Below are 57,671 nucleotides of genomic sequence, written 5' to 3' on the forward strand. Positions count from 1 at the left end.
TAGATTAGCGAGAGTGATCGGAATGACGATGATAGATTAGCGAGAGTGATCGGAAAGATGATGTTGGCCCAGTCATTGGTGTTGGTTCGGTCATTGGTGTAGGTTCGGTCATTGGTATAGGTTCGGTCATTGGTATAGGTTCGGTCATTGGTATAGGTTCGGTCATTGGTATAGGTTCGGTCTTTCCAGAATACCAAGTAACTTGTCATTCCAACATGTTGTTAGGGGGAATTGCTTTTAATTTTTCTAATGGTTATTTTAAACTTTTGAGTATTTGGCTTTGATTTTTATCGTGGCTAAGAAGTGCTACGTATTGGCTTGTTTCTTCTTTTGAGTCGTTAATAAGTTGGCCGTTGAGGGTTAACCAACAATGGGCAAATAATTTGCCTTGCTGTTTTTTCACGCCAAATACTAATTGGGGCTGAAAGCCTAATTTTGTTAATAGTTGTTTTTGTACTGCACATCTTCGCAAGCAGTTGATTTTAACAAAATGATTTCGCGCGACTTTTTCGATTAATTGGGTGATAGAGATAACATCAGCAATAGTGCCATCAGAAAAAGTATGACTATTTTTGAATAGCTTGTTTTTCCAATATTTGTACGGAACCACCGAAATTAATATATTCCAGTATATAAATAGGTACCAAGCTTTGAGGGCAATTACCTTGTTTGAGTTAGGTACTCGCCAAAATTTAGTTAAGAGTTTAAGTAGCTTGATGGTGTGCAAGCCCATGTTTTTCAAGTTCAGTTAGCAATAGGGTAAAGTCTTGTTTGACCTCTTTTTGTGTGACATTGAACGTTTGACTAATCTCTAGGGTTATTGCGTCTGCAGATTTACCTTGTTGTAACTGTTCTAACATCAATGCGCCAATTTCGTTTAAGGTGTAATAATCGCCACTATCAGGCTCAAGTATCACCACTTCGTCTACTACCTTTTGTATAAGTAGGCCTTCTTTTAATACTAGATCCATGTTTAGTTCCTTTTAGTTAGCTGGGACTTATACGTTTATTTTTCTTGAGTTAACTCGCCATTATCTAATGTATACACCACATCTGCTACTTCATTTAATGATTTATCGTGAGAGATAACAATAACAGTGTAGTGACTAAATAAACGTTTAAACTCTTCTTTAAAAGACCTGCTAGAAAACTCATCAAGCATTGAGGTGGGTTCATCTAACAGTAAAATATGCGGTTCTAGCAACAGTGCTCGGGCCAGAGAGATACGTTGTTTTTGGCCGCCTGATAACAACACACCGCCTTCTCCAACAGCAGTTTGATAGCCCTGGGGCAAATCTTCGATAAATCTATCCGCCCCTGATGCTTGGCAGGCTTTGCTGATACTTTCTGCGGTGGGCGCCACCACACCATAAGTAATATTGTCCAAAATGGAGCCATTGCACAACAATACATCTTGAGAAACTAAGGCTATCGCAGCACGCACCGAGGAGTTATTAATTTCGGCAATATTTTGATTATCGATGAAAATATTTCCTGAGGTAGGCTCAAGAAACTTCATCAATAAATGTAGTAGCGTGGTTTTACCCCCGCCGTTTTTACCGTACAACAACATGGTGTGTTTTGCTTGGAGAGTAAAAGATAAAGATTCGAAAACAGCGGGCTTATCGTTAAAAGCAAAGGAGACCTTGTCGAAGCGTATTTCGGCATTTGTGATTGTTAACTGTTGATTGGAATTTGCCTGAAACTCCGATTCTACATGATAAAACGTTAGTAGCCTGTCTGATGCGCCCATAACCTGTTGTATTTGACCATATAAACCCGCTAATGAGCCTAAAGGACGAGTGAATATTAAGCCATAAAGCATCAGGGTAATTAGATCAGGAATACTGATGTTGCCAGATTGAAAGCGCATAAAACTTAAGACGATCACTATTAACACTGCGATAGACGCCATAAATTGCACTAAGGGTGACAAGATTGCCTGTAACTTTAATTGCTGGCTGCGCAGCGCGAGTATTTCAGAGGTTTTGTGTTTGAATTTTTTTGACTCTGAGGATTCACGATTAAAGGCTTTGATTAAAGAAATAGCACCAATATTTTCACTGGCGATAGCCATTGAATCTGCCTGATGTTGCATAAGCGCCCTAGAAATAGGTTGCATGCCACGACTTACCAACCTCAATACGATAAATATCGCGGGAACAAACACAATGATCAATATCGCAATGCTAGGTTCAATGCTAAACATCAAAATTGATGCACCAATTAAGACCAACATACTGGGGACTAGGTTTGTCAATACACTGGATGCGAAGTAGCTGATCACGGCTAAATCATTACTCAACATAGACAACACATCGCCACGTTTGTTTTCTTTAAAGTACTGCATAGGCAAAACTTGAATATGGTCATACAGGCGGCAACTCAGCTCTGCCATTAAACGTGCGCCGATTAAGCTGACATTATAAGTGGATAAAAAACGCAGCAGTGCGTGAACTGCAAATAGGGCAAACCACAACAGTAAAATATAGATATGTGTTTGGTTTATGCCAGTGGCATTGGCGATAAAATATTCTGAATACTGGCCGGCTAAAAAAGGCACAGATAAACTCACGGTAGTTTCGCAAATCATAAGAAACACCACATAAGCAAAGGCTTTTTTGTGCTCTTTGAATAGCTTAAGGGCATATTCAAATTTAAGGGTGTTAAACATAATGATAGTCAGTCCGTTTACTTAAAATAAAAACTATTCAAAGAGTATGCCTATTTAACTCAAATGATGGATTTACTTAGTTGAATTCAAAGGATGTTAGAAAAAAATTAAGGCGTTGTTTAAGTAGTGTTTTATCTTACCTTGTTTCCAGTCTAAAAATAAAATGCTTGTCAGCCCATTTTTATCAATAAAGCAACTTTGCTTTTTTTTGTGGGTAAATATCGTTAATGTTACCCCTATCTAATTATTAAAGAGATAAGCCCAATGCGTTTTGCTGTTATTTGCCTGTTCATTTTTTCTGTTCAGGTGTTTGCTTCTGACTCGAATAAACAAACTAGTGTCGCGGACTTTACTGCAAATATGTCGCAGCAAAGTGGTTTTTTTGATTTTTATTATCAAATTGAACAAGACAAAGTGTTCTTGAAGATAGACAAATTTGACCAACCCTTTCTTTTTCAAAGTAGTATGCCACAAGGTATTGGTTCGAATGACATAGGTTTAGATCGTGGGCAATTAGGCGATACTCGGTTAGTTAAATTTGAGCGTTACGGTAATAAAGTCCTGCTAAAACAATTAAATACCCAGTACCGCGCGAGTTCCTCTAATCTAGCCGAGCAAGCGAGTATTGATGAGGCCTTTGCCGATTCTGTGATTGCGGGTTTCCCTGTTGTTGCCAGTGACGGTGCAGTGGTGATTATCGAATATACCGATTTTTTACTCTCGGATATTCACCAGATATCACAACGTTTAGCAGGCTCTAAACAAGGTAGCTATCAGCCTGATGCCAAGCGAAGTGGGGTGTATTTAGAGCGCAGTAAGGCGTTTCCCAATAATACTGAGTTAGAAGCGCTTGTAACCTTTGGGGGCTCTAAACCTGGGCAATATGTGAATCAAGTGACCCCAGATCCCATCAGCATTTCGGTGCATTTACACCATTCGTTAGTGAAGTTACCTGACTCAGATTATCAACCCAGAAAGTTTGTGCCTTTTTCTGGCTTTTGGTCAGTGGGCTATCAAGATTATTCAGTGCCCATTGAAGATAACATGACCAAAGCCTTTATCCCTCGTCATCGTTTAACTAAAAAACAACCTAATGCTCAGGTAAGTGAAGCGGTGGAACCTATAGTGTATTACCTTGATCCTGGTATTCCTGAACCGGTAATGAGCGCACTCAAAGACGGTGCCTTATGGTGGGATCAGGCATTCAGTGCCATAGGTTACAAAAACGCCTTTCAAGTTAAAGTATTACCTGCAGGCGCAGATCCTATGGATGTGCGGTATAACGTGATCCAGTGGGTGCATCGCGCCACGCGAGGTTGGTCTTATGGTTCTTCTGTGATTGACCCTCGTAGTGGTGAAATCATTAAAGGTCATGTCACTTTGGGCTCACTGCGCGTTAAACAAGATTATTTAATTGCCTTAGGTTTAACCAGCCCTTTTAGTGCTGATGGAGGGCCTGATGAACAAGTGGATATCTCAGAACAAAAAGCCATGGCATTGGCGCGTATTCGTCAACTTTCTGCCCATGAAGTAGGACACACGCTTGGCATTGCCCATAACTTTGCTGCGAGCGAATATGGCCGTGAGTCTGTTATGGATTACCCTCATCCAATGGTAAGTATTAAGGACGGCAAAATTAGCCTAGAGAATGCCTATGACGAAGGCATGGGTGAGTGGGATAAATATGTAGTGGCCTATGGTTATCAAACTTACAAGGATAAAAACAGCGAACAACAAGGCTTAAATCAGTTAGTGATGGCAGCGAGAGAAAAAGGGTTTACCTACCAATCTGATCCCGATGCCCGTCCATCTCATGCAGCCAATGTCGCAGGGCATCTTTGGGACAACGGTGCTGATCCAGTTAGTGAGCTAAAACGCATCAGTGCAGTGCGCCAAGTCGCCATGGCTAACTTTGGCATTAAAACCATTAAAACCGGTGCAAGCTTGTCTTCATTGGAAGAGACTTTTGCGCCTATTTATCTATTACATCGTTATCAATTAGACGCGGTTGCTAAGGTCATTGGTGGGGTGAACTATGAATACGAGCTAAAAGGTGATTACTCTATTCCTAAAGGGGTGCAGGTGATCTCTGCCGATCAGCAAAAACAAGCGGTAGAGGCCATGCTTGATACCTTACAGAGTGAGTTTTTGAGCATTCCTGCTGCCTTGACACAATTGATCACTCCAAAGGCTTATGGTGAAAGCCGCAACCGCGAAAGTTTTAAAGGGCGCACAGGTCTGACATTTGACCCTATTAGCGCTGCAGAATCTGCCGCAGCCTATAGCCTAAGTTTGTTGTTAAAAGCTGAGCGCCTTAATCGTATAGCCCAGCAACAAGCATTATTAAAAGGCACGCCTGACATAGACTATTTATTGAATGTTTTGTTTAAGCAGTCGATTAAACGTGGCATCAATAGAGCCCATCCACAACTGAGTCAACGCCTAAACTATTTAGTTTTAGATCAGGTGGTAAAAGCCACAGCGCAAGCAAACTTGGCCCCTGAAGTGCGAGGTGAAATTGAATTACAGCTAATTGCTTTGCACAAGTGGTTAAAAAACCAAAGTCGCAATGCTCACAACGAAGTGATGGCTCGACAGTTAGAGCAATATTGGCGAGTAGGCGAGTGGAAATCTCAATTCAAAGTCAAACCTTTGCCGCCCGGCTCACCTATTTAAGCCGGGCTCAGGGTTTTTAGAATGGTTAACCAGGATGCAACTATGTTTTGCGTAAAATGCGCTCAGCCAAGCCTTGTTAAACAGGGTGAAAAGGCTTATCGCTGCAATTTATGTGACTTTGTCTATTTTCACAATGTCGCTGCTGCCGTGTGTGGCGTGATTGTGTGTCAGGGGCAAATGCTGCTGGTGGAAAGGGCGCAACAGCCTTGTAAAGGTAAGTTGGACTTTCCTGGTGGTTTTGTTGATTACAATGAGTCCAATGAACAAGCCTTAAAACGAGAATTATTCGAAGAGTTACAACTCACAATCAATGTTATGCAGTATCTTTTTTCGTTTCCCAATCAATACCTTTATAAAGATGTACTTTACTCAACCTTAGATAATTTTTTTGAAATTACTCTGCATACCAAGCCTGCTTTGACTTTGCAGCAAGAGGAAGTGAGTCGTTACTTGTGGTTAGATTTGGAGAGTGTAGAAACTAAAGAATTGGCCTTTGCATCAGGACAAGCTGCTTTAGCGGAATATTTGATCAAAACAGGCCAGTAGTAAAACTCTCTACTGGCCTTTGTTTTTATAAGACTTTAGCCGCGATACCCAAAGAACTTATGTTTAATAATTTCTTCAGCTATGCCATCTGGTAGGCTCTCTTGCCAACCGCCCTGACCATTAGCAAGTTGCTTAAGGACATGGCGTGAATAGATGTTAAACAAGGCAGGATCACTGCACTCGATACCGTGTAAAAAGCCATTTTCTAACAAATGACGGTACAAGAAGCGTAAATGCTCTGGCACTTTTACATCAGTAAATTCAGTGACTTGACCTTCTTCATTCATTTCTGGATAGATAAACAAACGGGTATTATCAGGAAATAACTTACCAAAACCTTCTAGAATGCCGCCCTCAACACCTCTATAGAAATTCTCATCAAATATCTGCTTAACATTGACCATACCCATTACAATGCCGATTTGAAGTTGGGTAAATTGACGGAAGTAGGCTCTAAGAGAGAAGTAACGGGTGTAATCCGAGACCATGACATTGTAGCCAAGTGAGTTGAGCAATTGCACTCTTGCTACTATGTCTTTTTCTGGAACTTTAGCATCGTTGCCGTGCACATCATTTAGGGATATTTCGGCTATGGCAATAGTATTGCTAGGTTCAACTCCCGTTTGTGTATAAAACGAATTTTGACCCTGTTCAATCATATCGACATTGAGTTTAGTAACGGGGCGGAACGAGCCTCGAATGGTGAGGATATTTTTTTTGTACAACATCTCTGCAGGGACAGCCACACTGCCGTCAGGTCTAAACATGATAGCGCGGGTTTTCCAACTGCGGATCAGGTGAATGTTTTTAGTTCGGTTATCAATGTCTTCAAAGTACGGGCCTTCAAATTCGATTGAATCAATTTCAATACGGTTGGCTTTCATGCCGTCTGTTAATGAATCTATAATTTGCTTTGGATTTTCAAAATAATGGTAAGCCGCATAGATAAGGTTGACGCCAAGTACACCTAAGGCTTGTTGTTGCGCTTCTGCATTGTCATCAAGCATTCTGACATGCACTGTGATGTTTGATGGTTTTGCTCCAGGGTACATTTGCACACGTACGCCACACCAGGCATGGCATTCGTTTTTACGATTGAAGCTTTTTGCTGCAACCGTAGCGGCATAAGCAAAATAACGGGATGATTTGGAACGAATGTCACCGACTCGGTCTACTACTAGGTCAAATTCTTGTTCCATCATGGCTTTTACACGGGCTCTACTCACATAACGGCCGTCTTCTTGTACACCGTAAATGGCATCTGAAAACTTCATATCATAAGCAGACATTGTTTTAGCAATAGTACCGGCTGCCGCACCCGCTAAGAAAAATTGTCTGGCTACCTCTTGTCCAGCACCAATTTCAACTATGGTGCCGTACTTCTTTTCATCAAGATTAAGACGTAGGGCTTTTTGACTCGTGGTGCGTGAACTCACACTATTACGAGTTTTAATATTTTTATCCATGATTTCTCCAAATAAATGCGGCAAATGATCGAATATCAGTATTGTAGCCTTTTTTCGTCAGAGCATTAATCTAAATTTTTATCATAGTAATCACTAATTCATTGAATAATATAACGAAAAGGTTAATGGAAAGTTAATAGCTGAGGGGGAGGGCAGTTTAAATTAGGGTGAAGCAGTATTAATCAGCATGAAGCAGTGTGAAGCAGTGTGAAGCAGGGGATAGTAGCTAGAGACTAGTTGCTAGAAAGGGCGAAAAACACAAATACATCTCTGTGGTTCAAAGCTCTTATCTTTTGCTTCTAACTAGTCTCTATTTACTAGCCACTATCCACTGTTTATCAACAGCGCAAATGGTTACCGCTACGGGTGATGCCCAAGATAATACCTGATTCATCGAAGACTATTTCTACTGCGTCACCACTGTTTATTTGTGTGTCGATTTGTTGAATATTGCTCAGGGCGGCAATTAATTCATTAGATAATTGTAGTACTTCATTATCGCAGTTTTTCAATTGCCAACCGGCATCAACTAGGTGTAAAACCGCCTTAGATTTGTGGTGTGCGGCATAGGTGTTCTTCTGTGCTAAATAATTTTTGTAATGTTCAGCATAGCGATTATTGATGCGCGCAGATACAGACTCAGGCTCAATATCCAAAGTGTGTAGTTGCACCACTTGGTAGTTGTAGTCAGATAAAACTGGAGCAGTACGTTGCAGTAACACCAAACTTATTAGCAGCAAAGTGCTGGCTGCAACGGCAACGTAACTAATACGCCTAAAAATATAAGCCGTGTTTTGGTTATTGTGTTGCTTAGCCAATACATGGCGTTTAATGGATGCAGGGGCAAGGTGCTGACTTTTACGCTTAAGATAATGTTGCTCTAGTGCGTCATCTGATTGTTGGTTTTGTTTAGTCATTTTGCTCTCCGCAATGTTTGTTTAGCACTTTGCGTATATTGTCTTTGGCGTATCGCAGTCTGCTTTTGACAGTTTCGAGTGGGCAATGAGTTATGCTGGCAATGTCTTGCAATGCAAAACCTTCTTGCTGTAAACAAAAAGCTTCTCTTTGCTCAAATGCCAGCGCAAGTAGTGCATGGTCAAATACAATACTGATGCCTTGATCATCTAAACTCATTTCAATATTTTGCTCAGGGGCAAGCAGTTGTTCGGTATCACTTATATTGTGTTTGTTGCGACGAAATTCATCAATTAATTGGTTACGAGCCAAAGTAAAGAGCCAAGCTTTAAATTGCCCAGAATGCTGATATAAATGCTTTTTTTCTATGACTTTTAACCACGTTTTTTGGCAAATATCTTTAGCTAACGCCGAGTCAGAAAGTGTCAGGATAAAGTGATATAAGTCGTTTCCACAGGTATCGTATAACTTGCTGAGTAATGCTCGGTCTCCAGACTGAGCATAACGCAACATCAAGCTTTCATTACTGGCTCTATCAAATAGTCTCGATTTTAAGGTCAACGCAATACTCATAGACGCTCCTTATTCACATTGCCCAGAATTGCTAAACAATGTAGTGGGTTAACTTTTAGTGGCTAGAGGACAGTAGATAGTGGCTAGTAGATAGTGGCTAGTAGATAGTTGCTAGTAGATAGTTTCTAGCCTCTAGCCTCTAGCATCTAGCCACTAGCCACTAGCCACTAGCCTCTAATTTCTACCCCTAACTAAAATTAACTTGCCAATTTAAAGTCTAACATGACCATCATGCCATCCTGAGCTTGTGCTTTACCAGCTTGGATATTCGGTTTGTATTTCCACTTTGCCAATGCACGTCTAGCCGCTTGGTTAAATATACGCTTAGGTTGCGCATCTAGTATCTTAATATTATTGACTGTACCAGATGGCGTAACAGAAAAGCTGAGTTTTACCCAACCTTCAATACCTTCTTGGGCGGCAGTCGCTGGATACTTTGGCTCTACTCTGACAATGGGTCTTGCGTCACCGCCGTCTGAGTCAAAGTTGGCTTTTATTTTATTCTTAATCACAGGCACACCAATATTGGCCACATGTAAGTTGGTATCGAAGCCAACATCAGGATCTGATTCAGTGACTTTTGCGATCAATTTAGGTTTAGGTAAAGGTGCTGGTTGTGGCTTTATTTTAGCGCGCTCAATGAGGGGCTTTTCCTTTATGTCATAGGTTAATATTATTGGCGAGTGTTCGGTGACTTTAGTGACCCTGACTTGATCATTATTAATGAGCTTTTGCATAGCCACAAATAATACAAATGTAATGATTGTGGCAACAAAACCAGTGGCGATAAATTTATTCAGATTAAAGTGCGGCGCTGTTAGCATAGGTAAAGTGTGCATAGTATTTCTCCGTAGTTTCATCTGAGTAACGAACTACAATAGAAAAAGGGGTGAACTATTTTTTGAGTTTTTTTCGATGCTTTGAGTGTTAAAGACTAAGTGGGGGAGCTTGAGTCTATGTTTTTCACTCAATCAAATACTGTGAGATTCTATTTTTGCCATAGTCTCAGACAACCAGTAGCTAGGGGGTACTAAAATCTAAATGATCACTTTTTCAAGATCTTTCACTTTTAGTCCTTTCCAATTCGCATCAAATATAATGCTGTCGACTAATTTTTGCGCTTTATTCAAGGTCGCACTTTGCATCTTTCCATGAAATTTGAAGTATTTAACATTTATGCCTGGATTTTCTTTTATATATTCTGTGTACAAGCCATGCCAGACTGCAGCTTTAAAGTTGTCTCGGTTTTTTAGGTAAAACAATATATAAAATTCGAAAATTTCTGGGGTGAGATCGTTTAATAATTCTGTGCGAGATACTAATAAGTCGGCAATTTTTTTGGCTTCATCGATACTCCGCGTTGCGGCTTCTGCCAACATAACAGTATATACATCATGGTGAATAGTATCGGTCATAGCCACGCCGTTGAGCATGGACTCCCAATAGTCTGGATTGCCTGTTTTTTTGTAAAGCCATAAATTGATCTCTGGCCTTACCCCTCTGGTTTCTTTGGCAATCTTATCTTGCAACTTCGGTATATTCGCAATTGTCCTAAATCGTGATATCTCGTCAGACTTTTGGATAGAGCTTTGTGCAATAACCACGTTTTCAAGGCAGGCTTTGTAAGTATCTAGCACCGTAAGGGCTATGTATGAATTTTTCACTGTACTATTGCGATAGTGGTTAACAAGGGCGCGAATTGTATTGGCTCTTGGCAAACTGCATAACGCACCATCATGTGTTAAATCACATATTTCTTTATATTTATCATCTGTACATAACATCACCGCTGAGCCGGTAACATCTCCACTCTCGTCCTTTGAGCATGAAATGAAAACTACAGATATAAAGATAAAAACAAGGTTGCGCATTATATGTTGTTACAAAGTGATAATGATTCTGTAGTGGAAGAATAGGCGTTATCACTGTTGTAAGCAATGGTGCAATTATTGCTTTTAAGTCTACTTCTATAAATGGAAAGAGATTTTATTGTGCTAGTAAAAAATCAACAACAGCCGTTTTTAATGGGCAATGAGACTATTTCGAGATATTCACCCAATGAATTCCATACTTCTCAAAACGGAAATACATTGCCACAAAGTATCAACAATCTAGCCGGTGATTCTTTTTCTCAATCATTAATGCAAATAACAGAAATAAATTCCTCTGTGGTCACTAAGGCTGAATACAACACCGCCAAAACTGAAGAACTATCTGAGGTTGCCGCTCAAAAAACATTAGCGTCTGCCATGCCTCTTTTAATACAGGCATTAGAAAAGCTGGAAGCCGATACAACTCAACTTGCTGAGATCTACAATCAAGTAACCACTGATAAAGGCCTGCTAACAAAAGCGGATATTTTAAACTTGGCTGAGTTGGAGGAAAAAATAACGGCAACACGAGGGGAAATTGAGCAAATCATGTCGCCTTTAGACACAAGTGAGTTACACACTAATCAATTATCAACACTGCTATTACCGGTTTTTGAAGAAATTGATGCTGAACTAGATACCTTGGCAAAATTTAACAAAAAAGCGGCAGAGCAACTAGCGGCAATAGAAGTCAGCAACGGCAATGTTGATCTCGATTTTACTGTTAAATTACGCCAAGAAATTTTTGAGTTAATTGACCAAGAAAAAAGGTTTTTGCCTTTTAGTTTTGCTGCAGACGATTTAAACATCATTAACTATTTTCTTAATCAAAATTTTAACGACGATAAATTCCTTTCATTTCAACAAAGCATTAAAAATACCGAAGCATTTATTGAGTCTTTTGAAAAATATCAGATTAACCGCAAAGAAGCGTATTTTGCGCAAAAGAAACTCAGAGTCTGATGATTGTTTTGCAAACAAAGCCTGCCAATTATCTAAGTTTTATCTTGCCTTCTAAGGCTTTTTCAAGAAAATCTACTCTTGCTAATATTTTGTCCTTGGCGTCACAGTCATAACAACGGTTTAATACACTTTTGATTGATGACAGTTCATCTTCAGCGCCTTCAACATCTTCACGAAGTAATTTCATCAAAGCGAGACGATGATGGGCGTCATACAAATTTTTGTTTAAAACCACTGCTGTTTTGAAGTTTTTTTCAGCTTCTTCGGCACGCCCCAGCTGAATTTGTGACATGCCCATCATGTAAAGTTGAAAGCCTCGATTATTGCAGGTGCTTTTTCTCAGCTCATCATTTGGATCTTTATTACTGCTACCCGATTGAGAGATGGACGAGGCCGATACATTCCCAGAACTCGATTGGCTATATTGCCCCGAACTATTAGAGGTTTGGTTTGCAAGCAGATTTTCATTTATTTGGCTGGTAATCAGCCCATCAATGCCTGCTCTTTTGTTGCGCTCTGCCCGTAATGCACATTTGGCATTTTTCTTAAACTCAACCTCTGCCAATTCAAAGTTACCGGAATTAAATGCCCGTAAAGCGGCATCACCATAAGCGGATGTGACTTCAATTCGTTCAATTTCATCCGTTGTTGGCTCGTTACCTTCGGGGGATGTGTTTTCTTGAGCCGCAGCATAAAAAGGCAGAGCAATAATGAAGAGCCCTGTACTTAGCTTGAAAGACGAGCCAGACAGTGGGGCGTGTTTTAAGCGTTTAAAAATCGTGTTTACTTTGAGCATAATCTCCTCCTAGAGACTACTTACCGACCCATTTCGCAATGAATAGCATTGTTTAGCTCATAATGGGTAAAAGATGATTAGGGTGTTTTTTGAGCAGTTTGAGTATCACTCAATATAATCAAAAGTGAAAACTAGATTATGTAATAAAATATTTGCTGAACATTCAAACTAGCTTGATGACAAGATTAAAAATAAACGAAATGAACAATAAAGCCCTGTAAATACTCAGGGCTAACAATTGAAATACAGCTAATTGGCTTCAACTTACAACTTAGCTGCTCTAGCGCTTTATTCTGATATGAATCGAATCACACTAGGGTTTAACTGTGTTTCTAAGCGATTAATAAGGGGGAGGTTTGTGTCGGTGTCAATAATTTCTATACCCGGTGCCGAATCTTCTCTAACACTTACCCATAAGAAGCCAGCGGCATCAATGTCGATAAATCCAATACTATTAGAATTCAAATCAAACACAGACTCATTACTTATCTCGCCGGTACTGGGGTTAAATTGATAAAGTGTAGACTCTTCACGGTATGGACCAAAAAAGGTCTCGTTAGCAAAGAAGTAGCCTTTTTCAGCGGAAACAATGGCTGCTGACTGGATGAACTTTGTGGTGTTATCGCTAATGTCCCCAGCACTTAATACTGTGCTTAAGCTGTAGTCATTGATATCAACTTTTTCAATCAAACTAAGATCTGGACTGACTGCTGAATAAGAATCGCGGGTAGTTATATATACCTTGTCTTCATAGGATCTTAGGCTGTGTTCTAAAGGGTTTAGGCCCAGCAAGGGAATACCCATCATATCGTCAGTAGTATCAGCGTTGGTTTCAATTTCGCTATCAGTTGTGGTATCAAAAACGGCTAAATAAACGGGGTTAGTGGCAGCAAATGAATCGTCTAAGCGTTGCATCGCCACAAATAGTTTTCCGTCACTGATTACCGCTGATGATGGACGTGGCGTGCCAGCTGTATTGTTGTCGGGTACGTAACTTCCTAGGTCTAGCTCACCGATTTTGAAACTATCAAAGTCTGTGGCTTGGGGGTTAACTATCCAAATCTTATCTGAGCCATAGCGTAACAAATAGGCTTTTTCTGCATTGAGTGACACTAAGGTATAAGGGTTTCGACTAGTCGAATCTGCATCATCTTGAGTCGTATAAGACCAGATTTCTGTAGTCGCATCTTCGGCATTGTATTTACTCACGGTATCAATAAAAAAACGTCCAATATGAAAAACTTCATTTTGATACACACTGATGGTGTAGTCAGATTGTGTTTTAGCGTAAAAACCATCCTCAACCGTTTCTGTTGCGTAGTCTAAATACGCCACTTGAGAGCTAGAGTAATCGGCTGCTACTGTTTGTACCAATGCTAATGAAGGGGTATCTAATTCGTCTCCTACACTCACTGTGACATCAATTGAGTCCGTTAATCCTTTTGCATCAGTTACCGTTACCGTGAAGTTATAAGGTCCTGTATCACCCTCTTCAAAATCAGGAGCGTTAATAAACTCCACTGCACCAGTGTTGTCGATGACAAATAGTTGTTGGTCTGAACCTGAAATAGAATAGGTCAATCCATCGCTATCGTCTGTTGCCGAATATTGACCTACTGTTGTGGTATTTTCAGCCACTGTAACTAATAAACTCCCCGATAACTCTGGGGCTTGATTATCGTCGCTGCCACAACCTCCTAACAGGGTTAAGGTGCTTATTAAGCCAAGTGTAATCGCAGACTTTTTGAATAGTGTTAACATTTATATGCCTTGTATTGAAAGTTTGAAGAGGATGTTTCGACCTTGAGCAGGACGGTTTGCTAAATCTTGATACTGTTGATCAAATAGGTTATTCACATTTAGGTTGAAGTGGTAAATGTCGTGAATGTAACTGACTTGAAGGTCTGTCACTCTGCGTTGTGCCGGCTTGCCTGCTTGACCATTGCTAGATGTGAATATATTGGCGCGATTAAAGTACAAGTCTTTGTCTAGTGCACTACGTAGGTGTATTTTCCACTTTGCACTGAGTTGGTAATTTAGCGAAATACTGTATTGTTGGTGGTAAATACCCGGTAATTTTTTATTGTCGAAAGACGACACCACTGAACGGGTTTGACTATCAATAAAATTAGCTTGTAGATTGATATTAAAGGCAGGCGACACCGCTAATTTTGTTTCTAGCTCCAGCCCATTTAGTGTTGCATCACTTATATTTTCGTATGCTCCAACACCACTGCTGTTAAAAATAGCGACTATGGCATTGTCTGATTGTTGGTGGTAAATCGATGAAACGAGAGTGTAATTCATCTGTGCGAGTTGCTGCTCAAAGGTTACACCTAAATTCAAGGTTTTAGCTTGTTCAGGCAGCAGGTCTTCACTGCCTTTAAATAACCCTCTATCCCCAAATAGTTCAAATAAGGTGGGGGTGCGAATGCCATTACTGGCAATAAGTTCTGTTTTTAGTTGTGGCCCCTGAAAAAGGATCCCAAGTTCTTGAGTTTGGTGATCCTGCTTGTTATTAAAAGCGTTAGGATCTGCTTGATTAAGCGCGATATTTTGGTTTTCTTCGTGTATCTGGGTTAATAATGAATAAACTGAAAGTGGCCCACTATTTTGCTGCCATTCAAACCTAGAGCCTAACAACTGCTGGTTTTGTTTTGCAATAACATCGCAGCTACTTATTGCATTACAACTAATGGGGCCATTTTGATCCACACTAAAAGAATCAAAATGCTGTTTATTGACCTGTATAAAAGGACTAACAGCAAAGTCACCATATTGGCTATCAAATACAAAAGATGAGGTGAGTTCAGCATGGGTTTTGGTTGTGTCATAGTTGGCATCTAGGCGAGTAATATCTGCCAATATATCTAAGTAACGTTCTGATTTGTTTTCTTGGTAGGCTTCAAATTCGAGGTTTTCAAGCCACTTTAGTTGGGTGTAAATACTGTGCCTGTATCCCAACCGCCAAGTGTCAGACGACAGACTCGAGGCGTTTTCTGGGGTGTTATTTTGATAGTTAGGTATGGCCTTGTCTTGGTTGTTGTATTGCAGGGTAAGCCTGATTTGGTGATTGGATAATGTAAGTTGGTTGTTTAAGTAAAAACTTTTCTTCTCAAATTGATTATTGTTCAAAGGCTCAGTTGTTGACTGGTTACTGTTGTTAAAGCTCTGAGGCACAAGATAAGCATAATCATTATCTGTTTTTAGGTAACTTCCCCCAAGGGATAAATTATTTGATTCAAATGCCTTGTTGTATAAAAGGTTCAACTCTTGGTGATGAAATGAACCTAGGGCCAGGCTCAATTTTAATTTGTCTTGGTTTGGATTGTAGGTATTGATCCTAATGACCCCTCCAATTGGCGTTGAACCCGCCCCAATGGCTTGATTTTTACTGATCTCAATACTCTGAATTTGTTCAGTGGGTATTTGGTTTAAATCGAAACCACCAAATTGACTGTCGTTGACTAATTGGCCATCAATGTATAATTGCACTTGTTTACTGCTTGAACCCCGTATCGACACTGAAACCGGATTGCCTAAACCACCAATTTGGCGTATCTGTAAGCCATTAATTGTTTGTAATATGTCTGCGAGCGTTTGTGAGCTATTGACAAAATCTTCACGGACAAGAATTTGGTAATTGCCTGAGAACAAAGCTGGCTGGTCATAAATGGTAAGCACTTCAACACTGTCTGTTGCTTGCTCACTGGCTGAGACCAAGCTCACGTAAACAAAACATGTCAGCATTATTAAAAAGCGATTTTGGAAAAACATTTTGACCTCTGAAATGAGGACAATAGGAATGCCGAAACACCACCTAAATAACAACTTATTTAAGTGTTTACGTTTCAATACAATTCCTAGCGCCCACCGCACTGTAAATGTGTATATTGACAGGCCGGTCTCCGGGCTTAACTGAAATTCAGTATTACCGTTGCGGGGGCAGCGTTAGAATTAGACAAATGAATGTCCCACTAACTTCCCGATTATCTCTTGTTTATGCAAACATTAACTGTCTGATTTGAAGAGCACCTGAGCAATTTGAGCGCGCAATTCTGCGGATGTTTAATTCAAAAGTCAATGGAATAGACTGGCTTTAGATAACATTTGAGTTAATTAGCCAGAGGCAGCCTGATTCGCTGATTATGTAAAGTGTTTGCAGTAAATTAGTTCAAGTGTCTGGGACAGTAATTTTACGCTGTTCAGAGTTAATACCTCGGTAAAAATTGCACTGCAGTTGTTTAAGCAGACTGATTGTTATCAACCACCACCACCTGATTTCGACCGTTATTTTTTGCCTTAAATAGACCTATATCAGATTGACTGTAGAGTAGCTCAAAAGTACAACCTAACCAGCTTTCAACCAAACCTATTGATAAGGTGATGTTGACTGGGTTACTGGAACGATTAAAAGTGTAACTCATTACATTTTCGCGTAATCGGTTCATGATCTCAAACGCTTCAGTGGCTTGAGTGTCTCGTAATAAAATCCCAAACTCTTCGCCACCGATTCGACCTAAATAGTCATATTCTCGTAAGGTGTTTTTTAGCAACTTACTCAATTGACGAAGTACATTATCACCCACTTGATGACCATGACGGTCGTTAATTTTCTTAAAGTAATCAATATCTAATATACAAAAAGTAAATGCACGCTTGTTTCTTTGATAAAGGTTTATTTCAGATTTTACCTTGGCTATGAAACTGCGGCGGTTGGCAATTTGCGTCAATTCGTCTGTCAATGCTAAATCGGTCAATGTGTGAACATGTTCAGACAAGGTTTGTTCAACTACTTTTTGTGTCGAAATACTTTTTGCGTGTAATAATAACTCGCCAGATGGGAGTGTTTGTTCAGACATTAAGTACCAACTTCCGTCGGTATGATCCACTTCAAAAATTCGAAATTCTTGACTACGCCTTTTCTTCTGAGCGTCCTTTAACCATTGCTCTATATCATCTGTCTCAATATTGGGTCCTTGCTGATTTTTGTAGGCAAGTCGCAATAATTGACTAAAGGTTTGTCCGATAATGTGTTCGAATTCAACACAATGAAAGTCTGCAAAAGCCTGATTGCAGCCAATTAATACATCCTCTGCTGAAAAAATCGCATATCCGTCTTGGGTGACACTAAGAAAGTCTCCGATTCGATTTGCTAAGGTTAAAACTCCCTCTTTCATACTACCTCTATATTGCACATGGGGATAATTCAGCTTCCCCCTAATTGATTTTTGAGACTGAGTTTTGGAATGTCTTGTTAACCTGAATTATTTAAACATAATTGGCTACGAGCTGTTTGTACAGAAAATTAATATGCCAATGAGAGCCTCAAAATAACCTTTACCATAGAGTGACAATGGTAAAAGTGATGGCAATCATAGATAGGTGAGACAGTGAAATGAAGCCACAACCATAAAGTATGTGGGGAAACTGTCTGCTACTTTTGCTGTTAGTATTGGCCTAGTTAATTAGACTGTGTGACATCTGTAATGATTAATGAGGCATTTTATGAATGATGAGCAATTAAGTCCTTTTGGGGTGAGTACCAATGAGGGAAAGTATCAGGTAGTCGATGGTAATGAGCAAACATGGCTAGAAACGTCCAATGCCATGACAGCGGAACATTATGTTGATTTACTCAATAAGGCTTTTAAGTCAGGGTTCAAAAAAGGTTTCCGCGAAGGGCGTACCAGTTAGTCTTACGTTGCTATTTTATGGATGCTGCTCCCAATAGGGAATCTCACCAAAGTATTCAGTAAAATAATCGATAAAGGCTCTCACTTTTGGTGCAAGTAGTCTAGAGCTAGGATAAACAGCCCAAATGGCGGTGTCATTAACTAAGGGATAGTCTGCAAGAATTTGCACTAATTCCCCACTCTGAAGTTGTTGATACACACTCCATTTAGAACTGATGGTAATACCCATTCCATTAATACACACATCCCGAACGGCTTCTCCATTGTCGGTTCGAAAGTTACCTTTAGCTTTAACGTTTATTGGCCCTTTGGGTGTATGAAACGCCCAAGTATCAAGGCCCATTAAGGTAATACATTGGTGAGAATTTAACTGTTCTGGTGAGTTTGGAATGCCATGTTTTTCTAAATAAGCTGGGGATGCGCACAAAATTCGAGTATCTATTGCTAATTTTCGCGCAATTAAACTGGAATCCTTTAATTGTGAATTGCGAATGGCAATATCAAAGCCCCCTTCAACTAAATCCACTATGGTATCTGATAGTTTTAAATCCACATGTAATTCAGGATACAACGATAGGAAATTACTGAGTGCCGGCAAAACATGCATGCGCCCAAATGAAGCGGGGGCCGCCACGCGTAAAGTGCCTATGGGCAGTGCATTGCCAGCACCTACTGACGCCCGCGCTGCTTCAACACTAGATATCACATCTTCAGCATAAGGCAGAAAGGCTTTGCCTTCTTCTGTGAGTGACACTTTTCTGGTGGTTCTATGAATTAAACGCACCCCTAACCCAGCTTCCAATTTATTAATATGGGCACTGGCCACTGCTGGGGAAAGCCTTAACTCGTTTCCAGCTAGGCTAATGTTATGCGTCGCTGCAATTCTAATAAAAAGATTAAGGTGTTCAATATTCATAATTATCAACAAAAACTATAAAGTGATTCTTTATTTAAGTCTATTATCAAAATATTTAATAGTAAATATACTGGCGTCATAAAATCACTCCTATTAATTAATGAAGGAAATCTTATGAAAGCAATGATCATAAAAAGTTTTGGCACCTCAGAAGTATTTGAAGTTGCAGAAATTCCAAAACCAGAAATAAAAGCCGGCTATGTTTTAGTTAAAATCGAAGCAACAAGTGTGAATACAGTGGACACTATGATCCGCCAGATGGGGGCCGACTTACCTCTTGCACCAGAACTACCAGCGCTTTTAGGTATGGACTTTGCCGGTACAGTTGCAGCGGTTGCTGAAGGTGTAACTGAGTATGCAGTTGGCGATGAAGTATATGGCTGTGCGGGTGGGTTAGCTGATTTACCCGGCACTTTAGCTGAATATATAGTGGCCGACGTTAAGCTAATTGCTAGAAAAGCAAAAAACCTAAGCATGCGTGAAGCGGCTGCTATTCCATTAGTGGGGATTACTGCTTACGAAGGACTGATGCGCGCCAATACAAGTAAAGGTCAAAACGTTTTGGTACAGGGTGGTTCGGGAGGTGTAGGTCATATCGCAGTACAATTGGCTAACTACTTAGGTGCTAATGTGTTTGCTACAGGTGGCGGCGATAAACAACTAGCTTTAATTGAAAAGCTTGGCGCTAAAGGTATTAATTACAAAACTGAAACAGTCGAAGAGTACGTGGCTAAACATACTGCTGGTGCCGGTTTTGATGTAGTGTTTGATTCTGTTGGTGGCGAAAACATGCTTAATTCATTTAATGCCGCAGCCTTAAATGGGCAAGTTGCTTCAACGGTTTCTTTGGTGGAATTAGATTTGAGTGTGGCGCATTTTAAAGGGTTATCATTACATGTGGTGTTTATGTTGATCCCTATGCTGCATAACTATAAGCGTGAAGTGCATGCTCAGATCCTCAACAAATTAACTGAAATAGCAGAAGCCGGTGCGTTACGCCCAGTGTTAGATGAACAACGCTTTAGTTTAGAACAAGTGGCTCAGGCACACGACCGACTAGCAAGTGGTCAAGGCATGGGTAAAGTGGTTATAGATATAAATTAATGGCTAAACAGTGGATGTATTAAGTATTTGCATTGCTTGCAGTAAAGTTGCAAAGCTATCTTGAATTTCCAGTAAGGCCTATTCATTTAGGCCTTCCAATTTAAAGGAAAGTAACGTGAAAAAAACTATCTTAATTACTGGTGCAACAGACGGCATTGGGTTAGAAACCGCAAAATTGTTAGCCTCTGATGGCCATCACTTATTAATACATGGACGTAATAGTCAAAAGCTAGACTCAGTTAAACAGGTGTTAGCTGCGATCCCAGATTCAGGCACTGTTAGAAGTTACCTTGCGGATCTGTCTGATCTTTCGGAGGTCACAAAATTAGTCACTGATATTAGCAAGGAAAATCAGCACCTAGATGTCCTTATCAATAACGCAGGTGTGTTTAAAACTAATCAGCCTATTACAGCTGCAGGGCTAGATGTGAGGTTTGTGGTTAACACTATTTCACCCTACATGCTTACCCAAGAGCTACTACCTCTATTAGGTAATGGTGGCCGAGTTATCAACCTTTCTTCAGCGGCGCAAGCACCAGTAAACATTCAGGCTTTGAGGGGAGAAGTTAGCCTTAGTGATGACATGCAAGCTTATGCACAAAGTAAATTGGCTATCACTATGTGGAGTAATATCATGGCGCAACAAACTAAGGCGGCTGGACTCACAGTTATTGCGGTCAATCCAGGTTCATTACTTGCGTCGAAAATGGTTACTGAAGGTTTTGGCGTGGCGGGCAACGATTTAGCCATTGGTGCTAAAATCTTACAAGGTTTGGCCTTAGAAGAAGGCATGTCGGAACATTCTGGAGAATATTATGATAACGACAGTGGCAAATTTGCAGCAGCGCACCCAGATGCCAGCAATTTGCAAAAATCTGCGGAAGTGGTGCAAGTAATTGAAAGCATTATAAAAAGAGTATAACAAGCAGAGGGGCAACTATGTTTTGGGAGCTGTGTTCGATTTCAAATAAAGCCTGTACGGGAGCTGAATATTTCTAAACCGCTATCACACGAAACACCGCTAGAAGCAGTGTTGATGACGAAAAAGGCATTAAGTGCCAGCCTGACCAAATCTCTGCTTTCTGCTGGGCAAAAAATCTATCAAGATATCGCCACTATGGCAGAAACTCAATCTGTTGAAGCTGTGGTTTCCTCGCTGTTGCCTGCACAAAAATACTTATCCCATGCATCGTCTGTAAACCTTAGTGCAATAGATGACCACGTGCTTGTGGATGCTTTACTAAGTGAAATCTCACTGGGCACTGCAGGTACTGAGATCCGTAAAATGTTAGGAAGTCATCAGGTGTTATGTGATGTTGATCAGGCGTGGATACGTAGGCAATATGCACCGCACCGCTATCCTCCTGAACATGCGCCTCACGGTTGGCATCAAGATGGTGCGCTAGGCTTTGATTTCCTCGCCTCGAGTGGCTCGAAACAAAAAGCAGAAGCGTTATTGCCCACTGTGACTTGCTGGATTGCATTAACCCATTGTGGAGCAGATGCGCCAGGCTTAGAGTTTGTTTCATCGGCTGTGAATGAACTCTTACTTCCCCATGAGTTGACAGTTAATAGTATCAACAGTCGATTTACTGCAGATTCATTTTGGCAACCACAAATGGACCCAGGCGATGGTGTGATTTTTCAAGGTAGCACGTTACATCGGACCCACGTGGTTAATAACATGCAAACCAATCGAACCAGTATTGAATTGCGGTTTGTGGCTAAACAACCTATTCCACCGCGCTTGTTAGGAGATTGTTTTGTTCCTTTGCCTGAGGGGAGAATTTAAGTGTAAATATTGGACGTGAATTAAGAATTTTTACTCGATAATGATAATACCTGAGTCTTTAGAAGGAGTGTAATGCACAAACTTATGGAAAAAGTTTTGATTTTCTACATCAGATAAAAAAGTATCTAATTTTTCCTTTAACATTAATCCCTGTGCTGTATTGGAAACAGCGAGAGAGCTGGGCACTAAGCCCATTTCTTTAAAGTATACATCCTTTATTTTGAGGGATTTAATGGTATTCATTGCCGCTACACCTTCGAATAAAATCACATTTAGGCGTCCTAGGGCTAACATTTTCACTAATTGGGTTAAATGACTCACTTCAACAAATTTTGTCAAAGGCACTTTTACTACTTCTGAAAGAAATTCTGCGTTTCCTATCAATGTACCAATACTGCCAGGCGGCAATTTTTCAATATTGAAATACTCTTTATCTAAGGAAAATAGATAAACATGGGTATTAATATGCCAATTGAGTTCGGTAGCATATTCATAGAAGTCGTGGGTTTCCAATTGAAAAGGTGTCATGCCAATGAGCTTTACGAGTCTATTCTTTAGGTTTTTTTTGGCTCTGCCATAGGTCATGATTTGGACGTTAAAATCAATGTTATGATTGGCCGAAAGTGCGCTAAGCATCTCGACTACCATACCACTGCCGTCTTCATTGATTAATGGTGGAAAAGGCTCAAAACCTACCTCTATTTCATCTGAGTTGACTATAGGGCTATATACAATCAATAGAAAAATCAAAGTGATATTACATAATAGTGCCAGTTTCCACATAAGCGCTTCCTGCGTGTTTTGTTTGCATTAAGATATAATCAGTTGAAAACACACACAAGGTTTTTATCGGCTAAATTTTAGGCGTCCTATTATTATTTCTCTTTATTTAACATGAACTTGACTTGTTCGACAATCAATTCACATGAAGGTAACACTTGATAACTTGCTGCCCCCAAAGGGATAAAACTATCATGGGCGGTAAGCCGAGCGATTTTTCGCTTTGAAACGTTTTTATCCTTTTCAAGCAGTAACGTTATTAATGCTTCGCTAATGGATCCTGTTTGGCGACATTCATCCACTATCAACACATTTTTTATGTTCCCAATAGCCTTAATAATGGCGGTTTCGTCAAGGGGGGCCAGCCAACGTAAATCAATCACGGTGCAATGAATACCTGATTCAGCTAGCTGTTTTTCAGCCTGACGACTCAGGTAATAACCGTTGCCGTAACTGATGATACACAGGTCTTTACCTTTGCCAAAACACCCTAACTGCCCATTTTTAATCGGCTTTGCTTCACTAGGGGGCACATAATCAAATGACCAAAGTGCATCACCTTCTTGATGTAAGTCTTTTTTCATATAGAGCGCAATGGGCTCAATAAAAATCACCACTCTTTGTTCTTCTTGTGCCAATCTAACGGATTCTCTAAGCATCTCCACTGCATCGGCTCCGTTTGAAGGGCAGGCAATGATTAACCCTGGAATATCACGAAATACTGCAAAAGAATTGTCGTTATGAAAATGCCCACCAAAGCCACGCTGGTAGGCTAAACCTGCGATCCTGATGACCATAGGATTAGTGAATTGACCATTCGAAAAGAAGGGCAGGGTAGCCGCCTCGCCGCGTATTTGATCTTCAGCATTATGCACATAAGCTAAAAACTGGATCTCTGGCATAGGCAAAAAACCGTTGTGGGCTAAACCTATTGCCATACCCAAGATAGATTGTTCATCAAGTAAAGTATTGATGATCCTTTGTGGACCAAATTTGTCTGCCAGTTTACTGGTGACGTTATACACGCCACCTTTTGCGCCAATATCTTCACCACACATGACTATATTTTTTTGCTGTGCCATTAAATCCAGCATGGTCCAATTTAATAATTTGGCGAGATGTTGTTTCTTAGTTAGGTTATGTTTTTCATGGCTGAATAACGCATCCCGCTGCGATTTAGATACTTTACTGAGGTATGGCTTGTTTAATTTAGGCGGGATAATACTGCGTTTTATTTGCTCTGCACTGGTTAGCTTAGGTTTAGTGATAACGGTTTGACTGATTTGTTCTACGCGTTTTTCTATATCTTTATATAAATCAATTATTTGCTGGCCTTTCAAACAATCATGTTTCAATAACAGTGCAGCACTAAATAACAAAGGATCGTGAGCTTCAGTGTCTTCAATATAGGCATTACTTCGGTAAGTAAATTCAGAGTCAGAACCCGCATGCCCAAGTAATCGCACGGTTCGCATATGCAAAAATACTGGCTTACGTAGTTTTCTGGCAATCTCAACCGCTTGTTGGCTTTTATGATAAGTGTCGAGTAAATCCAATCCATCACATTGGATATAATGTAAACCAGCCCTATGTTGGAAATTAGCTTGTACCCAACCTTTTGGTGTAGCGGTTGAGATCCCAATGCCGTTGTCTTCACATATAAAAACTATTGGGATTGGCACTGACTGGAAGGCAGCCCATGCCGCAGCATTGATGGCGCCTTGGGCGGTGGAATGATTCGACGAGGCATCACCAAAATTGCAAATCACCACGCCGTCTTTTTCTAATAGATTATCTACAGTCACTTTTCGCGAAAGGCTTATGCTGAAAGCGGTGCCTACGGCTTTAGGTAAGTGTGAGGCAATGGTGCTGGTTTGTGGAGGAATAAACAGGCTTTTACTGCCTAACACTTTGTGCCTGCCACCAGAAATAGGATCATCAGAAGAGGCTGCAAAACTCAGCAGCATATCGTACAAAGGGTTTTGATCAGGCACTTGTTTAGAGCGCTGTATTACAAAGGCACCACTTCGGTAATGCAAAAAAGCCATGTCATTAGGTCTAAAGGCTAAGGCACAGGCCGCATTACCCTCATGTCCTGCACTGCCAATGGTATAAAAACTCTGCCCTTGTTTTTGCATGACTCGCGACTGAAAATCTAGGTGCCGACTCATTACTTGTGATTCAAACAAGTCAATCAACTGAGTGTTCGACAAACCCACTTCTGCAGGTGTGAATGAAGAAGTGACAGTAGGTAAAGAATCAGACTCTATGGCCTCAATAATCTGTTGTTTAACCTTGATATTGCGATCTTGCATCATGTTGTTATATCCCAAATCTACAGCTTAGATAAAAGTCTATAAGCCATATTTTGGTAGGCTTAGATTTAACTTGAGCAAATCATAAGCATTATTTAGATAAAGGAATAATATTAATAACCTTCATTTGCTATAGTTTTTACCTATACCAAATCTAAGAGAAAATAAAGTGGATTTACGTGCATTGGAGTATTTTGTCGCTATCTATGAAACGGGTAGTTTAAGCGCGGCTTCAAAGAAAAAATTTGTCGCTCAGCCTTCCATATCTGCATCATTGAAGCAATTAGAACACAGTTTATCTACTAGCTTGTTTGTTCGTCATGCTAGGGGGGTAAAAGCTACCCATGCAGGTGAGCAACTTTATCCTTTAGCCAAACAATTATTGGGGCAAGCTAGCGCCATCCGCGACGTATTTAGCACAGACACCACTAAAACCCCTTTTAGATTGGGATTAATTAAAGGTTTAGGTGTGGCAAGAATGAGTGATTTGTTAGGCAGGTTTACTCGTTCTGTTGACTCATTAGAACTCACCTTAGTCTCCCAAGATGAACCTTGCCAGGCGCGGATTATTAGCCGCGACTTATTGTTAACCAAGGAACATTTTGTGCCCATGTGGCAAGAGGCATATCAATTGGCTATTCCTCTACATCATCCGCTAGCTTTAATCGACAGCCTTAGTATTACCGACTTACAAGGTTTGGCTTTTATTCAACGAAGTCCCTGTGAAGGCTGGGCGTATTTAAAACAAGCCCTCGCCAATGGGAATGTCAGCGTAGATACCAGAGCAAAAATACAAACCATTGAATATGCTTTAGGTTTAGTCAAAGCGGGACTAGGTTGTGCCTTTATTCCGGTATCCGACGATATAGTCAAAGACAAAAATATGCACTTTAAGTCTATCAACAACTTGTCTATTTCTCGGGAGATTGGTTTAGGTTACATGCATGATTCTGACACAGTGACAGTGTTGCAACATTTAGTGGGGGCAACTATTTCTTAGTCTAGTTCTGGTGTGGTAGATAAGGCCAATTGTAGTCGTATCAGCTCACTGCTGGTGGGGATACCAAAACGTAATGCATTTTTTTCATCGCATAAACGCACATAAATACCTTGTTGGCATAATTTGTCAAACAACACTTCAGCCTGTTGACATTTTACCGTTTGAAAAAGCATTGTGCCTGAGGGAGGCTGTTTAAAACGTTGTTGCAACAGTTTAGCGAGTTGCCCGCTATGCTCAGCGAGGAGATGGCGTTGTTTGTTTTGCCAAGTATTATCTATTAGTGCTTGTTGCCCAATATATTGGGCAGGACCATTAATACTCCATGGACCTAAGTGGCGTTTAAAAAGTGCGAGCCATGAATTTGCAGCAGCGACAAAACCTAAACGTAGGCCAGCTAATCCAAAAAACTTACCTAATGAACGCAGGATAATCAGGTTAGGACTGTCGATTTGATTAATAAAAGAGTGTTGCGGCGTACAATCCATAAAGGCTTCATCGATTATCAGTAGACCATTATTGACTTTTACTTGGTGAAATAATTCTGCAACTTGTGGATAAGAATAAAGCGTGCCACTGGGGTTGTTAGGGTTAATTAATATTACAATATCTTGAGTCTTTAATTGTTTAAGCTCTTCAATTTCTCTGTATCTAATGCTTGGGTATGCGGCGTTTTGCCATGCTTTGTGATGTTCTTGATAACCGACTTCAGGTAACCATACGCGGCTTGCAGCATAACCTTGCTGCTGTGCTATTTGAGGTATTAGCTGAATAATGACTTGGCTGCCAGAAATAGCCAACAAATTGTGGGTTTGGTAATAATCACGAGCAGCTGTTTGCAGTGCGTTACATGGTTCTGGTAAACGTTGCCATACATGAGAGGGTATAGCCGGAATTGGATAACTAAAAGGGGCAATGCCAGTGGATAAATCGAGCCATTTTTCTAATGGGATGCCATAGTGTTCGGCCATTTTAGTAAGTTGTCCGCCATGCACTAAAGGGTCCGAGAGTGTTAAAAAATCAGCCATAAAAATCCCACTGATAAGACTAAAATAATCCACCACCAACTGGCCTTTTTGACCAACTGGGTGCTGGCATAAATGTCAGAAACTTGTACTTTTCTACCTAACCCTAGAGATGAACCAGCTACAAGTTCACCATGATAACTTGCTAAGCCGCCTATGCTAAATTCCAATACTTGCGCGCCCACAGACATACACAAACCGCCATTTTGGCTTTTATATTGTTGGCTTTGTCGCCAGGCGCGGGGCAGTATTTTTGTTAACCTGTATAAGGGTTTAGCTTGTAAACCATAAGTCAAACAAGTAGCCCAGGCACTCAAGAAACCCAACAAGTCATCTAATCGTGCGGCGCACCAGCCAAACTGTAAAAAACGCTGGGTTTTGTATCCCCACATGGCATCCAAAGTATTAACGAGTCGATGTAAAATAACCAAAGGTGCACCGCCTAATAAAAAATAAAATAAGCTGGCTATCACGGCATCGTGACCGTTTTCTAACACCGACTCAACCGTAGCCCGGGTCATATCTTGCTGTGACATATTTTGTGTGTCGCGACTTACCAGATATCCAGTGAAGTGCCGCGCTGTTGCTAAGTCATGCTGTTGTAAAGGATGCAATATCTGCTCTGCATGTTGCGTTAGGCTGCGCTGCCCAATGGCCAAATACAATACAAAGGTTTCTAATAGCCAAAACGTCACACTGTGTTGGTTCAGGGTAAAAAAGAGCAGTGGCACAGGTAACACTAATAATAGGCAAGCAATACAGCCTATAATCCGGTTTTTGGAATGAGGCACTAGGTTACATTTTTCCTCGACAAAACTCGCTACTTTGCCAAAACCTACCAAAGGATGGTAACGCGGAAACTCTCCAAAAAATTTGTCCAGTATTAACGCGCCAGCCATCTGCAACGCTATCAAGAGCAGGTGGTTCATCGATTATCCAAGACAAAGTTATTTGCTTCTTTGATTAAACGTAAATGCTGGCTATTTTTCATGTGTCTAGGGGCAGACCAACTAGTTATTAAACAATCTATGGCATCACCGTGGCTGATAACTAAAAGGTTTCCTGTGGAGGGCGCTTGAGCCAGTACACTGAGTTGTTTCTCCATTCGCGTGCGTACCTGTGCAGTGGACTCAGCACCAGCACATGGTGCTAAATCAAGGTGTGAATAACAATGCTGTTTGAATTCTTCGAAGTCTGGCAATTGACTGATAGAGGAGCCTTGCCAATGCCCATAATGTCGTTCTTCCAATCCAGTTTGTATGGCAACAGGTACCTCAAGTAGTTGCCCACAGATCTGTGCCGTTTGTTGAGCGCGGCTCAACGACGAACTGATAATATGTGTAATCCCCCAACTCTTAGCGCTAATGGCTAATTGTTTAGCTTGTGTTTTACCTAAGCAAGTAAGGGGACTTTCGAGTTGTCCTTGGAGTTTTCCTTGGGCATTGTAGTGGCTCTGTCCGTGGCGACATAAATACAAAAATGTCCCTTTCAATGTGTGTTTAATAAAATTACCCTATCTGTCTACAGTATAAACCTAGCTCATTTGACGGCTGCTTTATTGGCAATAATGCCGCCTGGTTTTTATTGAAACCAAAGAGAGATACCCCACACTTAGTTTGTTTTTAACGCCAGAGGGAAGTAAAACGCTCTAGCAGTGTTGATTTGCTCACATAAAATCATCACTTCATCTAACATACGCATGGTCATCCGATGTACTTTGTCGGCATTAGGATGAAATATGAAGTTGTTTTTTACCGCCGGAACATGCTGCCATTGTCGCCAATTCAGACCGTCAGGGTTGTCTGTTCCCGTATGAGCCGGTTGGATAACGACTTGAGGTAGGGTGACTAACACCTGTTCTAGGCCAATAGAGGGATAATCGTCTTGGGCATTAGCAAATGGATTACTGGCACCACATAGCTCGAGCTGTTGTTGTGGCCAGGCTTTGTTTGCCACTGTACGTAATGGCCGTGACCACAATTCATAAAACACACTGACCTTTTGTTTCCCGCCGTAGCTTTGTCTTATTTTTTGAAGTTTACTTAGATAACCTTCGGCTACATTGTTGGCGACGGTTTCTCGACCTGTCAGTTTGCCTAACATGATTAATTCCTTGCCCACATCTTCTAAGGTTTGAGGATCGGAATACATCACTTTTAATTGGTACTTTTCTAGCCTTGCTAAATCATCCGACGGGTTGCCTGTTTTCCAGGCAATGATCACGTCAGGTTTAAGTTGAATAATTTTTTCGATTTGTAATCGGGCGTAATTACCTACCTGCAAAATAGCTTCAGCGTCTTTGGGGTAGTCGGCATGTGCCGTGGTGCCAATGATTTGTTCACCTGCTCCTATGGCATACAAAGACTCCACAATGTGCGGAGCAAGGGCGATGATACGTTGCTTTTGTAGTGAGTCATTACTATCAGTTTTAGCTATGGAGTAACTGGTTTGTAACGCAAGCGCCCCCAGTAAAAATAGATTTAAAAAATGACTTTTTAGTTGACTCACCAGTCAATACCTTTTTGTGCTTTGATACCGTTATCGAAGGCATGTTTGACCGGCCTTACTTCACTGACGGTATCAGCTAATTCGATAATGGAGCGATGGCAAGCGCGGCCAGTGATCACCACGTGTTGGTCTTTTGGCCTAGCGTTTAATGCCGCTAAAACTTCATCCAAGTCGATATATTTATAAGTGATCATGTAGGTGATTTCATCAAGCAGCACCACATCAATAGACGGGTCTTGCAGTAATTTTTTACTGTGTTGCCATGCTGCTTGAGCGGCTTGAATATCGGTGTCTTTATCTTGGGTTTCCCAGGTGAACCCCGTGCCCATAACATGAAACTCGACAGCGTTTTTTTCTAATAAATTACGTTCGCCACATTCCCAGCCACCTTTAACATATTGCACCACTGCGGCTTTTAAGCCGTGGCCAACGGCGCGGGCAATAGTACCAAAACCAGCAGTGGATTTACCTTTGCCATTGCCGGTTAATACCAGCAGTAATCCTTTATCTTCTTGGGCCGCTGCAATTCGTTCATCCACTTTGGCTTTTTGCTCTTGCATGCGTTTTTTATGGCGGTCGTTGTCTTTTTCATCAGTCATATTCTTACTCTTTACTTAATTGATTAAGGTTGCTATTTTTTTCCAGTCTAAATGCTGCATACAAGCATCTGCTAGTCGATCTAATTCACGCTCTTGTTGTGCTGCATAGGATTCCACTTCATCTGTGTCTGCACCCGCCCAAGCGAGTATTTGTTGTAAGGCCTTCGGTGAATCAAACATGCCATGTAAATAACTTCCCGCAACTTGGTTATCGTTACTCACGCAACCTTCAAGTTGTCCATCGTTTAATTCCACAAAAATCTGACTTCCCTCTTCTATTTCACTGTGCCCTAGATGTATTTGGTAACCCAACACTGTTGCTTCAACCTGTTTGCCATTTGCCCCTAGGCTAAGCTTTAATTTACCTTGACTATGAGTCAGCTGTTTTTCACTTTGTAGTGTGGTTTGTATGGGCAGATAACCTAATCCTTGTGAAGTACCCTTGCTGCCTTCAATTCCTCTTGGATCGCAAATGTTTTGCCCGAGCATTTGATAGCCGCCACAGATACCTAATACTTTGCCACCGTAGCGCAAGTGTTTGGCAATGTCTTGATCCCAAGCATGTTGTCTTAGCAAGGCTAAGTCTGCCCTGACATTTTTACTGCCGGGTAAAATAATCAGATCAGATGGCGGCAACTTTTGCCCTTGGCGCACAAAAGTTAAGGCTACTTGAGGGTGAGCTCGCAACATATCAAAATCGGTGTGATTGCTGATGCGCGAGAAAACAGGCACGGTAATTCGCAATCGTATGTCGTCTTGGTGAATAGATTGATTGGCTTGGATGGCGTCTTCTTCGGCGAGTTGTAAGTCCATCAAATAAGGTAATACGCCCAAAACCGGCTTGTTGGTACGCTGTTCTAACCAGTCTAAACCGCTTTGCAACAAAGCAATATCACCGCGAAATTTATTGATTACAAATCCCACAACGCGGTCCTGTTCGCTTTGCGATAGTAAATCTAGGGTGCCGACTAAATGGGCAAATACACCACCTTTGTCGATGTCCGCTATTAAGATAACCGGACAATCCACCGCTTCGGCAAAGCCCATATTGGCAATGTCACCTTCACGCAAGTTAATTTCTGCTGGGCTTCCCGCGCCTTCTACCACTATCACTTGATATTGTTGTGATAAGCGTTGATGGGAATCTAATACCGCCTGCATCGCCACTTTTTTATAGTCATGATAAGCCTGAGCTTGCATCTGACTAATGGCTTTGCCGTGAATAATTACTTGTGCGCCGGTATCACTGCTTGGCTTAAGTAATACAGGGTTCATATCTACATGTGGCGCTATTCCGGCCGCTAGCGCTTGTAACGCTTGGGCGCGGCCGATTTCTCCACCATCAGTGGTAACCGCACTATTTAATGCCATATTTTGTGGCTTAAAGGGAGCGACGTGATACCCCATTCGTTTTAGGCAACGACAAAACCCTGCAACTAAAACACTTTTTCCAGCATCCGATGTGGTGCCTTGGATCATTAAGCTTGATGCCTTACTCATGAATTATTCAAAATCAATGTCGATACGCCCAAAGTCAGCGGGCAGTCCAATAAAAGCCACACTAGGTTTGGCCTCTGGGTGAGCGGGAATAATAATCCGCGTTAAACTGGCGTAACCTATTTGTAATTGGCTGTACCAATCTCCTGCGCGCCAATCTGTGGGTAAAATATGCGCTAATATCTGCCTGATAACACCACCGTGACAAACCAATAAATTGTGCTGCCCAAGATGTTGTTGACTCAACGACTGCCAAGTTGACACCACTCTATTATGAAAGCTTTCTAAGGATTCACCTTGAGGTGGCGTGTTATGGTCAGGGTCATGCCAAAATGACGTCATTAAAGGCCAGTGCTGGGAATGGTCGTCAAATTTAATACCATCCCATTCACCAAAATCACATTCTTGCAGGCCAGCTTCAATTTGTAATGTTAGACCATGATCTGCAGCGAGTTCTGTAGCAAAATTTTGGCAGCGCCTTAGTGGCGAGCTAATGATGTTGTCGAAAATTGGCAAGCGATTCGTTTGTTGATACATCTGTTGCCAACCTTCAGGGCTTAACGCAACATCGGTTCGACCATATAATGCAGCCGGTCCATCAATTTGGCCATGGCGGATGATATCAAATTGGGTCTCGCCACACCGGGTTGCGTCAGACTGTGTGGCTTTTGATTGGTTAAGGTCCAGTGTCATTTTGTTGTATCTTTTAACGTCATAGGCAATCCTGCAGCGGTAAATGTGACTTTATCCACCAATGCTGCCAAGGCTTGGTTAAGCCAGCCCGCTTGATCTACAAAAGTACGACTCACTTCACCCATAGGAATGACACCTAGACCTACCTCGTTGGACACTAAAAAAATGTCACATTTAGATTTTTTTAGGGCGCTGAATAATTCATCAAATAAGGTTTTGAAATTTTGCTTAGGGTACTCAAATAATTGGTTGTTTAGCCATAACGTTAAACAATCAATCAGCAAAATTTGTTTCGGTAAAACTTCGGTTTCTGCCAAAAGTAAGTTGAGACGAAGTGGTATCTCAGCCACCCGCCAATAGTCGGGACGTTCAGCTTTGTGGATGGCAATTCTTTGGGCCATTTCTGGATCGATGGACGTAGCTGTAGCAACAAAAGTCACAGGTAAATTTGTGCTTTCGCTAAGTTGCTTCACTTGCTCTAAAGCAAAGCGAGACTTACCCGAACGAGCGCCCCCTAATACCAGATGTATCATCAATTAACTCCTTGTTTTATAATGTTATTTGTGAATTAGATAAAATAATAAAATAGATCAATAACTCGTGTAGTTGTTGCGCAGTGCCAAGGCAATCGCCGGTGTAACCATTAATATGTTTTGTCATCCAAAAGCGTAACCAGTACCTTAAAACTAAGGCTGCAATTACCACATAGGCAACTGTCCAAAAAGGCAACAAAATACTGGCCATTGCCCCGCTGAACAGCACAAACAACAATACTTTTAAGCTAAAAGGTCTAGCTAAAGGTTCACTTTTACTGGCACTGTTGGCGACTTGATTGGCCAGATAGGGCATGTCTTGCACTAGGCTAAGTGCCATGGCTCTAGACAGTGGATATGCCAGTAACAAACTCACTACTATCAAACCTTGTTCTGCAAGTGCGCTGAGCAAAACAAATTTACTTAGCAATGCCATTACTAATGCACAAGTGCCGTAAGTGCCAATACGACTATCCTTCATAATGGCGAGTTTGCGCTCTGATGTGATACCACCAAAAAAACCATCAAAGGTGTCTGCCAAACCATCTTCGTGTAATGCCCCGGTCATCAGTAGACTTACAATGATCAGTAAACAAATGGCCACCGAGACACCAACTAGAGGTGCAGTTACCCAGTAGACTGCAACTAAGCAAATCGCCAAAAGCCAGCCCACTAATGGAAAATAACGACTGGCTCTACGCATTTTACTAGGGCTGTATTGCAGGTTTTTGACCATGGGAATTCGGCTAAAAAAACTTAGCGCTAAACAAAATAAATTTATCTGGTACTTAAGCCAGTGCTTCATTTAGGTTTACTCATACTGTGACTTGTGCACTGTCAAAGGTGGCCATATTATTGTAGAAGTTACCGGCAACTCGCAGTAAAGGCACCGCCAACGCAGCGCCTGTGCCTTCGCCTAATCGTAATCCTAAATCCAGCATTGGCGTCGCTTTTAGTTCTTTGAGTAATCGCAGATGGGCATTTTCAGCAGAGCAGTGAGCAAACAACATAAATTGTTGTGCCTGTGGGGCAATACGAATGGCAATTAACGCGGCAACCGAAACTATAAAACCATCCACTAATATAGTTTTTGCGGCGCTAGCCGTGGCCAACATGGCTCCTACTATTTGGCCAATCTCAAACCCACCGACTTCCATTAAAGCTGCGTAGCTATCTAATGTCTCTGCTGCGTATTTTTGTTTCACTCGCTGCTGCGATAGGCTAATCAACTGGATTTTCTTAGCTAATTGTTCTGCTGTAATGCCCGTTCCTGCTCCAGTCGTTTGCTCCGCAGGTAAACCGGTTAACGCACTAAATAAGGCCGACGCAGCACTAGTATTGCCAATACCCATTTCGCCAAAACCTAACAGGTTAGTCCCTGTGTCTAATTGTAATTTAGCTGCTTTTTCGCCCATTATTAAACACTGCTGAGCTTGAACAGTAGTCATCGCAGCTTGCTTAGAAAAGTCAGCTGTACCAGCTCCGATAGGCTGGTTAATTAAAATGGGATGAGAGGCTTCGACTGGGGATAACATGCCCGCATCCACTACTTTGAGCTGAATATCTAAGCTGTCGCAAAAACAATTAATGGCAGCGCCGCCAGCTAAAAAGTTAGCCACCATTTGCCCAGTTACTGCACTTGGGGCAATACTCACTCCATTCGCGGCAATGCCGTGGTCCGCCGCAAAAATCATTATGCTGGGGTGATTTATCTGAATCTGTTGGTAATTGCCTGATAGATAACCTTGTGTCAGGCTTAAGTTTTTAGCGATGGACTCAAGTTGACCTAAAGCACCCATAGGTTTAGTTTTGGCATCGATACGCTGTTGGATCTCGGGCAGCCGAGTCTGGTCAAGTAGCGGTATATTCCAATACTCCGCGGTAAAAACGGCGGGCAATGTTAGGTTCATGCTTATTTAATTACCTTGTAGCTTGTTTATCAATGACGTCTTTGGCTCATCACCAAGAGAAAAAATACACTGCCGATAGCAGAGGTGATAATGCCAATGGGAATTTCTTGGCTGGGCAGTGCCACACGGGCCAACACATCAACCCACACCATAAAACACCCGCCTAGCAGCACGCAGCCCACAATGACGATACGGCTGGTCACTCCTAACCAACTTCTGACAATATGTGGGATCATTAAACCTACAAAACCAATACCCCCACAATAAGACACAATACAGGCAGTTAAGGCAGCACAAATTGCCAAGGATAAAATGCGTAAACGAGTCACTTGTACACCTAAGGTTTTAGCGTTTTCGTCACCGAGTAGTAAAGCGTCCATATGTCGCCCGTAAAGTAACAATATGGCCACACTGATCACCACTACCGGCAGCATTACCCATGCATACCAAATTTCCACTCTAGCCAAGCTGCCCATTAGCCAAAAAATCACCTTATTAGCCGCAAAAGGTTCACCTAAAAATAATATAAAATGGCTGAATGCACTCAACATAAAAGACACCGCTATGCCTGCCAAAAGCATATGTTCGGTTTTGCTACCAAAGGTTTTAGACGCCAAAATTTGCACTAAAAATACCGAAAACAAAGCGCCTAAAAAAGCGGCAAAAGGCAAGGCCAGCGAAAAGGATAAGCCAGGAAACATTTGCATTAACCCAAGCTGCTCGGCTAACTTGCTGTCAAATAACAAAGTCGCAATACTGGCACCTAAACCTGCTCCTGATACCACGCCAAATAAATAGGGATCGGCTAAGCCATTGCGAGTAATATTCTGCAAAGTAGCCCCTGCCACTGCTAAGCCTGCTCCCACTAAAAAACCTACAAAGACTCTAGGTGCGCGAATTTCCCAAAAAATCATGTTGTTTACTGGATCTTGGCAACCTTGGGTGATGCATTCAATAAGCTGCTTGCTGGATAAATCCGCCGCGCCAAAAAATAGCGCAGCAATAGGCGAAACCAAAACCAGTAAACATAAAAACAGCCACTTTTTGGTCATGTTTTTGCGTCCTTGGTCGCTGGCATAACATCCATTTCAACTTCATTAGGCGGATAAAAATCCACTCGAAAGGCCTTGTCGTAGCTATCATGCCTGACTTGACAGGGGAGCTTAAATACCTGTTGTAAGCGCTCTGAGGTGAGCACTTGTTCTGGTGAGCCTTGGGCAACCATTTGCCCTTTATCCAAAAGGCATAAATGGTCGCAATAATTCGCTGCAAGATTTAAGTCATGCAAGCTCATCACTACTGTCATATTTAATTTATGCGCTAGGGAACGCAGTAGTTTCAGCACTTGGTGTTGATAATACACATCAAGGTGATTAACCGGTTCATCCAAAACTATCAGTGCTGCTTTTTGCACTAAGGCACGGGCGATCAACCCTCGTTGTTGCTCTCCGCCAGATAAAGAGCTAAAGCTTTGTTTTATTTTTCCCTGGAGGCCAACCCGAGTGATGGCATCACTGATACGTTTGTCGTCATCACTCGTTTGCCTGCTAAGTAAGGATTTATGGGGCAACAAGCCCATGCGCACAATTTGATAAAGGTCTAAGGCAAAAACACTGTCGTTAAGTTGGTTGACCACTGCGATTTGCTGCGCCAACGACATAGGATCGTAATCTGTCAGCGCCTTATTATTCCAACTTACACTATGCTGACTGGCTAATTGCCCAGACAACATCTTAAGTAAACTGGTTTTGCCCGCACCATTAGGACCCAACACACCCATCACTTTACCTGCATCCAAATTAAGACACACATCAGACAAAATCTGCTGCGGCCCAATTTTAAGGTTCACATTGTTGGCAATAAGAGAGCTGGGATTAGACATGTTTAGGCTCAGTGTTATTCACTACATTCACAATCAAAGTGATGACTCAAGTAACGCAGGCAGGAAAACACATCAACAACAGCATAAAAGCGCTTCAGAGATAATGTATCCGTGTGTTCCCGCACGAAAATTAAAAGGATCTCAAAGCAGATTCTCTACTTTAAGCATATAACAAGGCTGGTATCTGACTTACGTTTTCAATCAACGTTTACAGTTGCGGGTACAGTTTTGGATTTTCACCAAATTCCCATTTAAGTTGAGTTGCCGAAGAAACAACACAAAACCTTATTGATAGGCCAAGGAATATAGCAAGGATGTGGATAGGATTCGAGGGGTAATTGGTTTGAAGTTTAGTTTTATACACTACGGCCACTGCAAAAGCATGGGCTTACAAATAATGTGATCCCAAGGGGCGTGCGTTAAGCTTTTTCAAACTTAATCTTTTTCCCGTGATTGACATATTGTCTACAGTCATAAAAAACTGCCACTCGGGGGTAATCTTAATCTAGCAACTAATACTTCAAGTTAGCAGGGGAACCCCTATTCTATAAATGCATGGCATCGTCCAGTTGGACAGCATGACAAGCCGCCTTATTTACTTTGGATTGGTGTTCTCTGCAGCTTACAAATCGGCAAGATTTCTTATCAGGCATTAAAACTCAATGGGGTAATTTGCATTATAAATTCCTTTTAATTCCTTTATTCCAGTTGAAAATTGGTGGATTCTAGTGCGGGTACAGCTGTAAATCTTAGGATCAGGAATGAGCGACATGAAAAGGAATGTGTTAGTTGAAGAGGTAAACGAGGGGGGCACTACCTTTGGTCGTTTGCTAATTCAGTCTCTCTTTTTCATCTTACTCGGGATTTACGCAAGCACTGTTTATTCGCAAGAATATTCTTCAACCACTTGTACTGAAGTTGAGACTTTGTCAGAAGTCGCACTTTTACAACATGGAGAGGCATGGTGTTTCGGACTCACCATTATTACCAAGGCAGATGGTTATTACCAACAGAAACGTTTTGACGAGGCTATTGCGCAATATACAAAGGCTATTGAGTACCTTGCAGACCCTGATGTCACAGTAAGAAAAAAATTAGGGGAAACCTATAAAAAAATTGCCCAGTCGTACAAGCGCATAAAAAATAGAGAGCAAACCGCCTATTTTTACCGTAAAGCCTTAGAGGTTTATTCAGCCATAGGTGATCTCAAACTAATGGCGCGTACCTTAAATACATTGGCCGAAGCGGAACGTTATTTAGGAAACTTGGTACAGGCACTTGACTATTCAATCCGTGGTTTGGACATTCATAAACAATTAGATGATCCAGATGGACGTGCTAAAGCATTATTGGGGGCGGGCATAATCTATCGGCATATCGGTCGTTATGAAAAGTCTTTGCAGCATATTCATGAAGCCTATTCGTATTATATGAAAGTAAACGACGCCAGTGGTATGGCGAAAACCTCGAATCAAATTGGGCACATTTATTTTCGTTTACAACAATTTGATAAAGCAAGGTCGTTTTACCAAATAACCATCACACTGCCAGAAGCAAAAGTCGCAAAATATACCCTTGCGTCTGCTTTGAGAGAATTGGCAGTCATGGATTTAAAAGTTGGGGAATATGAATCCGCTTTAGTTATGGCGCAAAAGGCCCATAAAATAAATTTACAAGAAAATGATAAATCAAAAGCATCGGTGACGGCGCGAATTATTGCCAACGTTTATCGGGCTCAACAAAACCCTACCCAAGCTATCGCGTCTTATAGAGAGTCTCTAGCCCTCGCTACTGAGATAAACAGCAAAATTTACCAGATAAAAACACTGGTGCCTTTGGCGACTAGCCTTATTGGCAAAAATAACGATGAAGCCATTAGTTTGTTAAATAAATCGTTAGTCTTATCTAAACAAATTAATGACACAGAGCAAAGGTTATATGTTTATCGTGCACTGCGTCAGTTGGAAAAATCTAGAGGCAATATTGCCGCGTCATTAGATTATGCTGAAGAAGAGATTGCCTTAAATGATATTATTCAAAATGCCAAGGACGACAACGAACTGGTTCTAGCCAAAGCCAACTTACATTCACATAAATTGGAAGTTGAGCTGGAATCTTTACGGGAAAAAGCGAGGCTAGATCAACTGCAGTTAGCCAAGAAAAATCACCAAATAGAAATTGCACGGCAAGCCACTACTATTTCCGAACTTGAACTGCTCAAGAAAAAATATACCAATATAGGATTGGCTTCGTTATTGGTTGTATGTTTGCTTGCAGTCATATTTATCTATCGAAAATTTGTTGTTTCAAAGCAACAAAATAGAGAACTCGACTACCTAGCAGCCCGTGATCCACTCACCCATTGTTATAACCGTAGAGTGTTGTTTGATCTTATGGATCGCGATTTTTCAGGTTCAGAACCTCTCGATGAATACTGTGTGCTTATGATAGACATTGACCATTTTAAAAGTGTTAATGATAACTACGGACATAGCGCTGGTGACTCTGTGCTCTGTGGAGTAGCGAATATTTTGCAAGGATGTATCCGTCAGAATGATATTGTTGCACGTTTTGGCGGAGAAGAATTTTGTATAGTGCTACCTACTGCAACTCAAGATCAGGCTATGCGTATCGCCGAAACTATACGAGGTAAAGTTGAAGTCAGTCATTTGGATAATATTTCTGTGACTTGTAGCATAGGTGTGACCTCGATTCGTTATAAAGCCAAAACTTCCAAAGAGTTAATTGAACAAGCAGATTTAGCCTTATTTAAATCAAAATCATTGGGGCGTAATCGGATTTCCTTATGGAATGAGGCGTTACTGAATGAAAAATAGTATTCATTAGGACAAAAAGCGCTGCCTAAGGGCAATACTTATAGGCAGCGCTAGGGTTTATTACTTTATTCTAGAAGTTATAAATTAGCTGAAAACTCAATGTCTTGCCCTGCAACTAGATGATCGCTTTCAATGCTCAATACGGGTGAATTCCCCCCTTCTTCAAATTCAAAGCTAAGTGACTCACCAGGTAGTAAACCTTTTAATGATAGTGGTGATCGTGTCCCGTTGATGGCTGGGTAAGCGTTGTAGTAGATTGGCGCTATGCCTGTGTTGCTAATAGTGACGCGACTTTGGGTTGCTGAAGCAGTAAAACTATCGATATTAAATTTGTATCCTGTTGCTAAGGAGGCTTGTTTTATACGCTGGGCTGATTGGTACTTGTATTGGTCATTACCTATTATGTAACTGATGTGATACTGCTCAGCAAAAGACTCGAAACTGCGCCCCCAGGAACCATTCGGTAGATTAAGGACATTTTGTTGATCGTAGCCAGAATAGTAACTAAATTCGCCACCTAACATAGTTGATTGATAGCGATCTGCACCAAAAAATAACCAGCTAGTACTATTGTATTCAGTATCGTTAGTGGAATGGGTTTTGTGCATAAAGGAGTCATCGAATACACCAAAATTAGCCTCCAATAGGCTTGGGTTTGCGGCTAAAGGTGTGTAAAGATCATTAGCGGCATCAATGGATATCGACCATAGTGTTGTATTAAAGCTCGAAGACATTTTTTCTAGAAAACTTTTTTGAAACGTTTTGCTTGGAAAGTTCACCCCAAGACTAACAGGGCCATCATATAAGTGATATTCAGAATACGAACCAAAGCCTACTTGCAACATAGCCAAACGCGGATCTCCATCGTAACGAGCCGCAAAGTCGGCAAAAAATTGCAAGCTAAAGTCCTGTAGTGCACTGTTACTCCAGTCTGGCAAAAAGGTATCTTTGCCTTCTACTTTATCGACCATAATCTGGTAACTAGCTGAATTGGCTATGGAATCTGGTACTGATATTTCTGTGTGTCCAGGATAGGTATAACGAAACCGCAATATTGCTTGGTGCCCACGACTGGCAACGTCGTTAAGCAGCTCTTCCACTACTTGCCAATCATATTCGCCTACTTGCTGGACTATATCGCTGTATAACATATACGAGAACTCTAATTGCACGCTGCTGCCTAAACTATCAAGGGCATCAGTATTGTCGTTCCAAAAAACAATACCTGTCATAGGCTGTACCTTGGTTATGGTGGAATGTAGTGGCACAGCCAAGAAATTTGCTTCAGTGAGTGCAGTAGACTCATTATCGTTTTTAGAACTCGCGCCACAAGCGACTAATGTGCACAAAAACAGAGTGCTGAATACTCTGTGTATATTATTCAAAAGCATAAAGACTCCTAAGCTAAATCAAATTCAATGTTACATTATCTTTTAATGTATTTCATTTTGTTTTTATTTGATGTTGTTTAGTCCATTGAAATTTACCATGGCGCTGAAATACATCCCGATAATCTGAAAAGTGAAAGCCATAGCCGAGGCCACCTATAAAAAACGCCCTTTGAGGCGGGCGTTTTTACAGACATTAAGCAATAAGGTGTTTAGGGTTCATCGCGTAACAGTAACTCTTGGGCGCGATGCTGATAAAACTCTGGATTCAGGCCAATTAATTGTGGAATGGTCGCTGATAAGGCAATTGACGACAAGGTGCCAAAAACCACCCCAGCAAATAAGCCTATGGCAAAACCTTGTAGTGGTTGCCCGCCAAATATCCAGATTGCGCCTATAGTGGCTAAGGTTGTGCCCGAGGTGATAACAGAGCGAGTCAGGGTCGACTTAACAGCAGTATCGACTATGTGACTCATGCTCATATCGGTTTTAACCTTCATGACTTCACGTAATTTATCGCCAATCACTATGGAGTCATTTAGGGAATAACCTATGATGGCAAGCACACTGGCGAGTACTGTTAAATCAAAGGGGATACCAAGCCATGCGAACAATCCCAGTACTACAATCACGTCATGTAATAGTGCAACCAAGGAGCCACACGCAAGTCGCCATTCAAAGCGCCAAGTTAAATACACCATCATAGCAATAGCGGCAACAAGTAAGGCTAAACTGCCGTTATCTATGAGCTCTGATCCCACTTGTGAGCCAATATACACAGAGTCTTGGGGACTAATATTGTAACCGCTTTGCTCGGCAAAAGTGTTGAGCCATGCCTTATCGATTACATTTTTTGCGCCATCAGTTTGGCGAATGCTCCATTGGGTATTGGCTGAACTGCTATTGAGCTCAAAGTCGCCATTTAAATGTTTGGCCAGTTGGCTTTGCATTTGGGGTTTGTCGATACTCTGTACTGTGGTGAATTCGGTCATGTAACCACCAGTAAAGTCGAGCCCTAGATTTAAGCCTTTGAACCCTAATCCTAGAAGCGAGACTACTATTAAAGTTATCGCTAAATAAAAGCCAGCCAAACGAAATTTGCTGAAGCGGCTTAAAGGAAGGTTTTCTATCGGCTTTGTATTAAGCGCAGTGGTGTTGCGGTTTAGCGTTGTTTGACTAGTCATTAGCTTAATTCCTTATGTTTAACCGCAATCTGTGGTTTCACTAAATAGGTTAATATGTGGGCGACAAATACGCCGCTGAACATGCTGGTTAAAATGCCTAAACTTAAGGTCATGGCGAACCCTTTAACTGGTCCATAACCAATACTCAGGAGAATCAGCGCGGTGATCATGGTCGTCACGTTGGCATCTAAAATAGTCGTAAAAGCTTCTTTGTAACCTGTTTCTATGGCTAAAAAATTACTTCGCCCTCGCTGGCGTTCTTCTTTTATGCGTTCAAAAATTAACACGTTGGTATCCACTGCCATGCCCACTGTTAACACCAGCCCTGCTATGCCAGGTAAGGTCAATACTACGTTAGGCAACAACGCCATTAACCCTAATAAACACACTAGGTTTATCACTAAACTGGCATTGGCAATCAGCCCAAGTTTGCGATACCACAAGCCCATAAAAATCAAGGTTATACCTAAACCAATGGCGAGTGCCATTAAACCGTTATTGACGTTTTCTTTACCCAGTGACGCTTGAATTGTACGTTGTTGCACTATGGTAATAGGGGCGTCTAATGAGCCTGCTCTTAGCAGCAACGCAAGGTCGGCCGCTTCTTCTGGACTGTCTAAATGGGTGATACTAAAACGATTACCCAATTGACTTTGAATAGTCGCGACGTTGATAACTTTACTGCTTTTAACCATCTCATCGGCGCTATTTTTGTGATACTCAGAGAAGATAGTGACCATAGGATTACCTATATTGTCTCTGGAAAACTCTGACATTTTTTTACCGCCAAATCCGTCAAGAGTCAGATTGACCAATGGCATTCCCATTTCATCACGTCCCGCATTGGCATTTTCGATGTTTGACCCTGTGAAAATAGGCTTAGGCGCGAGTCTTAAGCGCTGTCCGTTTTTATCGGTAAAGTGCTTTGCACTGGCGGTGTCACTATTGGCCATCTTATAAAAGTCTAACGAGGCGGTGGCACCAATAATTCGTTTCGCCTGCTCAGGATCTTTTACCCCAGGTAATTCAATACGAATGCGATTTTGCCCTTGGCGCTGGGTCACCGCTTCGGTGATACCCAACTCTTCGATACGCCCTCGCAATGTAGACAGGGCCTGAGTCATAATTTCTTGATGAAAGGTCTGAGTGTTAAGCTCAGAAAAAGTCAGGGTACCACTGGTATCATTGGTCTTAGTGTAACTAATACCAGGTAAAGCTTGTTGTAAGTCTTGCACAAGTTTTTTGACCTTAGAGCCTTGGTGACTGAGGAAATGCAGGTACAGATTATTTTCAGTATTGGTGTTACTCGTTTTGTTGTTAGAGCTTGTATCGAGCTTAATACTCATACCTCTAAGGTTCTGGTCGTGGATAAGCTGTAACGCTTGGTCTTTCACATTCGCTAGGCGTTCTTGGTCGGCTTTGACGGTGTCGACTTCTAACACAAATAACACACCGCCACTTAGGTCTAACCCCAGTTTAATAGGTGACATACCAAGTTGTTGCAACCAGTTAGGTGCAGCAGATTGACTGGCCAAACTGACGTTATAGCCTTCGCCTAAGGTACTTTTTAGTTGTTGTTGGGCAAAGAGTAGGGTGTTGTCGTCACCCGCAATGACCAGTTTACTGTTGCTTTCACCTGTAATGATTTGCTCAACTGCTATGTCATCATGCTGCATAAGGTTGCGCAACTGCTGAGTATTCGGCAATGATTGACTTGGATTGACGGCACTTATCAACAAAGCATTGTTGTTACCGTATAAAGTAGGGATGGCATTGAGCCCTAATATAACCACAGTGATAATAATCACTAAAATTTGCCAAGTATGCTTGGGCTTTGATATTGGTTTACGCATGTTTGTTCTCTTTTGTTGCCATGTGACACAGATAAAATGCGAGTGAATGCATAGGTCAAATGGACAGCACAGGCGCGGTAAAGCGCAAGCGCGAAAAAATTGAGTACCGAAGTGCTCGCTAAAAATGGGCGCTAGGAGCGCGAGAACGAATTAGCTTAGGTAGGTAATTGTGCCGGTGTACAAGGTATTGCCGTCTTTCCAGCCGGCAGTGCGGCCATGATTATTTGCAGCGTCGGGGCGCAAATACCATGGTACGGCGCCGTTAGTATTTAACGGTGCTAAGAAGTGTCTAATGCCTAAAATTTCAGGTTGAAATTCATAGACGAGTAGAAAAATGGCGTCAATTTGTATTGCCGTGCCAAAAGTGCTGGCCGCGTGGCGTTCAAAAGGTGGCAAACTAATATTGGGATTGATCCTGAGTTGATAAGCAGGGGCTTTGTCAGGTGAATGAGTGTCGCTATCAATGGTCTCAACTAGTTTGATTGACTGACTTTGTAGTCTAGACAATACATGGTCAGACTCACTTAGTTCGGAGAGCGAGACATCCACAGATAAAGCTTTTATGTCATCTAAATGGCTTACTTCACTCGTAAAATCAACCACTAAGCTAGCGGTAGTTTTGCTTAGTTCAAACTTGTCTAATGCACGGGCAGGGCCAGATATTGCTACTAAAAGAGCAATCATCACACTGCAAACCAAACCGCGCCACACCCACATCATTATTAGTTCAATCATTGTTTCAAAGTGCAGTTATAGTAGGGGCGAAAACTACAAACACAAGCTCAATAAGCTAATGAAATACAAAATATGCTTGTTGCGACTTGGGCTGTGTACTCACCACCGAGAGCATGTGTCGACAGGGTGGTTACGTCTTAACGGGATGATTGCCTTTACGGATTAACCCCTGAGCGGTTAATGAATCAAAAACGGCATACATAAAAGCGTCATAAAAAAATGCCATGCTGAGACATTATAATTGTGACGGTTAGACTATGTTAGCCACAATAGAGTTTGATTCGATTAAAACCCGCTTAATCATTATTATCGGGGTATGTTTGTTGGGTATGTTGGTGTTGGTTGGCAACCAAATTTACAATACAGACAGGTTAATTAGCCTGAATACTCAAAGTCAGCAGTTGCTGACTTTGAGTAAAGAGTTATTACAATTACGTCGCCATGAAAAAGACTTTTTATTGCGTCTAGACACGCAATATGTTGATCAGTTTAAAGAACGAGCTAATGATTTTTCTCAACAAATTACCCTAATAAAGCCTGTTTTTTCAAAACTAGGGGATACGAATACCTTATTTGATGAACTTAGTCATAGTTTTGTTCTGTATCGCTCAAAATTTTTTGCTTTGGTGAATTTACAAACACAAATTGGACTCGATGAAAATAGTGGTTTTCAAGGCCGTTTTCGGGAAGCCACTCATAGCTTAGAAGATCAATTACAACGCCTTAATCAAACCGACTTACAGGTATTGTTATTGCAAATGCGGCGTAGCGAAAAAGATTTTTTATTACGCAAAAACTTGGATTATGTAGATCGTGAGACCTTGCTTTATCAACAACTTTCTTTAGCCATTACCCAAAGTAATCAGTTGAATGTTCAGCAACAACAAAGCTTATTGAATACCTACCAACAGAGCTTCTTGGAGTTAGTGTCGGCTTATCAAACTATCGGTTTAGATCATAACCTTGGTTTACAAGGGCAGTTTCGCGAGCAAGCACATGCATTGGAAAGTCAACTGTCTAAGGTCAATGACAAGCTGGCCGTACTCATCACACATGCTGAACAACGAGTAGAACGTATCAGTTTGTTGATTATGACTATTACCACATTGGCGTTAATTATTTTGTTGATCAAAAGCTACATTACCTTTCAACGGGCATTTTTAAATTTTGTGATGTTTTTTTATCGATGCAAAAGGGAATATCAGCATATGGACGGTAAAAAACTAGGCTTCTCAGAGTTTAAATATTTAGCCTCAATCGCCAACGAAATGATCGACGCCCGTTGTGATATCGAGCGACAACTGCAAGCCGCCAATAGACATATAGCCGAATTAGAGAAAGAGGATAACAAAATTAAGGGTAATGAATAATAAGAGCTTGGATAGTGCCATGAACCAAAGTAGTGGAGCAGTTAACCCGTTTTTTACTTGAATACTTTTGTACCTAGAAGTTGATTTTAATGGACAAATTAGCTGTTGTGGCAAGTGATATCATTTATGCTCCACATCCTTATTCATTTTTTCAAAATAGATTTTACAATGTTGGTAAAAGGATTCTGTCAGCCTATTCATTGGCGCATGAGCAGAGGTGATAAATGCATACTCATGGACAATTTTAGGGCTAAAGGGAATAAGAACTAGGCCTGCGTTAGCATATTGTTTGGCGAGCATTTCGTTCACTATAGCAATGCCAATGTTTTGTTTCGCAAAGGTGCACGCAATGGCAACGGTATGGGTTTCTAAACGCACTTGTAAAGGCACTTTGTCCCGTAAAAATACGTTTTCAATTTGCAATCTGGAATACCTACCTTTACCGAGTAAAATTAAATCTTCCCCAGCTAAATCTTTACAGGTAAGGCGTTTAAATTTTGCAAGTTTATGTTCACTGGATACCGCACAGACGGTATTGCTGCTCACCAGACGCTCACAAATTAAACCCGGGTGATTTTCAGGTAATTGAATAAATCCACAATCCGCTGAGCGGTGTGCCACAATTTCTCGGGCGCGTTCTGGCGAATGGGTATCTAAGCTTATTTTTACTTTAGGATGTTTAGCTAAAAAGTCGGTCACCACGTTTGCCAAGGGGCCAGCAATAAAACTATTCGGTGCCACTAATCTTAATTGCCCTAGGTTTGATTTGAAAATATTGTTGGCGAGCAGTGAAATTCTATCAACGCTCATTAGGGTTAAGTCCACTTCTTTTACTAAGGTTAGCGCCTCGTCTGTTGGTATTAACCTACCTTTTTCTCGATAGAATAATTGAAAACCAATGTGATCTTCCAATAATGCCAATAAGCGGCTTATCCCAGGTTGTGTCAGGGACAATTGTTTAGCGGCAGCCGTTGCCGAGCCAGTTTTAATGATTGCACTAAAGGCTTCTAAACTTTTTAAACTGATGTTTTGTTGTGTCGGGTTGATCTGTTATACCTATAACAATTTGTAATGTGGTGATGAGTAATTTGTATAATATTGCATAGATTGAATTAGCTTGTAAAGTAGCCAGCAGATCTAAAAGCCAACTAAAAATAACCAACAATGGACACCACCATGAAGACACGCTCATTTACAAAATCAGTTATCGCTTTGGCCGTTATAAGCTCTTGTTATGTTTCAGCGTCCCAAGCTCAACAAGTTGATACTCAACAGGTACAAGAAAATACTGAAGTTATTGCAATAACAGGATCTAGAATTAAACGTCAAAGTGAAACGCCTAGTCCTGTGCAAGCGTTTGATTTTGAAGATCTAAACCAAAACGGTGTAATTTCCTTAGGTGATGTATTACAAGAACTACCTTCGGTAGGTTCAAGCTTAAATGGTAATGGTTCTGCTGGAACAAGCCATGGTGCAAGTAGTATTAACTTGCGCAACCTAGGTGATAACCGTTCATTAGTTTTAGTGAATGGTCATAGGTGGGTGAATGGCGCAGGGACTCGTGGTTTCCGAGATTTTGTTGATATGAATACTATTCCACAAGCCATAGTTAAAAGGGTAGAAATATTACAAGATGGCGCAACAGCGATTTATGGTGCAGATGCGATTGCAGGTGTAGTCAATATATACACTCACTCTGACTTTGTTGGTGCCAGTATTAAAGCTTATTACGGTGAGTCTTCAGAAGGTGATAAAGAAACTGCAAATATAGATTTTTTATGGGGTAAAGATGTAGGTGATAGCAACTTTATGTTGGCTGCGAGTTATTCAGACCAAAAGCCCATTTATACTCAGGACCGAGATCTAACAGCTGTGCCACTCAATGGATTATCTACAGGTACGCCTGAAGGTTTGTTTAGAGAGAGCTCATTAGACAGTGTGATTGATTTTACTATCCCATCTGGTGGCATTACACGCGCGCCGGGCAGCGATGGAAGTGATATTGATAACTGGCGCGGAGTGACTTCTGAGGATACCTACAACCGTTATACCGATAATTATGTGGTTGGTCCAAGTGAAAGATTTTCGTTATATGCCCAAGGCATAATGCCTTTTGAGTTTGCTGACCTCAAAATTGAAGCCCTGTATAACAAACGTATATCTGACCAACAATTTTCTGCAGCCCTGTCCACAATTCAAGGAAGCAGAGGATTTATTATTCCTGATAATTCTGCTGTTAATCCTTTTGGAGTGGAGTTTTCTGGTTCTGATTTTAGGCACACCTCTTTTTTTAACGAAAACGGTTTGCGCGTCAACGAACAGGTGGTTGAAACCGTCCGTTTAGGCGTGGGTCTAGAGGGGCAGTTTGGCGATGATTGGAGTTGGGATAGCTTTTTGTCTTGGGCAGAAAACAAAGGTGAGTTTACGTCCAAAAATCAAATGGATTTAGACAGGTTAGCATTAGGGATGAGAGCTTGTGATGCTAGCGGAATAACTGCGAGCGTTAGTGATCTGCAAGCGGGCTGTGTGTCGATAAACCTGTTTAATCCTTTGACTCAAGATATGGTCGACTATGTTAATTTTACTGCGCAAGACAACAACAAAGCAGAGCAGCTAGATTTCACCTTTAACGTTACAGGTAGTCTTTATGAGCTGCCAGCTGGAGACTTAGCCGTGGCTGCAGGTATGGAATACCGTAAAGAAAAAGGCTTAGATGTTTCCGACAGTTACGTTAACTCAGATCCCAGAGTTAACACCTACCGCACCACCTCATCTGCACCGCGTTTAGGTACAGAAGGGGAGTACGACTTAACCGAAGCTTATGTTGAAGTGAGTATTCCGTTATTAGCGGACCAAACTATGGTCAAAAACCTTGAGCTAAGTTTAGCGAGTCGTTTTTCAGACTACAGTACCTTTGGTAGCACCACTAATAGTAAGGCAGGTTTAATTTATAGCCCAACAGAGGGCTTGTCTTTAAGAGCCACCTGGTCAGAAGGTTTTAGAGCGCCGTCCATTTTAGAACTATTTGAAGGTCAAAGAGCCACAGTAATAGCAGTGCTTGACCCTTGTGCTACCAATACACAACTGCCAGGTTGTGTGGGCGTACCAGCTGGTTATGTGCAGGAAAACAGTAATATTCCAATAACTACAGGTGGCAATAAACTATTGCAGCCAGAAACCTCAGAAAATGTGTCTTTTGGTGTTGTCTATTTACCGGAATTTCTAGATGGTTTTAGTATTACCGCGGATTGGTATGACATTGAGATTAGCGACACCATAAGTGTGTTTGGTGCACAAAATATTCTCGACTTGTGTGCCTACAAAAATAAAAACTGTGGGGTGATCAGCCGTGATAGTTCAGGTGAAATTCTTGATTTAGTTGATGGTCCGGTGAATCTAAACAGCACTACCGTTGCGGGTATGGATGTTGTGATGCACTACAGCATTAAAAATGATTTAGGGAAGTGGGATTTTGGTGCCAATTTTTCAAAGTTAACTGAGCTTTCAGAGGTATCAACCCTGTCAGATGGTTCAACTTTGACAGTAGAAAAGGTTGGCACTGCGGCGTCACGTGAGTCATACCCAGAGTGGCGCAGCAGTCTTACGGCGCGTTGGAAAAATGAGCAATGGTCTGCCAGCTATAGCGCCCGTTATATAGGCGATACAACTGAAACCCTTGGTGATGAAGCATTAGCGATCAATTCGGTTACTTACCATAACGTGTCTGGTGGATATGATTTCGATAATGGCCTTAAAGTCAAACTCGGTATTAACAATATCGCAGACAAACAACCACCGGTGTCGCTGACCAATACTAATATCAATTTCGACCAAAATACCTACAACGCCATAGGCCGCTTTATGTATTTCCAGTTGAATTACGACTTGTAATTGTGCGACCTGCCGAGGCGCGACCTGCCGAGGTGCGACCTACGAAGGTAGTGACTTGCGCGTAAGTAGCTTGTTTAGAACAAGCTACTTTGTTTTTCTCTAAAGCGGATTCTAAGCATGATTTTGCCGTATACCCTTATTTCACCCAATAACACTAAAGCGTTACCTTTAGTGTTTGATTCGCCACATAGTGGTGATGTTTTTCCTGATGACTTTGTGAGTAGCGTTGCGAAACAACATTTAATGACAGGTTGGGATGCTTTTGTTGGCGATCTTTGGCAAGGTGTCGTCAACCATAACGCCTATTTGTTACTTGCCAATATTTCACGAATGTATGTTGATCTTAACAGAGCGCCCAATGACATCGACCCACTGTTGCTTGATAACCCCTGGGATCATTGTCAACCCACCCCTTACAGCGACAGAGGCATGGGATTGATACGTAGAATGGCATTACCAGACATGCCAATTTACGACAATAAACTGAGCCGAGCACAAGTACAGTTTCGATTGCAGCATTATTATTTCCCTTATCATAATGCGTTGATGCAACGCTTAGATACGCTCCATGATATTCATGGCGGTGTTTGGCATATCGATTGTCATTCAATGAAGTCTCGTGGCAATGGAATGAATATTGACAGCGGACTGTTAAGGCCCGACATTATTTTAGGTGACAATGATGGCACTAGTGCAGAGCCTGATTTTGTGCAGGTTGTTGAAGATGCATTTGTAGCCCTAGGCTATCGTGTAGTGCGCAATACGCCTTATAAAGGAGGATATTTAGTGACTCATTATGCAGACGTGGCAAACAATCGACATAGTATGCAAATAGAAGTGAATCGTAATTTATATATGAATGAAACGAATTTTACGCCAAATGATAATTTTAGTCAGTTTCAAGCAGACTTGACTTTAGTCTCCGCAAAAATTGCGGCCTATGTAAAAAATAAAATTTAGCCCGCTAACGTAGAGAAAAACATGTCACAAAATAATCCTTCCTCTGAGGTGATTGCCCCTAAGGCAACGCCAGAGCATAAAAGCATGAATCCCATCATTATCTTGCTGGGTATTTTGGTTTTTGCCATGTTTTTAACTTATATAATCGATTCCGGTAGTTACCAACGACAAGGAAAAGTTGTTGTTCCCAATAGTTATCAAACGTTACAAAAAGACAGTTCAATTTCAAATCTATTCAATGTTGATCCTGATCCCGTTCAAAATATCACTAAGCCAGTCAGCCTAGCGGGGATGCTGCTTTCAATACCTGAAGGTTTGGAGCGGGGCGCTGGCTTGATTTTTATGGTGCTGATCATAGGAGGGCTATTTGGAATTTTAACTAAGTCGGGTGCAATTGATGCGGGTTTAGAGCGTTTGTTGAGTTTGGTTAACGGTAATATTTATGTACTAGTGATAGTGCTAATGACGGTGTTTTCAGCAGGTAGTACCTTTTTAGGGTTGGCTTCTGAATACCTGTTGGTGATACCGATAATGGTAGCTATGGCGAATCGTTTAGGCATGTCTAACATGATAGGTTTTTCTATCGTTGCGGTGTCAGTCAAAGCCGGCTATTTATCCTCTGTGACTAACCCTTTGCCACTGACAATTGCACAGCCCTTGCTTGGACTACAAATATTCAGTGGCGCCGAAATTCGCTTTTTGTTTTATTTGGTTTTTTTGCTGGTAGGCATCATTTTTGTATTGTTGATGGTACGTAAAAGTGGTTATGTGAAAGACGTGACTATTAGTTTCGCAGCCGAGAAATTATCGCTGCGCCACAGCATAATGCTTGCCTCATTAGGCATAAGTATTGGGTTTTTAGTGTATGCTTCGAATCAATGGCATTGGAAACACCATGCGTTGTCGGCCTACTATATTGCTATTTGTATGCTCTTGGCATTAGTGAGTGGAATGGGGGCCAATAATGCCGCCAATGCCTTTGTCAGCGGCATGAAAAAAGTCTTACTTGCTAGCTTTTTAATTGGCATTGCATCCGCCGTAGCTGTGACCTTAGAAAAAGGGCAAATTCTTGATTCTGTGGTGCATGGGCTCGTTTCTGCTATTGGCGATGACAATCCAATGGTGTCGGCAGTAGGCATGTTTTTTTCTCAGTTGACCTTAGATTTTCTTATCCCTTCTACTTCAGGACAGGCTGCGGTGAGTATGCCTATTATGGGGCCAATAGGGCAATTATCGGGTGTGTCGGCACAAACCACCTTAAATGCGTTTTTGTTTGGCAACGGTATTACCAATATATTGACCCCCACTTCGGGTACCTTGTTGGCTTATTTAGCCACGGCAAAAATAGCTTGGTCTGATTGGGCGAAATTTATCTTCCCGTTATGGTTAATTTATATAGGTATTGCCATAGTTTTGTTGGCTACTTCGGTTTATTTGGGTTACTAGAATCACCGTTTTTACGGCCACTTAAACTAATAAAAAGGGTATTGTGGCGCTAATTGACGGCTTTAAGCTGCTGAATTAGCGTTGTTTTCCATTTTATAAACGTATCTTTCCAGAAATTGTTATTTCAATAATCCGCTGCACCGTGGGTATAATGTCAGTTTGCACAGGTTGCACCGAAATAACCTATTTTTGAAGTCTGGGAAGAGTCACAATGAAGATACTGCACACCTCTGATTGGCACCTTGGCCAAAGTTTCTTCACTAAAAGCCGTAAAGAAGAGCATCAAGGCTTTATTAACTGGCTATTGCAACAGGTAGAAAGTGAGCAGATAGACGCTGTGATCATCGCTGGTGATATTTTTGATACTGGCACACCCCCCAGTTACGCCCGTGAAATGTATAATCAGTTTGTGGTGGACATACAAAAGCTTAACTGTGTGTTGGTGGTACTGGGTGGCAATCACGACTCGGTGTCGACACTAAATGAATCCAAACAAATCCTCGCGTGTTTAAATACTATTGTGGTGGCCAGCACCGGGTTGGCTATAGAGCAACAAGTGTTCACTATCCCAGATAAATCAGGCCAACCCGCCGCCATTTTATGCGCTGTGCCTTTTATTCGCGCCAGAGATGTATTGCAAAGTCATGCAGGCGACACCGGCTTACAAAAACGCCAAGCATTGGGCGACGCCATTAAGCAGCATTACCAAAGCCTTTATCAAATTGCTGAGACTAAAAGACAAGAAAGCGGGTTAGATTTGCCTATCATTGCCACTGGTCATTTAACCGCGCTAGGTGTGAGTCAATCTGAGAGCGTACGTGACATTTATATTGGCACCTTAGACGGCTTTGCTGCAGATGGTTTCCCGCCAGCAGACTACATTGCGTTGGGGCATATTCATAAACCGCAGATAGTCGCTAAGTCTGAACATATTCGTTATTGCGGCTCACCAATCCCTTTAAGTTTTGATGAACTAGGCTCCCAAAAACAAGTGATGCTGGTGGAATTTAGTGGCGCTCTGCTCACCAGTATCACCCCTGTAGATATTCCACTTTTCCAACCTATGCAAGTCATCAAAGGTGACTTGGCGGCTATAGCAGAACGGCTAAAGTCCTTCGAGATCAACCCCGAATCAGATCAAGTCACTTGGTTGTGCTTAGAGGTGGACAGCCAAGATTATTTATCTGATTTACAACAGCGTATTCAAGCCATGACCGAAGGATTGAATGTTGAAGTGTTACAGCTAAGGCGTTCACGTAATCAGCGCCGTCAGTTATTGAGTCAAATGCAAAGTGAAACTCTGGCCGAATTAACCCCAGATGAGGTATTTGAAAAACGCTTAGCCATGGAAACCTTTGAAACTGACGAAGAGCAAACCACACTCAAGCAAGTGAAACAACGCTTCAGCCAAATACTGTCAGAGGTAGTACATCAGGGAACCGCTGAATGAAGATCCTCAGTATTCGATTAAAAAACCTCAACTCACTCAAAGGTGAATGGAAAGTCGATTTTACCCAAACGCCTTTTGCTGAAAATGGTTTGTTTGCTATTACCGGCCCTACAGGTGCGGGTAAAACCACTTTACTCGATGCCATCTGTTTGGCGCTATATCATCAAACGCCAAGGCTGGGTCAAATCACTAACTCCTCAAACGAAATCATGACACGCGGCACAGCCGAGTGTTTAGCCGAGGTGGAGTTTGAAGTAAAAGGCACCGCTTATCGGGCGTTTTGGAGTATGCGCCGTTCACGGGGTAATGTGGATGGCAACTTACAACCTGCCGACGCAGAGCTGGCAGAAGTGGCCACAGGCAAAGTGCTGGCTACCCAAATTAGGCAAAAAAGCGACGAAATTGAAGTCTTAACTGGCTTAGATTTTGGCCGTTTTACTAAGTCTATGATGTTATCCCAAGGGGATTTTGCGGCGTTTTTAAATGCTGCTGAAACTCAAAGAGCCGAATTGCTTGAAGAATTAACCGGTACTGAAATCTACGGCCAGATTTCCATTAAAGTGCATGAACACCACAGTCTGGCCAAACAAAAACTCAGTGAATTGCAGGTGGGGGCGAACACCTTTCAATTGCTTAGCCCAGAGCAAAAACAAGGACTGCAAGACGAACTTGAGCAGTTGCAACACAAGCAAAGCACCATCGAGCAGCAGATCCATGCTCATACCCAACATATTAACTGGTGGGATAAAAAGCTTAGGGCCGAACAAGACCAACAAGCGGCCACACTCCAAAACCGTGATGCCACACAGGCCATTACCGATGAACAAGCCAATTTAACCTTACTGGAAAAAAGCCAACCGGCTGAACGCCTGCGCCCAAGTTGGGAGCGCTTGACTGACATCACTGCCACTTGCACTAAAACCCATCAAAATTTGACGGCACAACAAAGCCAGCAAAAGGTGGTAGCTGAGCAGCTAGCCCAAGCAACTAAAACCTTGGCCGAGGCTGACGCATTTTTAAAACAAACTAAACAAAATCAGCAAGCTCAGGAAGCCTTGATCACCAGCCAGGTGATCCCCTTGGACACCCAAATCAGCACCTTGTGCGAAAAACAGCAAGATAAACGCACATACCTTAGTCAATTGCAGCAACAACAGCGCGAGTCGCACACTCAACATCAAGAGTTAAGCACAGCCTTAACGCAACTAGAGCAGCAGCATAAGCTGACCCAAGACTATCTGACGGCACAAGTGGCTGATAGCGCAGCGGGTGAACAACTTAGTGGGTGGAATGGGTCACTGGCCCAGCTTGAAAAAGATCAACTAACGGCAGTTGCCTTACAAAAACAAAATCAAGGATTTGCAAGCCAGCTCACTGAACACAACAAAAACCGTGAACAGTTGCAAATTCAAGGGCAAAAGCTGGCGGCAGATTTGCAGCGCCAGCAGCAGGCACTGGCAGAAAAACAGGCAGAGTATCAGGCTTTAACAGCCAACTCAGACAGCACTGCACTTGAAAATCACTTAGCTAACGTTAACCACCTTTGGCCAGAGGTACATAAAACACAGGATATTCAGCGGCGTTTTTTGCAATTGAACAAAGACCAAGCCACCAGTCAAAACGAACTGCAAAACAGCCAAACCCAAGTTGCTGAATTAACTGCGCAGCGTAGTGCCTTAGCTAAAGATTACCAAGAACAAAGTCAGCAGTGCCAAGATCTACAACAATTAGTTAGCCAAGAAGAACAATTGGCCCAGTATCGGCAATTGCTGAAAGAGGAAGAAGCGTGCCCTTTATGTGGCGCCACTGAGCATCCTCTATCCGCAGACATGAGCATTGATATCCCACAAACTGTGGCCAGAAAACAACAAGCAGAGCGACGCCTAAATCAATTAGAACAAGACGGTAAAGCTGTGCGCGAAAAGCTCGACAGCCTTAGCGATAAAATCAAACAATGGCAGGCCCAACTGACAGAAAATACAGAAATAAAAGCAGAACTTAGCCAGCAATGGCAAGCAACAGTGGCAAAGTTGCATTGGGACTGTGACATAAGCGACCAGCAAAAATTACAAGCCTATGAACAAGAACAAAAGGCACAACTTGAAAACCTGTCTAAGCAATTAAGAAACCTGAGTCAGTTAGACAAAGCGATCCAAAGCAAAAAAGAAACCCTTAACATTACCCAACGCGACAGTGACCAAGTTAGTCACCAATTAACACTGCTAGAGCAAAGCCACGCGTCTTTGCAACAAAATCATCACAGCGCCAGTCAAGAATATCAAAACTTAGTGGACACAGCACAACAGCATCACACCGCTTTGGTGAATAATATTGCCGCCCTCGGTTATAAAATAACAGCCGAAACCGACCTCAAACATTGGTTACAAAACAAAAAACAAGATGTACAAGCGTATCAACATAAAATCCGTGAAAAAGAGCAACTAAGTGAGCAACTTGCGGGTAAAAGAGCGGAAAAGTCTGCAGTGGAAGGGTTGTTGCAAACCATGAATTCACAATTAGCTGTCGAACAAGCAGCACTGGAAAAATTCGAAACAGAATTAGCTGAAAAGACCCATCAACGACAGCAATTATTTGGTCAACAAAGTGTGGCGCAAGCTCGGGACGAGCTAAATAGTCAGCTGCAAAAAGCCGAACAAAACTATCAGCTTTGCCTGACTAAGCATAAAGCGTTTGAGCAACAGCATAATGACTTGTCTGCATCCATTAAGGCGCTGACAGAACAGCATACTGAGTTAAACCAGTTGTTCACAGAGCAAACTGATAAATGGCAAACATCCCTTGCGGCCAGCATTTTTGCTGAGCAAGCTGAGTTTGAAGCCGCGTTGCTTCCTGAAGAACAGCGCAACTCTCTAATAAATTTAAAGCAACATTTGGATGCTCAGTTAAACCGCGCCCAAACCTTGTTAGAACAATCAACTAAGCAGTTGAAAGAATTAGAAAAATTACCAGAAGCCGCAGAGTGGACGCAAACTAACAAAGCCCAAGTGCAAGTACAGTTACAACTAGTGCAAACAGAAAAAGACACTCTAGTAGAGCGCAGGGGCGGCATTAGCAGTCAACTTGCCAACGACCAAAACGAATCAAGCCGGCAGCAAGCATTACTCGACCAAATAGAACAACAAAAACAAGATTACGATGAGATGAGTTACCTACACGGTTTAATTGGCTCAGCCAGCGGTGACAAATTCCGCCGCTTTGCCCAAGGGCTCACCCTAGATAATTTAGTGTACCTTGCCAATAAACAACTCGACCGCATCCACGGCCGTTATTTACTTAAACGCAAAGATGAACAAGGCTTGGCGCTTACCGTGCTTGATACCTGGCAAGGTGACGTAGAGCGGGATACCAAAACCTTATCGGGCGGCGAAAGTTTTTTAGTGAGCCTTGCCTTAGCATTAGCGTTGTCTGACTTGGTCAGCCATAAAACCAGTATTGATTCGCTGTTTTTAGATGAAGGTTTTGGCACCTTAGATGCAGAGACTTTAGATATTGCTTTGGATGCGCTGGATAACCTGAATGCCTCAGGCAAGATGATTGGGGTAATAAGTCATATTGAGGCGATGAAGGAACGTATTCCGACTCAGTTAAGGGTGACGAAGAAGAGTGGGTTGGGGGTGAGTGAGTTGGATCGTGAGTTTGCGGTTTCATTGTGATTTACACTGTTACTCCCACACCCCACACCCCAAACCGTCATTCCGGTAGTCTTTTGGGCCGGAATCTCCTTGTTCATAATGCGCTGCGCTTACCTGTATCCCGTGCGGCGTCCGCATGCAGTTTTTCGATTGGCATCCTTGCCAAACGACCATACT

Annotated in this window: 48 protein-coding genes and 2 riboswitches; of the genes, 15 read left to right on the top strand and 33 right to left on the bottom strand. The window is 41.8% G+C overall.

All coding sequences use genetic code 11. From position 1 onward, the window contains the following. The 4 genes from AAC000_RS21205 to AAC000_RS21220 all read right to left on the bottom strand — a co-directional run. A partial coding sequence (locus tag AAC000_RS21205) for a hypothetical protein (protein ID WP_339725674.1) occupies window positions 1-209 on the bottom strand: 209 nt, incomplete at its 3' end. A 44-nt stretch (window positions 210-253) separates the two neighbouring features. Continuing rightward, entirely contained in the window at window positions 254-610 is a 357-nt protein-coding gene (locus AAC000_RS21210; RefSeq protein WP_339725675.1) for a lasso peptide biosynthesis B2 protein, read from the bottom strand. Window positions 611-704: 94 nt separating this feature from the next. Continuing rightward, window positions 705-971, bottom strand: coding sequence for a PqqD family protein (locus AAC000_RS21215; RefSeq protein ID WP_339725676.1), 267 nt, complete (start codon window positions 969-971; stop codon window positions 705-707). 35 nt (window positions 972-1,006) lie between these two features. Next, window positions 1,007-2,674, bottom strand: coding sequence for an ABC transporter ATP-binding protein (locus AAC000_RS21220; RefSeq protein ID WP_339725677.1), 1,668 nt, complete (start codon window positions 2,672-2,674; stop codon window positions 1,007-1,009). A gap of 360 nt (window positions 2,675-3,034) precedes the next feature. On the opposite strand from AAC000_RS21220, the gene AAC000_RS21225 reads away from it, so the two are divergent. Beyond that, the gene (locus AAC000_RS21225; protein ID WP_339725750.1) at window positions 3,035-5,350 is read left to right on the top strand and encodes a zinc-dependent metalloprotease; all 2,316 of its coding nucleotides are present in this window, start codon (window positions 3,035-3,037) and stop codon (window positions 5,348-5,350) included. A gap of 42 nt (window positions 5,351-5,392) precedes the next feature. After that, window positions 5,393-5,896 (top strand): NUDIX domain-containing protein, encoded by a 504-nt coding sequence (locus tag AAC000_RS21230; protein ID WP_339725678.1) that lies wholly within the window; start codon window positions 5,393-5,395, stop codon window positions 5,894-5,896. Between the two features lie 35 nt (window positions 5,897-5,931). On the opposite strand, the gene AAC000_RS21235 is transcribed toward AAC000_RS21230, so the two are convergent. From AAC000_RS21235 to AAC000_RS21255, 5 genes are all read right to left on the bottom strand, one after another. Then, entirely contained in the window at window positions 5,932-7,362 is a 1,431-nt protein-coding gene (locus tag AAC000_RS21235) for a TonB-dependent receptor (RefSeq protein WP_339725680.1), read from the bottom strand. Window positions 7,363-7,700: 338 nt separating this feature from the next. Further along, window positions 7,701-8,279, bottom strand: coding sequence for a hypothetical protein (locus tag AAC000_RS21240; protein WP_339725681.1), 579 nt, complete (start codon window positions 8,277-8,279; stop codon window positions 7,701-7,703). Next, complete coding sequence (locus AAC000_RS21245) at window positions 8,272-8,850, bottom strand: sigma-70 family RNA polymerase sigma factor (RefSeq protein ID WP_339725682.1); 579 nt, start codon at window positions 8,848-8,850, stop codon at window positions 8,272-8,274. Before AAC000_RS21245 ends, AAC000_RS21240 begins: the two co-directional genes overlap by 8 nt. A 197-nt stretch (window positions 8,851-9,047) precedes the next feature. Further along, window positions 9,048-9,689: a TonB family protein gene (locus tag AAC000_RS21250; protein WP_339725683.1), complete on the bottom strand. Its 642-nt coding sequence runs from the start codon at window positions 9,687-9,689 to the stop codon at window positions 9,048-9,050. Between the two features lie 198 nt (window positions 9,690-9,887). After that, window positions 9,888-10,721, bottom strand: coding sequence for a DUF2989 domain-containing protein (locus AAC000_RS21255; RefSeq protein WP_339725684.1), 834 nt, complete (start codon window positions 10,719-10,721; stop codon window positions 9,888-9,890). 120 nt (window positions 10,722-10,841) lie between these two features. On the opposite strand from AAC000_RS21255, the gene AAC000_RS21260 reads away from it, so the two are divergent. Then, complete coding sequence (locus AAC000_RS21260) at window positions 10,842-11,684, top strand: hypothetical protein (RefSeq protein ID WP_339725685.1); 843 nt, start codon at window positions 10,842-10,844, stop codon at window positions 11,682-11,684. 28 nt (window positions 11,685-11,712) lie between these two features. Here AAC000_RS21260 and AAC000_RS21265 read toward each other — a convergent pair whose 3' ends face one another. The 4 genes from AAC000_RS21265 to AAC000_RS21280 all read right to left on the bottom strand — a co-directional run bounded on the left by AAC000_RS21265 (window position 11,713) and on the right by AAC000_RS21280 (window position 17,660). Further along, window positions 11,713-12,480 (bottom strand): hypothetical protein, encoded by a 768-nt coding sequence (locus tag AAC000_RS21265; protein ID WP_339725687.1) that lies wholly within the window; start codon window positions 12,478-12,480, stop codon window positions 11,713-11,715. A gap of 288 nt (window positions 12,481-12,768) precedes the next feature. Continuing rightward, window positions 12,769-14,241 carry a cadherin repeat domain-containing protein gene (locus AAC000_RS21270; protein ID WP_339725689.1) on the bottom strand — a complete coding sequence of 491 codons (1,473 nt, stop codon included), beginning with the start codon at window positions 14,239-14,241 and terminating at the stop codon, window positions 12,769-12,771. Continuing rightward, the gene (locus AAC000_RS21275) at window positions 14,242-16,335 is read right to left on the bottom strand and encodes a TonB-dependent receptor (RefSeq protein WP_339725691.1); all 2,094 of its coding nucleotides are present in this window, start codon (window positions 16,333-16,335) and stop codon (window positions 14,242-14,244) included. Between the two features lie 26 nt (window positions 16,336-16,361). Continuing rightward, a riboswitch (cobalamin riboswitch) is annotated at window positions 16,362-16,514 on the bottom strand. Between the two features lie 210 nt (window positions 16,515-16,724). Further along, a complete protein-coding gene (locus tag AAC000_RS21280) occupies window positions 16,725-17,660 on the bottom strand; it encodes a GGDEF domain-containing protein (RefSeq protein ID WP_339725693.1) in 936 nt (311 codons plus the stop codon). Window positions 17,661-17,988: 328 nt separating this feature from the next. On the opposite strand from AAC000_RS21280, the gene AAC000_RS21285 reads away from it, so the two are divergent. After that, entirely contained in the window at window positions 17,989-18,177 is a 189-nt protein-coding gene (locus AAC000_RS21285; protein ID WP_339725695.1) for a hypothetical protein, read from the top strand. 15 nt (window positions 18,178-18,192) lie between these two features. Here the strand turns inward: AAC000_RS21285 and AAC000_RS21290 are convergent, their stop codons facing one another. Then, window positions 18,193-19,092, bottom strand: coding sequence for a LysR family transcriptional regulator (locus AAC000_RS21290; protein ID WP_339725697.1), 900 nt, complete (start codon window positions 19,090-19,092; stop codon window positions 18,193-18,195). A 114-nt stretch (window positions 19,093-19,206) separates the two neighbouring features. Here AAC000_RS21290 and AAC000_RS21295 point away from each other — a divergent pair, with 114 nt between their 5' ends. The 3 genes from AAC000_RS21295 (at window position 19,207) to AAC000_RS21305 (ending at window position 21,988) form a co-directional block, all read left to right on the top strand. Beyond that, complete coding sequence (locus AAC000_RS21295; protein WP_339725699.1) at window positions 19,207-20,196, top strand: zinc-dependent alcohol dehydrogenase family protein; 990 nt, start codon at window positions 19,207-19,209, stop codon at window positions 20,194-20,196. 115 nt (window positions 20,197-20,311) lie between these two features. Further along, window positions 20,312-21,118, top strand: coding sequence for an SDR family NAD(P)-dependent oxidoreductase (locus tag AAC000_RS21300; RefSeq protein WP_339725701.1), 807 nt, complete (start codon window positions 20,312-20,314; stop codon window positions 21,116-21,118). Window positions 21,119-21,232: 114 nt separating this feature from the next. Beyond that, a complete protein-coding gene (locus AAC000_RS21305; protein WP_339725703.1) occupies window positions 21,233-21,988 on the top strand; it encodes a phytanoyl-CoA dioxygenase family protein in 756 nt (251 codons plus the stop codon). 30 nt (window positions 21,989-22,018) lie between these two features. On the opposite strand, the gene AAC000_RS21310 is transcribed toward AAC000_RS21305, so the two are convergent. Together AAC000_RS21310 and AAC000_RS21315 are read right to left on the bottom strand one after the other, a co-directional pair. Beyond that, entirely contained in the window at window positions 22,019-22,771 is a 753-nt protein-coding gene (locus AAC000_RS21310; protein WP_339725705.1) for a hypothetical protein, read from the bottom strand. A 92-nt stretch (window positions 22,772-22,863) separates the two neighbouring features. Next, window positions 22,864-25,083 (bottom strand): thiamine pyrophosphate-dependent enzyme, encoded by a 2,220-nt coding sequence (locus tag AAC000_RS21315; RefSeq protein WP_339725751.1) that lies wholly within the window; start codon window positions 25,081-25,083, stop codon window positions 22,864-22,866. Window positions 25,084-25,252: 169 nt separating this feature from the next. Between AAC000_RS21315 and AAC000_RS21320 the strand changes: the two genes are divergently transcribed. Further along, window positions 25,253-26,083, top strand: coding sequence for a LysR family transcriptional regulator (locus tag AAC000_RS21320; RefSeq protein WP_339725707.1), 831 nt, complete (start codon window positions 25,253-25,255; stop codon window positions 26,081-26,083). Here AAC000_RS21320 and cobD read toward each other — a convergent pair. The 12 genes from cobD to AAC000_RS21380 all read right to left on the bottom strand — a co-directional run bounded on the left by cobD (window position 26,080) and on the right by AAC000_RS21380 (window position 36,727). Beyond that, on the bottom strand, window positions 26,080-27,108 hold the full coding sequence (cobD, locus tag AAC000_RS21325; protein WP_339725709.1) for a threonine-phosphate decarboxylase CobD: 1,029 nt from the start codon (window positions 27,106-27,108) through the stop codon (window positions 26,080-26,082). The genes AAC000_RS21320 and cobD overlap by 4 nt on opposite strands. Then, complete coding sequence (gene cbiB, locus AAC000_RS21330; protein WP_339725711.1) at window positions 27,093-28,034, bottom strand: adenosylcobinamide-phosphate synthase CbiB; 942 nt, start codon at window positions 28,032-28,034, stop codon at window positions 27,093-27,095. The genes cobD and cbiB overlap by 16 nt, the downstream gene beginning before the upstream one ends. Next, window positions 28,031-28,582, bottom strand: a complete 552-nt coding sequence (locus AAC000_RS21335; protein WP_339725713.1) for a histidine phosphatase family protein — start codon at window positions 28,580-28,582, stop codon at window positions 28,031-28,033. Before AAC000_RS21335 ends, cbiB begins: the two co-directional genes overlap by 4 nt. A gap of 134 nt (window positions 28,583-28,716) precedes the next feature. Continuing rightward, entirely contained in the window at window positions 28,717-29,574 is an 858-nt protein-coding gene (locus AAC000_RS21340) for a cobalamin-binding protein (RefSeq protein ID WP_339725753.1), read from the bottom strand. A gap of 35 nt (window positions 29,575-29,609) precedes the next feature. Further along, entirely contained in the window at window positions 29,610-30,212 is a 603-nt protein-coding gene (cobO, locus tag AAC000_RS21345; RefSeq protein ID WP_339725715.1) for a cob(I)yrinic acid a,c-diamide adenosyltransferase, read from the bottom strand. Window positions 30,213-30,227: 15 nt separating this feature from the next. Then, the gene (locus tag AAC000_RS21350; protein ID WP_339725717.1) at window positions 30,228-31,712 is read right to left on the bottom strand and encodes a cobyric acid synthase; all 1,485 of its coding nucleotides are present in this window, start codon (window positions 31,710-31,712) and stop codon (window positions 30,228-30,230) included. 3 nt (window positions 31,713-31,715) lie between these two features. Next, window positions 31,716-32,402 (bottom strand): histidine phosphatase family protein, encoded by a 687-nt coding sequence (locus tag AAC000_RS21355; protein WP_339725719.1) that lies wholly within the window; start codon window positions 32,400-32,402, stop codon window positions 31,716-31,718. Then, complete coding sequence (gene cobU, locus AAC000_RS21360; protein ID WP_339725720.1) at window positions 32,399-32,935, bottom strand: bifunctional adenosylcobinamide kinase/adenosylcobinamide-phosphate guanylyltransferase; 537 nt, start codon at window positions 32,933-32,935, stop codon at window positions 32,399-32,401. The genes AAC000_RS21355 and cobU overlap by 4 nt, the downstream gene beginning before the upstream one ends. 16 nt (window positions 32,936-32,951) lie before the next feature. Next, window positions 32,952-33,740, bottom strand: a complete 789-nt coding sequence (locus tag AAC000_RS21365; protein ID WP_339725722.1) for an adenosylcobinamide-GDP ribazoletransferase — start codon at window positions 33,738-33,740, stop codon at window positions 32,952-32,954. 10 nt (window positions 33,741-33,750) lie between these two features. Continuing rightward, window positions 33,751-34,845 (bottom strand): nicotinate-nucleotide--dimethylbenzimidazole phosphoribosyltransferase, encoded by a 1,095-nt coding sequence (cobT, locus tag AAC000_RS21370; protein WP_339725724.1) that lies wholly within the window; start codon window positions 34,843-34,845, stop codon window positions 33,751-33,753. Between the two features lie 29 nt (window positions 34,846-34,874). Then, window positions 34,875-35,897 (bottom strand): iron ABC transporter permease, encoded by a 1,023-nt coding sequence (locus AAC000_RS21375; protein WP_339725726.1) that lies wholly within the window; start codon window positions 35,895-35,897, stop codon window positions 34,875-34,877. Further along, on the bottom strand, window positions 35,894-36,727 hold the full coding sequence (locus AAC000_RS21380; RefSeq protein ID WP_339725728.1) for an ABC transporter ATP-binding protein: 834 nt from the start codon (window positions 36,725-36,727) through the stop codon (window positions 35,894-35,896). The genes AAC000_RS21375 and AAC000_RS21380 overlap by 4 nt, the downstream gene beginning before the upstream one ends. 157 nt (window positions 36,728-36,884) lie before the next feature. Next, window positions 36,885-37,030: riboswitch (cobalamin riboswitch) on the bottom strand. A 458-nt stretch (window positions 37,031-37,488) separates the two neighbouring features. Between AAC000_RS21380 and AAC000_RS21385 the strand changes: the two genes are divergently transcribed. Beyond that, window positions 37,489-39,564, top strand: coding sequence for a diguanylate cyclase (locus tag AAC000_RS21385; RefSeq protein WP_339725730.1), 2,076 nt, complete (start codon window positions 37,489-37,491; stop codon window positions 39,562-39,564). 77 nt (window positions 39,565-39,641) lie between these two features. Here AAC000_RS21385 and AAC000_RS21390 read toward each other — a convergent pair whose 3' ends face one another. From AAC000_RS21390 to AAC000_RS21405, 4 genes are all read right to left on the bottom strand, one after another. Then, window positions 39,642-40,955 (bottom strand): hypothetical protein, encoded by a 1,314-nt coding sequence (locus tag AAC000_RS21390; RefSeq protein WP_339725731.1) that lies wholly within the window; start codon window positions 40,953-40,955, stop codon window positions 39,642-39,644. 209 nt (window positions 40,956-41,164) lie between these two features. Further along, window positions 41,165-42,136, bottom strand: coding sequence for a protein translocase subunit SecF (gene secF, locus AAC000_RS21395; RefSeq protein WP_339725732.1), 972 nt, complete (start codon window positions 42,134-42,136; stop codon window positions 41,165-41,167). Continuing rightward, a complete protein-coding gene (gene secD, locus AAC000_RS21400) occupies window positions 42,136-43,989 on the bottom strand; it encodes a protein translocase subunit SecD (RefSeq protein WP_339725734.1) in 1,854 nt (617 codons plus the stop codon). The genes secF and secD overlap by 1 nt, the downstream gene beginning before the upstream one ends. A 150-nt stretch (window positions 43,990-44,139) precedes the next feature. Further along, window positions 44,140-44,724: a hypothetical protein gene (locus tag AAC000_RS21405; protein ID WP_339725735.1), complete on the bottom strand. Its 585-nt coding sequence runs from the start codon at window positions 44,722-44,724 to the stop codon at window positions 44,140-44,142. Window positions 44,725-44,981: 257 nt separating this feature from the next. Here AAC000_RS21405 and AAC000_RS21410 point away from each other — a divergent pair, with 257 nt between their 5' ends. Continuing rightward, a complete protein-coding gene (locus tag AAC000_RS21410) occupies window positions 44,982-46,094 on the top strand; it encodes a hypothetical protein (RefSeq protein ID WP_339725736.1) in 1,113 nt (370 codons plus the stop codon). 120 nt (window positions 46,095-46,214) lie between these two features. Here the strand turns inward: AAC000_RS21410 and AAC000_RS21415 are convergent, their stop codons facing one another. After that, on the bottom strand, window positions 46,215-47,141 hold the full coding sequence (locus AAC000_RS21415) for a LysR family transcriptional regulator (protein ID WP_339725754.1): 927 nt from the start codon (window positions 47,139-47,141) through the stop codon (window positions 46,215-46,217). A gap of 129 nt (window positions 47,142-47,270) precedes the next feature. On the opposite strand from AAC000_RS21415, the gene AAC000_RS21420 reads away from it, so the two are divergent. The 5 genes from AAC000_RS21420 (at window position 47,271) to AAC000_RS21440 (ending at window position 57,515) form a co-directional block, all read left to right on the top strand. Then, window positions 47,271-49,985, top strand: a complete 2,715-nt coding sequence (locus tag AAC000_RS21420) for a TonB-dependent receptor (RefSeq protein ID WP_339725738.1) — start codon at window positions 47,271-47,273, stop codon at window positions 49,983-49,985. Between the two features lie 117 nt (window positions 49,986-50,102). Further along, window positions 50,103-50,945 (top strand): N-formylglutamate amidohydrolase, encoded by an 843-nt coding sequence (locus AAC000_RS21425; RefSeq protein ID WP_339725740.1) that lies wholly within the window; start codon window positions 50,103-50,105, stop codon window positions 50,943-50,945. A gap of 21 nt (window positions 50,946-50,966) precedes the next feature. Further along, the gene (locus AAC000_RS21430) at window positions 50,967-52,391 is read left to right on the top strand and encodes a YfcC family protein (protein ID WP_339725742.1); all 1,425 of its coding nucleotides are present in this window, start codon (window positions 50,967-50,969) and stop codon (window positions 52,389-52,391) included. Window positions 52,392-52,602: 211 nt separating this feature from the next. Next, window positions 52,603-53,841, top strand: coding sequence for an exonuclease subunit SbcD (sbcD, locus tag AAC000_RS21435; protein WP_339725744.1), 1,239 nt, complete (start codon window positions 52,603-52,605; stop codon window positions 53,839-53,841). Next, window positions 53,838-57,515 (top strand): AAA family ATPase, encoded by a 3,678-nt coding sequence (locus tag AAC000_RS21440; protein ID WP_339725746.1) that lies wholly within the window; start codon window positions 53,838-53,840, stop codon window positions 57,513-57,515. Before sbcD ends, AAC000_RS21440 begins: the two co-directional genes overlap by 4 nt. The last annotated feature ends 156 nt before the right edge of the window (window positions 57,516-57,671 follow it).

The organism is uncultured Paraglaciecola sp., assembly GCF_963977085.1.
Lineage (GTDB): Bacteria > Pseudomonadota > Gammaproteobacteria > Enterobacterales > Alteromonadaceae > Paraglaciecola.

Coding starts and splice junctions, on each gene's coding strand:
- AAC000_RS21215 (WP_339725676.1), bottom strand. CDS start 971: ATGGATCTAGTATTAAAAGAAGGCCTACTTATACAAAAGGTAGTAGAC.
- AAC000_RS21220 (WP_339725677.1), bottom strand. CDS start 2,674: ATGTTTAACACCCTTAAATTTGAATATGCCCTTAAGCTATTCAAAGAG.
- AAC000_RS21225 (WP_339725750.1), top strand. CDS start 3,035: ATGTCGCAGCAAAGTGGTTTTTTTGATTTTTATTATCAAATTGAACAA.
- AAC000_RS21230 (WP_339725678.1), top strand. CDS start 5,393: ATGTTTTGCGTAAAATGCGCTCAGCCAAGCCTTGTTAAACAGGGTGAA.
- AAC000_RS21235 (WP_339725680.1), bottom strand. CDS start 7,362: ATGGATAAAAATATTAAAACTCGTAATAGTGTGAGTTCACGCACCACG.
- AAC000_RS21240 (WP_339725681.1), bottom strand. CDS start 8,279: ATGACTAAACAAAACCAACAATCAGATGACGCACTAGAGCAACATTAT.
- AAC000_RS21245 (WP_339725682.1), bottom strand. CDS start 8,850: ATGAGTATTGCGTTGACCTTAAAATCGAGACTATTTGATAGAGCCAGT.
- AAC000_RS21250 (WP_339725683.1), bottom strand. CDS start 9,689: ATGCACACTTTACCTATGCTAACAGCGCCGCACTTTAATCTGAATAAA.
- AAC000_RS21255 (WP_339725684.1), bottom strand. CDS start 10,721: ATGCGCAACCTTGTTTTTATCTTTATATCTGTAGTTTTCATTTCATGC.
- AAC000_RS21265 (WP_339725687.1), bottom strand. CDS start 12,480: ATGCTCAAAGTAAACACGATTTTTAAACGCTTAAAACACGCCCCACTG.
- AAC000_RS21270 (WP_339725689.1), bottom strand. CDS start 14,241: ATGTTAACACTATTCAAAAAGTCTGCGATTACACTTGGCTTAATAAGC.
- AAC000_RS21280 (WP_339725693.1), bottom strand. CDS start 17,660: ATGAAAGAGGGAGTTTTAACCTTAGCAAATCGAATCGGAGACTTTCTT.
- AAC000_RS21285 (WP_339725695.1), top strand. CDS start 17,989: ATGAATGATGAGCAATTAAGTCCTTTTGGGGTGAGTACCAATGAGGGA.
- AAC000_RS21290 (WP_339725697.1), bottom strand. CDS start 19,092: ATGAATATTGAACACCTTAATCTTTTTATTAGAATTGCAGCGACGCAT.
- AAC000_RS21295 (WP_339725699.1), top strand. CDS start 19,207: ATGAAAGCAATGATCATAAAAAGTTTTGGCACCTCAGAAGTATTTGAA.
- AAC000_RS21305 (WP_339725703.1), top strand. CDS start 21,233: ATGACGAAAAAGGCATTAAGTGCCAGCCTGACCAAATCTCTGCTTTCT.
- AAC000_RS21310 (WP_339725705.1), bottom strand. CDS start 22,771: ATGTGGAAACTGGCACTATTATGTAATATCACTTTGATTTTTCTATTG.
- AAC000_RS21315 (WP_339725751.1), bottom strand. CDS start 25,083: ATGCAAGATCGCAATATCAAGGTTAAACAACAGATTATTGAGGCCATA.
- cobD (WP_339725709.1), bottom strand. CDS start 27,108: ATGGCTGATTTTTTAACACTCTCGGACCCTTTAGTGCATGGCGGACAA.
- cbiB (WP_339725711.1), bottom strand. CDS start 28,034: ATGAACCACCTGCTCTTGATAGCGTTGCAGATGGCTGGCGCGTTAATA.
- cobO (WP_339725715.1), bottom strand. CDS start 30,212: ATGACTGATGAAAAAGACAACGACCGCCATAAAAAACGCATGCAAGAG.
- AAC000_RS21350 (WP_339725717.1), bottom strand. CDS start 31,712: ATGAGTAAGGCATCAAGCTTAATGATCCAAGGCACCACATCGGATGCT.
- AAC000_RS21355 (WP_339725719.1), bottom strand. CDS start 32,402: ATGACACTGGACCTTAACCAATCAAAAGCCACACAGTCTGACGCAACC.
- cobU (WP_339725720.1), bottom strand. CDS start 32,935: ATGATACATCTGGTATTAGGGGGCGCTCGTTCGGGTAAGTCTCGCTTT.
- AAC000_RS21365 (WP_339725722.1), bottom strand. CDS start 33,740: ATGAAGCACTGGCTTAAGTACCAGATAAATTTATTTTGTTTAGCGCTA.
- cobT (WP_339725724.1), bottom strand. CDS start 34,845: ATGAACCTAACATTGCCCGCCGTTTTTACCGCGGAGTATTGGAATATA.
- AAC000_RS21375 (WP_339725726.1), bottom strand. CDS start 35,897: ATGACCAAAAAGTGGCTGTTTTTATGTTTACTGGTTTTGGTTTCGCCT.
- AAC000_RS21380 (WP_339725728.1), bottom strand. CDS start 36,727: ATGTCTAATCCCAGCTCTCTTATTGCCAACAATGTGAACCTTAAAATT.
- AAC000_RS21385 (WP_339725730.1), top strand. CDS start 37,489: ATGAGCGACATGAAAAGGAATGTGTTAGTTGAAGAGGTAAACGAGGGG.
- AAC000_RS21390 (WP_339725731.1), bottom strand. CDS start 40,955: ATGCTTTTGAATAATATACACAGAGTATTCAGCACTCTGTTTTTGTGC.
- secF (WP_339725732.1), bottom strand. CDS start 42,136: ATGACTAGTCAAACAACGCTAAACCGCAACACCACTGCGCTTAATACA.
- secD (WP_339725734.1), bottom strand. CDS start 43,989: ATGCGTAAACCAATATCAAAGCCCAAGCATACTTGGCAAATTTTAGTG.
- AAC000_RS21405 (WP_339725735.1), bottom strand. CDS start 44,724: ATGATTGAACTAATAATGATGTGGGTGTGGCGCGGTTTGGTTTGCAGT.
- AAC000_RS21410 (WP_339725736.1), top strand. CDS start 44,982: ATGTTAGCCACAATAGAGTTTGATTCGATTAAAACCCGCTTAATCATT.
- AAC000_RS21420 (WP_339725738.1), top strand. CDS start 47,271: ATGAAGACACGCTCATTTACAAAATCAGTTATCGCTTTGGCCGTTATA.
- AAC000_RS21425 (WP_339725740.1), top strand. CDS start 50,103: ATGATTTTGCCGTATACCCTTATTTCACCCAATAACACTAAAGCGTTA.
- AAC000_RS21430 (WP_339725742.1), top strand. CDS start 50,967: ATGTCACAAAATAATCCTTCCTCTGAGGTGATTGCCCCTAAGGCAACG.
- sbcD (WP_339725744.1), top strand. CDS start 52,603: ATGAAGATACTGCACACCTCTGATTGGCACCTTGGCCAAAGTTTCTTC.
- AAC000_RS21440 (WP_339725746.1), top strand. CDS start 53,838: ATGAAGATCCTCAGTATTCGATTAAAAAACCTCAACTCACTCAAAGGT.